The organism is Variovorax paradoxus NBRC 15149, from assembly GCF_001591365.1.
In the GTDB taxonomy this organism is placed as follows: Bacteria; Pseudomonadota; Gammaproteobacteria; order Burkholderiales; family Burkholderiaceae_C; genus Variovorax; species Variovorax paradoxus.
Genome location: NZ_BCUT01000002.1, coordinates 1 through 55,216, shown reverse-complemented (window position 1 = coordinate 55,216; position 55,216 = coordinate 1). Strand labels below are relative to the sequence as shown.

Here is a 55,216-nt window from a genome sequence, read left to right as displayed (position 1 = left end):
GAACTTGCCGCCGACGCTGCCCATGTTCACGATGGCGCCGCCCTGCGCGGCCAGCGCGTCGGCGCTCTTCTGCACCAGCATCGCGCCCGAGACCAGGTTGACGTTCAGCGCGCTCAGCCAGTCGGCGCGCGCGGCGCCGAGCCCCGCGTCGCCGTAGACCACTGCGTTGTTGACGAGGCAGTCGATGCGGCCTTCGGTGCGCAGCACGCCGGCCACCAGCGCATCGAGCGCATTGTCCGAGGCGATGTCGCAGGCGACGAAGCGGCAACCCTCGCCCAACCCGGCCGCCAGCGCCTCGCCGCGCACCGCGTCGATGTCGACCGCCACCACGCGCGCGCCGGCCTGCACGAAGGCCCGCGCGATGGCGCTGCCCAGCAGCGCGGCGGCGCCGGTCACGACGGCGACCTTGCCTTGCAGCGGGGTCATGGCCGGCCTCCCCTCTCCATCTGTGCCACGGCATCGTCCACGCGGACCACGTCCGCGAGCATCGACAGGGTTTCGAGGCTGGCGGCCTGCAGGTGCGCCTGCGCGGTGCTGCAGGCGTCGGCGACCACTGCCACGTCGTAGCCCAGGTCGCTTGCGTGGCGCGCGCCGTGCTCGACCACGTGGTTGGTGGCGATGCCGGCCAGGTACAGGCGGCTGGCACCGGTGGCGCGCACCGCCTCCTCGAGCCCGCTGGCCCAGAAGGGGTTGTTGCGCTTGTGGGTGACGACGGCTTCGCCCGGCAGCGGCGCGAGCTCGCCGTAGAACCCGGCACCCCAGCTGCCTTCCTGCACCGCGCCGCTCTCGGCCACGCGCCGGAACAGCGTGCAGTTGCGCAGGCAATCCGAGTAGTCGGGCGCGAAGGCGATGCGCACGAAGATCACCGGCACGCCGTTCGCGCGCGCAGCGGCGATCAGCCGTGCGGCCGAGGCGATGAGGCGCGGGCGTGCGGGGTCGTCGGCGGCCACGCCCACGCGCACCTTGCCGTCGACGTGCAGCACGTCGTTCTGGTAGTGCATGGCCAGCAGCGCGGCCTTCACATGAACACCTGCAAGGCTTCGTGCGGCGCGTCGCAGTTGACGAGGTCGATGCGCTTGGTCTGGATGCGCCAGCCGTCCTCGGCGCGGCGCAGGGTGTGCAACACGCTGCCGCCGAAGCTGCGCTGTTCGGTCTTGCGCCACTCCAGCAGCAGGAAGGTCGAGCGCACGGTGCAGCCCGCGTCGTCGCGCGATTCGAGCGCGATGTTGCCCAGCACGTGCACGGTGCGCGTGGGCGGCTGCTGCGAATAGGCGCGGGCCTGCTCGAGCCGCCGCGCGCGCATCGAGCGCAGCAAGGCATCCTCGCAGAACAGCGAGGCGTGGTTGAGATGGTCGGCCTGGCCGTGCACCAGCGGCACCCAGTACAGCCCGTCGGGCGTGAAGAGCTTCTGCCATTCGTCCCAGCGGTGCTCGTCGAGCAGGCGCGCCTCGTGATGCAGGAACTGCGTGAGGTCCTGCTGTTCGTTCCAGTCGCGGAAGTTCATTCGGCGCTCCCGGCGTGTTCGTTCGTCTTGACGCCCATGTAGCCAGCCCAGGCCGCGAACATGTTGCGCGATGGCATCTCGCTGTTGCCGTTGGAGGCGCGCCCGCCCGGCAGCGGCTGGTCGCGCCCCGCGGCGCGGTGCATGCTGACCCAGTCGCCGCCATTGGAGCCCAGGCCTTCTTGCACGCGGTTGTAGGCCTCCAGGTCGTCGGGCATCACGTTCGACGAAGGCGAGTTGACGATGTTGGTGTATTTGAGCGTGCGCTGGAAGGTGGCCTCCGGCGCACCCTTCAGCCGGAAGCTGAAGATCTCGACCAGCGTGCGGTCCACCGACAGCGGCCGGATCACGCGGATCTGCTGGAACGAGGTGTGCGGCGAACAGCTCGGGTACACGATGGTGTTGTGCCGGTTCACGCGCAGGATCTCGCCCGCGCGCTCGGCACCCTTCGCCGCCTCGAGCGACGCCACATAGGCCAGGCTCACCGGGTCGGTCGGCGGCACGAAGATGCCTTCCATGAAGCCGTGGCCGTGGTCGTAGCCTTTGAGCTCGAGCTTCTCCCAGAATTCCAGCGGTTCGCCGTTGCCGTCGACGATCACCACCTCGAAGGGCTTGGGCGTGCCCGCCGGCATGGCTTCGTGCTCTTCCTTGGCCGCGCGCCACGACGATTCGTGCGTAGCCACGGCGTGGATGGTGTCGTGCAGGTTCTCGAAGAAGATCTTCCAGTTGTTGCGCTGGATCACGCGCTGCACGCCGCCCGCCACCTCCACTTCGCCCTCGGGCGCGCGGTCGCAGAAGTTGTCGAGCGACGTGGCCACGCCGCCCAGGAATTCCTTCAGCTCCGGCCCGTCTGCCGACAGGCTGGCGAAAACGAAGCCGCGGTGCGTGGCCACGCGCGCCACCTTGCGCACGCCGTACTGCGGGTCTTTCAGGTCGAGCGCGGTGCATTCGTAGCCACTGCGCAGCGGCACCGACAGCAGGCTGCCGTCGCACTTGAAGGTCCAGCCGTGGTACAGGCAGCGCAAAAACTTGCCGGCACTGCCGCTGCCGTCGGGCACGATCTTGGCGCCCTTGTGCGGGCAGCGGTTGAACATCACGTGCACCTGGCCGTCGGTGTGCCGCACCATCACCACGGGCTCGCGGCCCAGGCGGGTCGTGAAGTAGTCGCCGGGCTTGGGCACCTGGCTTTCGTGGCCGATGTAGATCCAGGCCTGGCCGAACACGCGGTCCATCTCCAGCTCGAAGATGGCGGGGTCGGTGTAGACGCGCTTGTGCACGCGGTCGGGCTGCACGAGCCCTTGCAGGTCGATGGTCATGGGGTGGGTCTCCTGGTCAGATGTCGAGCACCAGGTGCGGCGTCTTCGCGCGCGACACGCAGGTGCACAGGGTCTTGCCGTCCGCCTTCTCGCGCGGACTGAGGTTGTGGTCGCGGTGGTCGGGCACGCCCTCGACCACGTCCACCACGCACACGCCGCAGTCGCCCTGGCGGCAGTCGTACAGCGGGTCCAGGCCCGCGGCGATGAGCACGTCGAGCAGGCTCTGGCCGGGCGGCACGCTCAGCGTCTTGCCCGAGCGCAGCGTGCGCACCTCGAAGGCCGCATCGCCCGCCTGCGCGATGGCACCGGCGAAGAGCTCGAAGTGCACGTGGTCGCCGGGCCAGCCCAGCGCGCGGGCGGTGTCGACCACGGCCTGCACCATGCCCCGCGGGCCGCACACATGCAGGTGGCGGCCGGGCGTGGGCGCGGCCAGCAGCGCGCGCAGGTCGAGGCCGCGCGCCGGGTCGCCGCCGTCGTGCACCACGTTGCCGCCCAGCGCGCGCACTTCGCCGAGGTAAGCCGTGGCTTCTGCGCTGCGCGTGGCATAGACGAATTCGAAGGGCTGTGCCTCGGCCGCCAGCGAGCGCGCCATGCACAGCAGCGGCGTGATGCCGATGCCGCCCGCAATCAGCAGCGGCGGCGCGCTGCCGGCGTGCAGCGCGAAGTCGTTGCGCGGCGCATGCGCGGCCAGCGATGCGCCGGGTTGCAGCGCATGCATCCAGGCCGAACCGCCCTCGCCTTGTGGCTCGCACAGCACCGCGATCTCGCAGCGGTCCGAGCCGTCGTGCGGCCGGGCGAGCGAGTAGGCGCGCTGCCCCGCGCGGCCGTTGGCCTGCACCACCTGCACACCCAGGTGCGCGCCCGGCGCGAACGGCGGCAAGGGCTCGCCGTTCGCCGAGCGCAGCACGAAGGCCTTGATGCCCGGCGTGAGCGGCCTGACCGATTCGACGACCAGCGCCAGCATGTCGGAGGCGCCGCTCATCCCAAGGGCAGCGCCGGATCGGTGATGGTGAGCGCGGCCGATTTTTCCCAGCGCGGCATCAGCGTGTTCGACGGCTGCGTTTCGTCGACCAGCTTGCGCGCCGTCCCGGCGCCGGCCACGGGCAGGCCCTTCGGATCGAGCAGGCCGATCTGCACCAGCACGCTGGCCTGGTCCCAGTAGATGTGCTCGTGGTAGAGCTTGTCGCCGCGGAACTTCACGATGGCCACGAGCGGAATCTCCACCGGCTTGCCGGTGGGCGCGATGCCCGGCAGCAGCCAGTCGATCTCGACCGTGTGGGTGAAGCTGAACAGCATCTCGTCCACGATCTGCGTCGCACCCACCGTGCGCGAGATGGGCGTGAGCCGCGTGTCGGGCGGCGTCGTCGGAATGAAGTGGTGCTTGTAGAAGCGCGACAGCTCCCTGGCGCCCACGCCGCCGGTCATGGTCGGGATGTGGTTCACATAGGGCTCGCCCACCATCGTGGCCATGGTGGCGACCACGTCGCGCGTGGCGAACTCGTACTCGCAGTGCTTGTCCCACAGCGCCGAGAGGTCGTACACCGGGCCGATCGCTTCCTTGAACAGCGCCATCGAGCGCTGGTGCGCCATGAGCGTGGAAGGCTTGTCGAAATGCTCGCCGCCGGTGCGCGCGAACGCATGGTCGACGCCCGGATAGACATACATGTGCGCATCGGGCTTGCCGGCGAAGGCCTCGAGCACCTGGGCACGGGCCTCGGGCGGGCAGAACTGGTCGAGCTCGGCGAAATGCAGGGCGATGGGGCATTTGATTTGCGGCACCAGGTCGAGCGCACCCTCGATGCCCACGCCGTAGTAGCCCACGGCCGCGTCCACGCCCGAGTGCGCGGCGGCCAGGTAGGCCAGCTTGCCGCCGAGGCAGAAGCCCAGCGCGCCGACCTTGCCGGTGCAGGCCGGGTGCGCACGCAGCGCCTTCACGCTGGCCGTGACGTCGGCCACGCCGGCTTCGATGTCGAACTTCTGGAAGAAGCCGAAGGCGCGCTGCCAGTCTTCGGGCGAGTAGCCCAGCTCGACGCCGGGCTCCATGCGCCAGAACAGGTCGGGCGCTAGCACCACGTAGCCTTCTTCGGCGTAGAGGTCGGCCACTTCGCGCACGTAGTCGTTGATGCCGAAGATCTCCTGGCACAGCACGATGCCGGGGCCGTGCCCCGAGGCCGGCAGGGCCAGGTAGCCGCGAAAGGTCTGGGTGCCGTCGCCGGCCGGGATGTCGATGGTGTCGCTCATCGGTTCGTCTCTCGAAGTGGTGGGGTCGGCGGCGATTCTGTGGAGCGTGCCGGGCCGTTGTCTGTCCATTTCGTGCAGCGGTTTGCGCCGCACGAAACGGATAGCGAGGCGGCGCCGCCGCACAGAGACTGCGGCCTGCATTTGCTGCCCCACCCACGTTCAACGAATCCACCCCGAGGAGACCTTTCATGCCGCAGGCCACGCCCCGATCCGTCTTGTGCGCGCTCACCGTCCTGGTGGGCGCGCTGGCACTGCCGTCACAGGCGCAGACCGTGAAGGTCGGCCTGGCGATGGACCTGTCCGGCCCGTTCGCCGTCGGCGGCGCCGAGGCGAAGGCCGGCTTCGCCGTCGCGATGAAGCAGCTGGGCGGCAAGCTCGGCGGCGTGCCGGTGGAATTTGTCGAGGCCGACACGGCAGGCAACCCCGAGATGGCGCGCCAGGTGGTCGAGCGCATGCTGCTGCGCGACAAGATCGACCTGTTCACCGGGCCCGTCGGCTCGTCGGTCGCGCTGGCCGTCGGCCCGCCGCTCTTTGCGGCCAAGGTGCCCTACCTGTCGAGCAACACCGGCCCGAGCGACTATTCGGGCGCGCGCTGCAACCCGTACTTCTTCGGTGCCTCGTACCCGAACGATGCGTACTACGAATCGGCCGGCAAGTTCGCCTCGGACAAGGGCTTCAAGAAGGTCGCGATGATCGCGCCCAGCTATCCCGGCGGCAAGGACGCCATCAACGGCTTCAAGCACACTTTCAAGGGCAGCGTGAGCGACGAGCTGTACACCAAGCTCGGGCAGCTCGACTACTCGGCGGAGCTGGCGCAGATCCGCGCGTCGAAGCCCGATGCGCTGTACTTCTTTTTGCCCGGCGCCATGGGCGTGAGCTTCATCAAGCAGTTCGTCGGCGCGGGGCTGTCGAAGGACGTGGCGCTGATCTCCACCGCGTTCTCGGCCGACGAGGACATGATCCCCGCCGTCGGCGAGCCGATGCTCGGCCTGTTCAACACCGCGCACTGGTCGTTCGACCTCGACAACGCGGCCAACCAGCGCTTCGTGGCGGCGTTCCGCCAGCAGAACAACGGGCGCAATCCGTCCTTCTATGCCGGCCAGGCCTACGACGTGCTGATGGCGATGGATGCGGCCGTGCGCGACGTCGGCGGCAAGGTGGCCGACAAGCCCGCGCTGCTCAAGGCGATCAAGGCGGCCAACTACAAGTCGGTGCGCGGCGATTTCCGCTACGGCCCGAACAACTTCCCGATCCAGAACTACTACCTGCGCGTGATCGCCAAGGATGCGAACGGGCGCATCGCCAACAAGGTGATCGGCACCGTGCTGGAGCGCTACCAGGACCGGACCGCCGCGCAGTGCGCGATGAAGTCCTGAGGATGCGCGCGCTTCAGTGCCGCGCGGCGGGCAGCGGTGCGGGATCGCGGGAGGTGTCGCGCGGCAGCTGGCCGAAGCGCTCGCGGTAGCAGGCGGCAAAGCGGCTCAGGTGCGAGAAGCCGCAGCTCAGCGCCACCTCGGTGACGCTGGCACCGTCGTGCCGCGCCAGCTGCGCGTGCGCGGCGTCCAGCCGCATGTTGCGCAGCACCTCGCCGGGCGAGAGGTCGCGATAGCGCTTGAAGAGCAAGGCGAGGCTGCGGCGCGTGACGCCCGCGGCCTGTGCCACGTCTTCGAGCGACAGCAGCGTGTCGAGCCGCTCGCGCATGAACTCCTCGGCCCGCCGCAGCTGCCGCAGGCCGGCTTCCTCGCAGCCGCGCCGCACGGCGGCATGCCGTTGCAGGGCTGAATTCGGCCGGTGGCACAGCAGGTAGAGCATCAGGTTGTCTTCGCAGTGCGCCATCCACCGCGGGTCGTAGGTTCCCAGGTCGCCCGAGGGCAGCAGCGAGGCCAGGCCGGCCACCATGCGGCACCACTGCGTGCCGGCGGCGTCGTCCAGGCAAAAGGGCATTGCGAAATCGATCTCGCCCACGTCGTCGGTGCCGCGCAAGGCGAAGGCATGGCGTGCCACCTCCTGCAGCCGGCTGAGCTCGATTTTCAATATCAGCTGTTCGCAGTCGGCATGCCAGTGCAGCCGCACCGGCTTGTGGGCGGAAATGACCGCGCCCTGCCCGGGATGGATCTGCAGGGTGTGCCCGCCGGTATGGACGTCGGCATGGCCGCGCAGCGGCATCTGCACCAGCACGAAGTTGCCGAGCGCGTCGGGTTCGATGTCGACATCGCAGCCGTAGCGCAGGATGCACAACGACAGTGCGCTCAGCTCCGCGCGGCAGAAGATGGCGTCGACGTCGCCGCGGCCCCACACGCTGCGGTGCGGCTTGAGCTCGCGGGAGACACGCGCATGCGTCTCCTCTGCATCATGCGAACGGAAGAGTTCTCTCTCGTACAAGGGGGAAAGCTGCTCGTTCGACCACGCGTCCATAGGCATTCCTCACTCAGGTTCAACGTTGAGACAGTTTTGCTCTGCGCCGCGTTGTACCGCAATTTGTGGGCCCGTTCCAGGATTACGATCGGACATCATCCGCAGGCCCTCCATGCTCCTCCACGTCGACGAAGAGATCACCTTCCGCAAGCTCGAGATCCTGCTGGCCTTCATGGAGACCGGCAATCTTGCGCGCGCGGCCGAAAAGCTCGAGATCAGCACCGTGAGCGTGCACCGTGCGCTGCATTCGCTGGAAACCGGCCTGCGCTGCGCGCTGTTCCGGCACGAGGGCCGCAACCTGCATCCGACCGATGCGGCACAGGCGCTGGCAGACGTGGCGCGCGATGTGCTGCGCACCATGTCCGAGGGCATCCGCGCGACACGGGAAGTGGCCGGCTACTCGTCCGACCGGATCCGCATCGGCTCGCTCTATTCGCTGACGAGCCGCACGGTGCCGCGGCTGATCATGGGGCTGAAGCTGCGCAAGCCCGAGCTGCACACCGAGCTCGTGCTCGGCTCCAACGCCGACCTCCTGCAGAAGCTGCGCGACGGCGCCATCGATGCTGCCCTCATGGCGGTGCCCGAGGGAACTGCGGACGTCGAGTCGGAGCCGCTGTTCGAGGACGACATCCGGTTCGCCGCCCCGGTGGGCTCCCCCTATTCGGGGCAGAAGGAGATCGACCTGGCCGCCTGCGCCGGCGAGCGCTTCGTGAGCCTGAGCGAAGGCTTCGTCACCTACAGCGGCTTCGTGGAGTCGTTTCGCGTGGCCGGCTTCACGCCCAACGTGGTGATGGAGACGGGCGACATCTTTTCGCTCATGAACCTGGTGAGCGGCGGCGTCGGCTACACGCTGCTGCCGGGCCGCGTGTGGGGCGTGATGCCGCAGAACGTGCAGCTGATCCCGCTGCAGCCCCGCTACCTGATGCGCCAGACCATCGCGCTCAACTTCCTGCGCACGCGCGAGCGCGATCCCAACCTGCTCGCGCTGCTGGCGCTGTGCCGCACCTCCAAGGCCGAACTGGCCTAGGGTTTACCCGCGATCGTTTCACGCGCCGTAAGCGTCGCCGTCCCCCGTTAATTGATCGCGCGCAGGGGCGCCGATACCGTACGTCTCCAGAACACCGCGCATCTCGCGCGGCACACAACGGAGACGCCCATGATCATTTTCGGAACCGCCCTGCTGGCCGTATGCCATCTGCTGGGCATCTTCCTGGGCGACCTGCTCGGGCAGGCGCTGGGCGTGAAGACCAACGTCGGGGGCGTCGGCATCGCGATGCTGCTGCTGATCTTCGCGCGGCTCTACATGCAGAAGCGCGACTTCCTGCCCAAGCTCACGGAGCTCGGCGTCGAGTACTGGGGCGCGATGTACATCCCCGTGGTCGTGGCCATGGCGGCGCAGCAGGACATGGTCGCGGCGCTGCGCGGCGGACCGGTGGCGCTGCTCTCGGCCATTGCCGCCGTGGCGGTCTGCGCCTGCGTGATCGCGGTGATCAATCGCGCGGAGCGGCCGCAGGTGGAAGCGCAGGGCGCGCCCCAGCTGCACGACAACCCCCTGCTGGCCGAAGCGGAGTGAGCGACATGATCGAAATCCTCGAAAAAGCCGCGCTCCAGAACGGCCTCGTGACCGCCTTCGCGGTGGTCGGCCTGGTGATCCTGCTGTCGGGCCAGATCTCGCGCCGGCTGACCTTCGGCCGCGTGCACGGCTCGGCCATCGCGATCGTGATCGGCCTGGCGCTCGCCTACTGGGGCGGCACACAGACCGGCGGCCACAAGGGCCTGGCCGACATGTCGCTGTTCGGCGGCATCGGGCTGATGGGCGGCGCGATGCTGCGCGACTTCGCGATCGTGGCCACCGCCTTCGAAGTGCAGGCCACCGAGGCGCGCAAGGCCGGGCTGATCGGCGTGGTGTCGCTGCTGCTGGGCACGGTGCTGCCCTTCATCGTGGGCGCATGCATTGCACGCGCCTTCGGCTACTCCGACGCAGTGAGCATGACCACCATCGGCGCCGGCGCGGTCACCTACATCGTCGGCCCGGTGACGGGCGCGGCCATCGGCGCGAGCCCGGACGTGATGGCGCTGAGCATTGCGACGGGGCTGGTCAAGGCCATCATCGTGATGGTGGGCACGCCCATCGCCGCGCGCTTTCTCGCACTGAAGACGCCGCGCTCGGCAATGGTGTTCGGCGGGCTCGCAGGCACCGTGAGCGGCGTCTCCGCCGGCCTTGCCGCGACCGACCGCAAGCTGGTGCCCTACGGCGCGCTCGTCGCGACCTTTCACACCGGCCTGGGCTGCCTGATGGGGCCGTCGGTGCTGTTTTTTGCCACCAAGGCATTGGTGGGTTGAGGGATCTCCATGGACCGCATGAACTGGAACACCAAGGCCGAGAATCGCGCGGCACGCCTTGCGCGGGCGGCCAACGCGCTCGGCGCCGAACTGGCGGGCAAGCGCGTCGCCACCGAGGCCATCGGCCAGCTGCTGGAGGCCGTGCTGGAGCCGGGCGACCGGGTCTGCCTCGAAGGCAACAACCAGAAGCAGGCCGACTTCCTCGCGCGCGCACTGGTCGGGGTCGATCCGGCAAAGGTGCACGGCCTGCACATGGTGCAGTCGGTGCTGGCGCTGCCCGAGCACCTGGACCTCTTCGAGAACGGCGTGGCCGCCCGGCTGGACTTCAGCTTCTCGGGTCCGCAAGGCGCGCGGCTGGCCAAGCTGGTGTCGGCCGGACGCATCGAGATCGGCGCCATCCACACCTACCTGGAGCTGTTCGCGCGCTACTTCGTCGATCTCACGCCGCAGGTGGCGCTGGTGACGGCGCACGCGGCCGATGCCCAGGGCAACCTCTACACCGGCCCCAACACCGAGGACACGCCCGTCATCGTGGAGGCCACCGCCTTCTCGGGCGGCGTCGTGATCGCCCAGGTCAACGAGCTGGTCGACGGCCACACGACGACGCTGCCGCGCATCGACATACCGGCCGACTGGGTGAACTTCGTCGTGAAGGCGCCGCGCCCCAATTTCATCGAGCCGCTGTTCACGCGCGACCCGGCGCAGATCAGCGAGGTGCAGGTGCTGATGGCGATGATGGCCATCAAGGGCATCTATGCCGAGTACGGCGTGCAGCGGCTGAACCACGGCATCGGCTTCGACACCGCGGCCATCGAGCTGCTGCTGCCGACCTATGCCGAGTCGCTCGGCCTCAAGGGCAAGATCGGCAAGCACTGGGCGCTGAACCCGCACCCGGCATTGATACCGGCCATCGAGGCGGGCTGGGTGGAGTCGGTGCATTCCTTCGGCTCCGAGCTGGGCATGGAGGACTACATCCGCGCGCGCTCCGACGTCTTCTTCACCGGCCCCGACGGCAGCCTGCGCAGCAACCGCGCGCTGTGCCAGGCGGCCGGCCACTACGCCTGCGACATGTTCATCGGCTCGACCCTGCAGATCGACCTGGACGGCAACAGCTCCACCGCGACGCTGGGCCGCATCGCCGGCTTCGGCGGCGCCCCCAACATGGGCGCCGATGCGCGCGGCCGCCGCCATGCGAGCCCGGCCTGGCTCAAGGCCGGGCGCGAAGCGCGCGACGGCCGCAGCGGCGCGGCCGGCACGCCGCGCGGCCAGAAGCTGGTGGTGCAGATGGTCGAGACCTTCCGCGAACACATGCAGCCGGCCTTCGTCGACCGGCTCGACGCCTGGACGCTGCAGGAGCAGGCCGGCATGGCGCTGCCGCCGATCATGATCTACGGCGACGACGTCTCGCACATCCTCACCGAAGAGGGCATTGCCAACCTGCTGATGTGCCGCAGCGACGCGGAGCGCGAGCAGGCCATCCGCGGCGTTGCGGGCTACACGGCAGTGGGCCTGGCGCGCGACCAGCGCGCGGTCGAGAACCTGCGCGACCGCGGCGTGATCCGCCGGCCGCAGGACCTGGGCATCGACCCCCGCCAGGCCACGCGCAACCTGCTGGCCGCACGCAGCATGCGCGACCTGGTGCGCGCCTCCGGCGGCTTGTACCAACCGCCCAGGCGCTTCAGAAACTGGTAGCAGGAGATCCGACGATGAGCGACGTTCCCGCAGGGCTCGAAACCCTGGACTTTTCCTTTTCCGGCGGCCGGCCGGCCGGTGCCTTTGCGCCGGTGCTGGTCGGCGTGGTCGGCTCGGGCAACCTCGAGGTCATGCTCGAGCCCGCCGGCGGCGATGGCTGCGCGGTGCGCGTCGAAACCTCGGCGCGCGGCTTCGGGCCGATCTGGCAGGCCGTGATGAACGACTTCCACGCGCGCCATCCGCTGGCCGGCGTGCGCATCTCGATCAACGACATGGGTGCCACGCCCGCCGTGGTGAGCCTGCGCCTGGATCAGGCGGTGGCCGAGATCGACGGAGGCCGGCCATGATCAGCTATGCCGAATGCTCGGCGCGCGAGCGGCTGGCGCTGCTGCTCGACGCCGGCAGTTTTCACGAATGGCTGCCGCCGAGCGAGCGGGTCATGAGCCCGCACCTCGCGCAGCTTGGCGTGCCCTCGGCCTTCGATGACGGCGTGGCGATCGGCCGCGCGATGCTGGGTGGCCGCGAGGTCTTCGCGGCTGCGCAGGAAGGCGCGTTCATGGGCGGCGGCGTGGGCGAGGTGCACGGCGCCAAGCTGGTCGGCCTGCTGCAGCGCGCGCTGCGCGACCGGCCGGCCGCGGTGCTGCTGCTGGCCGAATCGGGCGGCGTGCGGTTGCACGAGGCCAACGCCGGCCTCATCGCGGTGTCGGAAGTGATGCGCGCCGTGCTCGACGTGCGCGCCGCGGGCATACCGGTCATCGTGCTGATCGGCGGCGCCAACGGCTGCTTCGGCGGCATGGGCATCGTGGCGCGCTGCGCCGACCACATCGTGATGAGCGATGTCGGGCGGCTCGCGATGTCGGGCCCGGAAGTGATCGAAGCCTCCCACGGCGTGGATGAATTCGACTCGCGCGACCGGGCGCTGGTCTGGCGCACGACCGGCGGCAAGCACCGCTGGCTGACCGGCGATTGCGATGCGCTGGTCGAGGACGACGTCGCGGAATTCCGCGCAGCCGCCATCGCCGCGCTCGACCGGCAGCAGCCGCTGACCCAGGCGGCGCTGGAGCAGGAGCACAGCCTGCTCACGCAGCGCCTGCATGCGCTGCCGGACGGCGACGCCGGCGGCGACGAAGCGACGCTGCTCTGGCGCGCGCTCGGCATCGCCGGCGCGGAAAACGTCCCGGACCTTCCGGTGGAAGCCGTGCGCGCGCTGCGCACCCTGTGAGCAAGGAGCATCAGATGCAATGGAATTCCCTGGTCACCCAGCTCTTCGGCTCCTTCCACGGCCTGCGTGCGGATGGCGATTTTCTGCAGGGCGAAGTGATCTTCGAACGCGAGCCGCTCACGGTGATCGGCACCACGAACCACGCGCCGATCGGGGTGCGGCTCGCGCTGGCGCAGGCGCGCGCGGTGCTCGACACCGTCAGGCAGCATCCGGGCCGTCCGATCCTGCTGTTGATCGACACGCAGGGCCAGCAGCTGCGCCGGCGCGACGAACTGCTCGGCATCAATCGCGCGATGGCGCACCTGGGCGCGAGCATCGACCTGGCGCGGCGCCGCGGCCACCGCGTGATCGGCCTGGTGTACGACCAGGCGCTGTCGGGCGGCTTCATCACCTCGGGGCTGATCGCCGACGCCTGCTACGCGCTGCCGGAGGCCGAGATCCGTGTGATGCGCATTCCCGCGATGGCGCGCGTGACCAAGCTGCCGGAGGACCGGCTCACCGAGCTGTCGAAATCCAACCCGGTGTTCGCGCCCGGCGTGCAGAACTACGTGGCGATGGGCGGCGTGCGTGCGCTGTGGACCGGCGACCTGCAAACCCGCCTGCGCGATGCGCTGGCCCACACGCCGACCGAAGACAGGCGCGCCCGCGACGGCGCCGAACGCGGTGGACGCCGGCTCGCCGCCGCGGTGGTGCAGCGCGTGCTGGACGCCGCGTGAACGCGGGCTGAGTTCGGATGCCCGCCATGGTTTCGCTGCATCGCCACCAACTCGCCTGGCTCACCCGGAGCGGGTGGGCCGCCGTGCTGGGCCGGCCATGGGATGCGCAGGCGCGCGACTGCCTCGCGCATTGGGCCTTGCATCGATTGCCGCTGGTCGTGACGCGCCAGCCGGCCCATGCCGGCGCCGATGGATGGATCGCGCTGGGTTTGCCGGCGCCTGCGTGCTGGGGCCGGCGCCGGCTTTCGCTGCAGGTGCCGCACGCCGCGGTGGATGGCCTCGGCGAGTTTCCGCGGCTCGCCGACGTGCAGCACTTGCCGCCATCGGCGCGGGATGCCGTGCGCGAACTGCTCGGCAGGCTCAGCCAATGCCACGCGGCGGCACGCGTGTTCGGCAGCTACGGCTGGCAGGCGATCAGCGGTCTCGACCACGTGCGCGCGGGCTCCGATCTCGACCTGTCGATCGCGGTCGAAGGAGCGGTCCATGCGGATGCCGTGGCGCGCGCGCTCGGCTTGTTCGAGGCACCGCAGCTCCGGCTGGACGGCGAGCTCATGTTCGGCGACGGCGCAGCGGTGGCCTGGCGTGAATGGGCCGAATGGCGCGGCGGGCGTGCGCGGGCCGTGATGGTCAAGCGGCTCGACGGCGTGCACCTGCATCGCGATGCCGCATGGTGTGGCCACACGGAGCCGATGGAGATCGCCGCATGAGGAACTTCGCCCTTTCGCCGTCGCCCGATTCGCGGCCGACACCCGCTGCGATCGGACGCACGGCCACGCTTGCGCTCTACGACGAACTGTCGCTGTCGCCCAAGCCCGGCCTGGTCACCTTGATCGACTGCGGCAGCCACGACGACATGGACGCACACACCTTCATGCGCAGCCTGTTCTCGCTGCGCCGCTACTTCGTCCGGATCGCCGAGGCCGGCGCCGCAGGCGCGGATTTCGCGGTGCTCGAGCGCCACGGCATTGCGGCGGAGGCGCGCATGCTGGCCGCCACCGGCGGCGTCAACACGCACCGGGGCGCGATCTTCATGCTCGGCCTGCTGTGCGCCGCGGCCGGTGCCGCGCTGCGGGCGCATGGCGATGCATGGGATCCGGCGGCACTGCGCGATGCGCTGCGCCGGCACTGGGGCGACGCATTGGCGATACGCAGCCAGCGCGCGCCCGTGCTGCCCGGCGGCATCGCTGCACGGCGCCATGGCCTGCGCAGCGCATCCGAAGAAGCGGCGCTGGCGTTTCCGGTGCTGTTCGAGACGGCGCTTCCGGCACTGAGGAGGGCCTTGGCCGGGGGCCTCGCGCCCCGCGAGGCGCGGCTCGATACCTTGTTCCACCTCATTGCGGTGCTGGACGACAGCAATCTTGCGCACCGCGGCGGCCTGGCCGGCCTGCGCGGCGCCCAACGCGCGGCGCGGGGCTTTCTCGACCGAGGCGGCATCGCACGGCGCGAGGGGCTCCAGGAGGCGCAAGCCATCGCGGACGATTTCGTGCGGCGCCGCCTGTCGCCCGGCGGTGCGGCAGACACGCTGGCCGCCGCGTGCTGGCTCCAGCGCGTGTGCCCAGGCTCATGAGCTTCGCACTGCTTTTCTCCGGCCAGGGCAACCAGCATTCCGCGATGCTGCCATGGCTCGCGGACGACGCACTCGTGCATGGCATGTGCGCGCAACTCGGCGTCGACGACTGGCGCCATGCTCTCGCGGATCCGCACTGGGCCGAACGCAACGACAACGCGCAGACGCTGCTGACCGGCCTTGCCCTCGCGGCCTGGGCACAGCTTGCGCCCATGGTTTCGCCGCCCGCTGCGGTCGCCGGCTACAGCGTCGGCGAACTCGCTGCCTTCAGCGCGGCCGGCGTGATCGACGCGGGCGCGGCCGCAGCACTCGCGCCGCAGCGGGCCGCGGCGATGGACCGCTGCGCCGCACGCGCGCCCGGCGGCCTGCTGGCCGTGAGCGGCTTGCCCGAGCAGAAGTGGGAGCAGTTGCGCATCGATGCGGGGCTCGAACTCGCGATTCGCAACGGCAGCGCCAGCGTGGTCCTCGGCGGTCCGAGCGCGGCATTGGACGATGCCGAGCGCATGGCAATCGCAGCCGGTGCGCAGTGCACGCGCCTGCGGGTCAACGTCGCGTCCCACACGCCCTGGATGCGCGAAGCGGCGGAGAGCTTTTCACTGGCGCTGGCGCAGGTGCCGTTTCAGGCGCCCCGCGCCGTGCTGTTCAGCAATGCGGGGGACCGCATCCGCGATGCACGGTCTGCCCGCACGGCATTGGCTGCCCAGATCGCCCAGACGGTTCGCTGGGACGAATGCATGGAAAACATCATGGCGCGGCAGGTGCGCTGCGTGCTGGAGGTGGGGCCGGGCCAGGCGCTCGCGCGCATGTGGAACCAGCGCTACCCCGGCGTTCCCGCGCGCGCCTGCGACGACTTCCGCAGCGCCGCAGCGGTTGCCGCCTGGCTGAACAGCCATGCGGACCCGTGAAACAGCCACCAGACCCGCGACGCCCCGCATCGAACCATCAGGAGACCCATCGTGAGCAGCAACGAAGCAGCAAGCCCTCTCATCCCAGCCCCGGACATCAAGGACGCCCATGTGTACGGCATGGACGCCTATGAAAAACTGGTGGCCGAGGCAGAGGCCGACCACAGCGGCTACTGGTCGCGCCTCGCGCGCGAGTTCCTGGGCTGGAAGACGCCGTTCACCCGGGGGCTCGACGACAGCCAGGCGCCCTTCTTCAAGTGGTTCGAGGACGGCACGCTGAACGTGTCCTGGAACTGCCTCGATCGCCAGGTCGAGCGCGGCCTGGGCGACAAGACCGCGATCATCTTCGAGGCCGACGACGGACAGGTCACGCGGGCCAGCTACCGCGAGCTGCTCGCGCGCACCTGCCGCATGGCCAATGCGCTGAAGGCGCGCGGCGTGAAGAAGGGCGACCGCGTCGTCATCTACATGTCGATGAGCATCGAAGGCGTGGTCGCGATGCAGGCCTGCGCGCGCATCGGCGCCACGCATTCGGTGGTGTTCGGCGGCTTCTCGGCGCAGAGCCTGCGCGACCGCATCCAGGATGCCGGCGCCGTGATGGTCGTCACCGCCGACGAACAGGTGCGCGGCGGCAAGCCGCTGCCGCTCAAGGCCATCGTCGACGAAGCCATCGCGCTGGGCGGCTGCGAAACGGTGAAGAACGTCGTCGTCTACCGCCGCACCGGCGGGCCGATCGGCTGGGTGCCCTCGCGCGACCGCTGGCTGCATGAAGAGACGCAAGGCCAGCCCGAGACCTGCGAGCCCGAATGGGTGGGCGCCGAGCATCCGCTGTTCGTGCTCTACACCTCCGGCTCGACCGGCAAGCCCAAGGGCGTGCAGCATTCCAGCGGCGGCTACCTGCTGCATGCGGCGCTGACGACCCAGTGGACCTTCGACCTGAAGCCCGCCGACGTGTTCTGGTGCACCGCCGACATCGGCTGGGTCACGGGCCATACCTACATCGCCTACGGTCCGCTCGCGCTGGGCGCCACCGAAGTGGTGTTCGAGGGCGTCCCCACCTATCCCGACGCGGGCCGCTTCTGGAAGATGATCCAGGACCACAAGGTGAGCGTGTTCTACACCGCGCCCACGGCCATCCGCTCGCTGATCAAGGCGGCCGAAGGTAACCCAGAAGTGCATCCCAGGCGCTACGACCTGTCGAGCCTGCGCATCCTGGGCTCGGTCGGCGAGCCGATCAATCCGGCGGCCTGGGAGTGGTTCCACCAGCACGTCGGCGGCGGCCGCTGTCCGATCGTCGACACTTTCTGGCAGACGGAGACCGGCGGCCACATGATCACGCCGCTGCCTGGCGCCACGCCGCTGGTGCCGGGTTCCTGCACCCTGCCCTTCCCCGGCATCGCGGCGGCCATCGTCGACGAGACCGGCGCCGACGTGCCGAACGGCCAAGGCGGCATCCTCGTGGTGAAGAAGCCTTGGCCGAGCATGATCCGCACCATCTGGGGCGACCCGGAGCGCTTCAAGGCGAGCTACTACCCGCCGGAACTCAAGGGCTTCTACCTCGCAGGCGATGGCGCCATCCGCGATGCGAAGACCGGCTACTTCACGATCACCGGCCGCATCGACGACGTGCTCAATGTCTCGGGCCACCGCATGGGCACGATGGAGATCGAATCGGCGCTGGTGTCGTGCACCGCGCTCGTGGCCGAGGCCGCGGTGGTCGGCCGTCCCGACGACACCACGGGCGAGGCGATCTGCGCCTTCGTCGTGCTCAAGCGCGCGCGCCCCACGGGAGACGAAGCGAAGAAGATCGCGAACGAGCTGCGCAACTGGGTCGCAAAAGAGATCGGCCCGATCGCCAAGCCCAAGGACATCCGCTTTGGCGACAACCTGCCCAAGACGCGCAGCGGCAAGATCATGCGCCGCCTGCTGCGCTCCGTGGCCAAGGACGAACCGATCACGCAGGACACGTCGACGCTGGAGAACCCGGCCATCCTGGCGCAGCTGTCGGAGCGGAACTGAGGGGCTCGCGAGCGGCAGCTCACCGTGAGTCGATCTTCATCCGCGCAATCCCGCAGGCTTGAGCCGCACCGCCAGAAAATCCAGGAACGCGCGCTGCACCGCCGTGCTGTGCCGGCGCTGCAGATAGACGGCCGAGAGCCACATGTCGCTGCGGACGAACTCCGATAGCACGGGCACCAGCCGCCCGCTCTCGATGTAGGGCTCGAGCATCACCGACGGCAGGTAGACGACGCCTGCGCCCAGCAGTGCCGCCTGGATCAGCGGGCTGGCTTCGGTGGCGTCCAGCCGGCCGCGGACCGCCACCTCGATCGGTTGGCGGTCGGCTTCGAAGCGCCACTTCGGCAGCGGATTCAGCTGGGTGCTGACCAGCGCGGCGTGATGCGCAAGCTCGTCCGGGTGGGTGGGCACGCCGTGCTTGCGCCAGTACATGGGCGCGGCGCAGACGCTGAGCGCCATCGGCATCAGTTTTCGAACGATCAGGTTCTCGTTGGCCGAGGGGGCGAAGCGAAGCGCGATGTCGACGCCCTCTTCCGTGAGGTCGACCAGGCGGTTCGAGAGCACGAGGCTGATGCTGACCTCGGGGTAGTGGCCGAGGAAGTCGTTGATCAGCGCCGGCAGCTGCGTCAGGTCCATGCCGTGCGGCGCCGAGACGCGCAGGCGCCCGCTCGGGACCCGTGCGCGGTCCTGCAGCTCGGCGCGCGTCACATCGGCCAATTCCAGTATCGGCCTGCTCCTGTCGAGCAGCAGGAGGCCTGCGTCCGTGAGGCTGACGGCGCGATTGGTCCGGTTCAGCAGCCGCACGCCGAAGCGGTGCTCGAGGGCCGCGATGTATTTGCTGACGGTTCCCCGCGACAGCGCCAGGTGCTTGGCGGTGCGGGAGAAGCTTCCGGAAGAGGCCACCTCGCTGAAGGTGCGCAGGAGATCCAGGCTGTCCATGATGTTCTCCTTCGTTGCCGGACGGGGCGAGCGTTCAGGAGGAACCGAGCCCGAGCTTTTTCCTGAGGCTCGCGTCCACCGGTCCCGCGGGCATGAAGCGGCGCAGCTTCGTCAGCAAGGACGCCTCCCCCGGCGGCGTGCAGCGCATGCGCCAGGGGCCGAGCGCCGCCTCGACGATGGTGCCCGCCACGCCGTGCGGCTCGGGCGCACTGCCCACGCTGTCGGCCACGGAGAGCGCCACCAGGTCGCGTTCGCGGTCATAGCCTGCGATCCGCGCCTTGGTGCGCGGGGCGTTGGCATCGAGGTTGGTCCGGGTGAAGGCCGGCTGCACCAAGGTCGCGCGAATGCCGAACTGGCGCACCTCGTGGTCCAGCGACTCCGAGAGCCCTTCCACCGCATGCTTGGTGGCCGCATACAGGCCCATGTACGGGGCCGGGAGCACGCCGAGCACGGAGCTGACGTTGACGATCCGCCCGCGGCGCTGCTGGCGCATGTACGGGAGCACGGCGCGCGTCACGCGAAGCAGGCCGAAGACGTTGGTGTCGAACAGCTCCGCGGCCTCGGCCGTCGCGGTTTCCTCGACCGCGCCGATCATCATCATTCCCGCGTTGTTGACCAGCACGTCGATGCGCATGGCCTGCTCGATGATGGAGTCGATGCCCGCCTGGACCGAGCCTTCCTCGCGGACGTCCATCTCGACGAACTCGACGCCGGGCAGCGCGGGTGCCCTGCGCAGGTCGCGCGCAGTGCCGAACACCCGGCAGCCGCGCGCCACGAACATTTCTGCAGCGGCGCGTCCGATGCCCGAGGACGCGCCCGTCACGACAACGACTGATGAACTCGACATGGCAATTCCTTCGATCTCTTGGTGAATGGTGATGAGGCGCGTCAATGCGCGGGCTGGGCGGCGCTGCCGGGTTTGATCCTGAACCAGATCGAATACATCGCCGGCAGGAACACCAGCGTGAGGATCGTCCCCGCGAAGGTGCCGCCGATCAGCGTGTACGCCAGCGCGCCCCAGAACACCGAGTGCGTGAGCGGAATGAACGCGAGGATCGCCGCCAGCGCGGTCAGGATCACGGGCCGCGCACGCTGCACGGTCGCCTCGACCACCGCATGGAAGGGATCGAGCCCCTCCTCCTGGTTATGGTGGATCTGCCCGAGCAGGATCAGCGTGTTGCGCATCAGGATGCCCGACAGCGCGATGAGCCCCACGAGCGCATTGATGCCGAAGGGCTGCTGGAACAGCAGCAAGGTCGGCACGACGCCAATCAGCCCCAGCGGGCTCGTGAGGAACACCATGACCATCGCGGAGATCGAGCGCACCTGGAAGATGATGATGAGCAGCGTGGCCGCCAGCATGATGGGGAAGAGCGGCAGCATCGCCGCGGTCGCCTTCTCCGATTCCTCGATGGAGCCGGCCTCGGCGATGCGGTAGCCGGCCGGCAGCTTCTGCATCAGCGGCTGCAGCTTCGCGGTGATCGCGTTCGATACGTCCGGCGGCTGCAGCCCCTCGGCGATGTCGCCCTGCACCGTGATCGTGGGCATGCGGTCGCGCCGCCGCATCACGGGCTCTTCCATGCGCACCTCGACCTCGCCGACCTGCGACAGCGGAATGCGCTGGCCGCCGGCACCGGCGAGCGTGAAGTCCGCGAGCTTGGCGGGATCGAGCCGGGTGCTGCCGGCCGAACGGGCCACCACCTGCACGGTGCGGATGTCCTCGCGCACGGTGGTCACCGGCGCGCCGCTCAGGAGGAACTGCAGCTGCTGCGCCACCGCGCTGGAGCTCAGCCCGACGGCCTGCAGGCGGTCCTGCTTCAGGGTGAAGTGCAGCGTGGGCGTGCGGGTGCCCCAGTCGGTGCTGACCGTGCGCATCATCGGACTGGCATCCATCACCTGCCGCACCTCGGCCGCGATCCGGCGCAGCTCGTTCGCATCGGGCCCGCTGACGCGGTAGGCCACAGGGAACGGCGAGTACGGCCCGAACACCAGCTGCGTCACGCGCACCCGCGCCTCGGACGCGAGGCCATCGGCAATGGCCTGGCGCAGGCGGTGCTTCAGTGCCTCGCGCTCCTCCTGGCTGGCCGTGCGCACCACGATCTTGGCGAACGAGGGGTCGGGCAGTTCCGGCCCCATCGCGAAAAAGAAGCGGGGCGCGCCCTGCCCGATGTACGACGTGACGATCTGCGCCTCGGGCTGCGTGGACAGCCAGCGCTCGACCTTGGCCGTGGCATCGCTGGTCTGCGTGATCGAACTGCCGTAGGGCATCTGCACTTCGACCAGCACCTCGGGGCGGTCGGAGATCGGGAAGAACTGCTTCTTGACCACGCCCATGCCGAGGATGGCCACCACGAAGAGGCCGACGACCGCGCCCGCCACCAGCCACTTGCGCGCGATGACGCGCGCCAGCACGCCGCGCAGCCGGTTGTAGCGCGGCGTGCCGTAGATCGCGGCATGGCCGCCTTCGATCTTCTTGAAGTTCGGCAGCAGCTTGACGCCCAGGTAGGGCGTGAACACCACGGCGACCACCCAGGACGCGATCAGCGCAATGCCGACGATCCAGAACATGTTGCTCGTGTACTCGCCCGCGGTCGACGGCGCAAAGCCGTTGGGCATGAAGCCGACGGCAGTGACCAGCGTGCCCGAGAGCATCGGCGCCGCCGTGTGGCTCCAGGCATAGGCGGACGCGGCCACATGGCTGTAGCCCTCCTCGATCTTCACCACCATCATCTCGATGGCGATGATGGCGTCGTCCACCAGGAGGCCGAGCGCGAGGATCAGCGAGCCGAGCGTGATGCGGTCGAAGTTCTTGCCGGTCGCGGCCATCACCACGAAGACCACGGCCAGCGTCAGCGGCACCGCGGCGGCCACCACCAGGCCCGCACGCCAGCCCATGCTCAGGAAGCTCACGAGCATCACGACCAGCAGCGCCGCAAAGAACTTGACCATGAACTCGTCGACCGACGCGCTGATGTTCACCGACTGGTCCGTGACCTTGGTGAGGCGGAGGCCCAGCGGCAGCTCGGCGTTGATGGCTTGGGCTTCCACCTCCAGCGCCTTGCCCAGGTCGAGCCCGTTCCAGCCCTCGCGCATCACCACGCCGATCAGCAAGGCAGGCTCGCCGCCGTTGCGGATCATGAAGGTGGCCGGGTCTTCGTAGCCGCGCCTGACCGTGGCCACATCCGACAGCTTCAGGGTGCGGCCCTGCGCGACCAGGGGCGTGTCGCGGATCTTCTGCAGCGTGTCGAATGCGCCGTCCAGCCGGATGAACACCTGCGGGCCGCGGGTTTCCACAGAGCCGGCCGGGCTCAGCGCGTTCTGGCCGTTGAGCGCGGCGAACACGTCCTGCGGCCCGATGCCCAGGGTGGCCAGCCGGTCGTGCGCGAACTCGACGTAGATGCGCTCCGACTGCTCGCCCGCGATGTTGACCTTCTTCACGCCCGGCACATGCAAGAGGCGCTGGCGCAGCGCCTCGGCATCGCGCACCAGCACGCGCTGCGCTTCTCCCTTGGCCTTGAGCGCGAACAGCGCGAAGGTGACGTCCGCGTACTCGTCGTTGATCATCGGCCCGATCACGCCGGAGGGCAGGTTGCCCGCTTCGTCGCCGACCTTCTTGCGCGCCTGGTAGAACTCTTCCTGGACCTTGGAGGGCGGCGTGCTGTCCTGCAAGGTCAGCGTGGTGAACGCGAGGCCGGGCCGCGTGTAGGTTTCGGCGCGGTCGTAGTAGCGCAGCTCCTGGAGGCGCTTCTCGAGCTTCTCGGCCACCTGGTCCTGCATCTCCTGCGCGGTGGCGCCCGGCCAGGCCGTGATGATGGTCATCACCTTGATCGTGAAGGCCGGGTCTTCCGCGCGGCCGAGCTTGAAGAACGCGACCAGCCCCGCGAGCGAGATCAGGCCGATGAGAAACAGCGTGATGGATCGCTCGCGTACCGCCAGCGCCGACAGGTTGAAGCGGCCTTCGCTCATGGACGCGCTCCGCCCGCCGCGGCGGGCGCGGCCGCGGCTGCGACACGCACCTTCTCGCCTTCGCGCAGCAGGTGCGCGCCAAGCGCGACCACCTGGTCGCCCTGCTTGAGCTGCCCGGCCACCAGCGCGCGCTCGCCATCCAGGCGCTCGACGGCCACCGGCTGCCAGCGCACCGTCGACGGATCGCCGCCGATGACCCAGACGCCCGTCGCCTTGCCGGTATCGAACAAGGCGCTGATGGGCACCTGCACGCCTCCTGCCCGGGCCGGCTTGCCGTCCGAGATGTCGACGGTCACCGTGGCGCCCAGCGGTGCGTTGGCGAGCGCGCCTTCGAGCACGTAGCGCGCCTCGAAGGTGCGCGTGAGCCTGTCGGCCGCATCGGAGAGCTGCCTGAGCTTGACGGGCACGGCAACGTCTTCCTTGCCGAACAGCGCGGCCTGCCCGCCGGAGCCGACGGCCGGACGCAGCGTTTCGGGCAACTGCACCACGGCCTCCCTGCGCCCGGCCTGCGCCACGCGGACCACCGGCTGCCCGGCGCTGACGACCTGGCCAGGCTCGGCCAGCGTCTCGAGCACCGTGCCATCTGCGTCGGCAACGAGTTCCGAATAGCGATTCGAATTGCGCGCGACTTCCGATTGCGCCTCGGCCGCAGCGAGCTGGGCCTGCGCGGCATCCGCCGCCGCCTTGGCCTGGTCGTACGCGGAGGCGGAAATCGCGCCGGTGCCGCGCAGGTCGCGAAAGCGCGCTTCCTCGTCGCCGGCCTGCTTCGCGCGCGCCCGTGCGGCGCTCACGGCCTCCTGCTGCGCACGCGCGGCCAGCCTCAGGTCGACCGGGTCGATGCGCATGAGCAGTTGCCCGCGCTTGACCGCCTGACCCGCGTCGACCAGGCGCTCCAGCACTTTTCCGGAGACGCGAAAGCCCAGGTCGCTCTGAACCCGCGCGGCGACGGTGCCGGTGAACGAGCGCGATGCCGGCCCGGCGGCCTGGACCGTGGCGGCGCGCACCAGCGGCGTCTGGGTGCGTGGATCGGGCGGGGCCTTGTCGTCGCAGGCGGCCAGCGCGAACGGCAAGGCGCAGACCAAGGCGGATGTGAGGAAGCGGCGCGTGTGCATGAGGGGGCCCATTGACGAATCGATCAGGGCCCCGATTCTGATAACAGTGACCAATTTAGTCAATAGTCACTGAGAATTTATTCGGCTAAGGCGACAAGCTGCGCAGCACCAGGCCCGACAGCTGGGCCGGCGCCTGCTCCGTGTAACTGGAGCTGAGCTGCAGGATCACGGGGTTGACGTAGGGGTGCATGACCAGGTAGATGGCCGCCGCCGTCTCGTCGATCGGCGTCTTGCGCTCGAAGTCGCCGGACTCGCGCCCCTGCCTCAGCAATTCGAGCAGCATCTGCCGGATGCACTCTTCATGGGCGATGGCCGACGGCCAGCGCTCGCTGGCGGCCGAGATGGCGATCTCGTAGAGCTTGCGGTCCTGGAAGAACAGCCGAAGGCCCGAATCCACGATGGCCTTGAACATGCGGCGCAGCTTCTCGGGCGGGCTGCCGGCCCCGTCGACCGCGGCGCGGATCTCCAGCTGGATCTCGCGCAGGCAGTTCGCGCAGATCATTTCGCCGATCGCCTGCTTGGACTCGAAGAACTTGTAGATGTAGGCCTTGGAGAAGCCGATGGCCTTGGCCAGGTCGGAAACCGTGGTCTTCTCGTAGCCGTACTGGCTGAAGTGCTCGGTGGCCGCCACGACGATCTGCGCGCGCACGTCATGGTCGGCCGGCCCCCGCGCGGCCGGCGGGGAAGAGGTTGCGTTGTTCATGCCGGGAGCTTAGCGCCTGGACAAACAAACAACAACAAGTGACTAAATTGAATTATAGTCACTCACTTCTCTTGCTTTTTTCGTCCGTCGCCCGGAGCACTCCCATGTCCCCACGCACGCTTGCCCTGCCCCTGCTGTTCAGCCTCCTCGCAGGCTGCGCCGTGGGGCCCGACTATGTCCGGCCGGCCCCGGCCCTGCCCGACCGCTTCATGGGCGAGGCGGCGCTCGGCCAGCGATCGGCCACCGCCAACGCCGAGCTCGCGGCATGGTGGACCGGCTTCGGCGATGCGCAGCTGGCCGGCTATGTCGAACAGGCGCTGAAGCAGAACCTCGATCTTGCGCAGGCCGCCGCGCGCGTGGCGCAGGCCCGGGCCGGGCTCGGTGCAGCGAATGCGGCGCTGCTGCCTTCGGGCAACCTGGGCGCGCAAGCGGCCAGGGCCTACCAGTCGGTGGAGACGCCGCTGGGCCAGGTGCTGAACGCGCAGCCGGGTTTCGACCGCTACGGCAGCGCCTACGAAGCCAACCTCGGCGCCAGCTGGGAGCTGGACATCTTCGGCGGGCTGCGCCGGGGACGCGAGGCCGCGCTGGCCGACTACCAGGCCTCGGAGGCCGGCGCGGCCGCCACGCGCCTGGCCGTGGCCGCGCAGACCGCCGACATCTACATCACCTTGCGCGGCCTGCAAACCCGCCTGGACATTGCACGCCGGCAGGTCGCCACGCAGCAGGATCTGCTCGCGAAAATCGGCCTGCTTCAGGGCAAGGGGCTGGCCACCGAGCTCCAGCTGCACCAGGCCGAGGGCGCGCTGGCGCAGGTTCGGGCGTCGGTGCCGGCGCTCGAGGCCGGCGAGGCCGCGGCCATGAACGCGCTCGACGTGATGCTGGGCACGGCGCCGGGCGCGCACCGCGCGGAACTGGCGGCGTCAGCGGCCATTCCCGTTGCGCCCGGCATCGGCGCCGCCGGCTCGCCCGCGGAGCTGCTGCGGCGCCGGCCCGACCTGATCGCCGCCGAGCGGCGCCTGGCGGCATCGAACGCACGCATCGGCGTGGCCGTGGCCGAGTACTACCCGAAGCTGTCGCTCGCGGGAACGGTCGGCAGCGCCACGTCGGTGGCCAGCGGCAACCTGTTCACCGGCGGCGCGAGCCAGGCCGCGGCCCTGCTCGGGCTGCGCTGGCGGCTGTTCGACTTTGCGCGCATCGATGCGCAGATCGAGCTCGCCAAGGGGCAGGACGCGGAGCTGCTCGCGGCCTACCGGCTTGCCGCGCTGCGTGCCACCGAAGACGTGGAGAACGCCTTCTCGGCCCTGGTCAAGCGCGAAGAGCAAGCCGCGCTGCTCGCGCAGGGTGAGGCCTCATTGGGCCGTGCGCGGGGCGCGTCGTTTGCGGCCTACCAGCGCGGCGTGGTCAGCCTGATCGAAGTGCTGCAGGCCGACGAGAGCATGCTGCGCGTGGCCGATGCCAGGGCGCAGGCGCAGACGGAATCGGCGCGTGCGGCGGTCGGTGCATTCAAGGCGCTGGGCGGCGGCTGGCAGGCCGAGCCCGTCAGGGCGGCGGCGATCGAACCGCGTCGGGATTGACCACCGCGTTCATTCGGCCGCCGCCGACATGCTCGTCAAGCATTGGCCGACGAGCGCATGCAAGGCGCCGACCTGCCGGCTCCCGATCAACCGATGCACCTTGGCCTGCGCCAGGCTCCAGCGAGGCCGGCCCTCGGCACACTTGCCGCGGCCCGCAGCGGTGATGCACACACTGCGGGTGCGCCCGTCCAACCCGGGTCCAAGATCGACCCATCCCGCCGCGATCAGGGGCTTGAGATTGCGCGTCAGCGTCGACGGAGAGAGCGACATGCGCTCGGCCAGGTCGCAGGGGCGCACCGGCCCATGCGCGAGGATTTCCACCAGCAGCCGGTACTGCGTGGCCCTGAGACCGATGGCGCCCAGTTCCGCGTCGTAGTGCTGCCTGACGAGGCGGGCGAGCTGGTGCGCCGTGGTGTAGGTGCAGGCCGGCCGCTCAGGCCCGGCGGCATCGGCCGCCTGCGCCTGCGGTGCGGGGAGCGTTGGCATCAGCGCAGGTGCTGCAGTGGCGCGCCGGGGCAGCATCGGCTGCGGCCGTCAGGAGGCCTTGGATGGCTTCGCGGGCGCCGCGTCCAGCGCGTGCGTCTGGTCGATGAAGCGGCGGCTGGAGGCCAGGATTTCCTTGCGCGTGCGCTCGGATTCGACCGCGCGGGACAGCACCAGCGCGCCCACGCACTGGGCAATCAGCGCCCATGCGGCGTCGGGGTCGCCGATGCGCGAGCTCCAGCTTTTCTGCAGGCGCTTCAGGCCTTCTTCGACCGAGGCACGCACCTCGGGCCCGGCCCTGGCGATCTCGGGGCCCAGTGCCGGCAGCACGCAGCCGGTTTCCGGATGCAGCGCGTGGTACGAGCTCAGGTAGCTGCGCAGCCGCTTGGCGACGTGGTCGGGCGGCGAGTCTCGGTCCCCGGCCAGCATGTCGGTGCTGTTGGAGATTTCGTGTTCGAGCAGTTCGGCGAACAGCGCCTCCTTGGACGGGAAGTGGCCATAGAAGGCGCCGCCGGTCAGGCCGATGCTCGCCATCAATTCATCGACGCCGGTGGTGCCGAAGCCGCCTTTCTTGGCGATGGCGCGGGCATTCGCGAGCAGCTTCTTGCGGGTTTCCTCTTTGTGGGTGGACGGATAGCGCATGAGTGGGCCTCTGCAGATCGTGGAGGTGTTAATCATAGCATGCCACTCGTTTGATAAACGGTCGTGATTCCATTGCGCTCCCTGGACTCCGCATCAAGGGTTTCCCCCTGCTGCAAACCCGCTCCAGCGTGTTGACGCTGCCCTTGGCGCAAACCTATAGTCCACTATCGTTTAACAAACGATCGTTATTTAAAGGACTGCGGACGAGGCAATGGCGACGAGGACCTTCCGCCCGCCCTGCACCTGAACCGCGCAGCCGCGGCGAGCCGCTGCGCCAACAACTTGCCTAGCCAACCCCTGGAGTCTGACCATGAGAGAAGCCGTCATCGTTTCCACCGCACGCACGGGCATCGGCCGCGCGTTTCGCGGCGCATTGAACAACATCAAGTCGCCCACGCTGATGGGCCACGCGGTCCAGCACGCCGTGCAGCGGGCGGGCATCGATCCCGGCGAGGTGGAGGACGTGGTGATCGGCAGCGCCATGGCCGCCGGCACCGCGGGCATGAACATCGGGCGCCTCGCGGCGCTCGCAGCGGGCCTGCCGCAGTCGGTGCCGGGCCAGACGATGGACCGGCAGTGCGCCTCGGGCCTGATGGCCATCGCGACGGCAGCCAAGCAGATCATCGTCGACGGCATGGACGTGACCGTGGGCGGCGGGCAGGAGAACATCTCCGCCGTGCAGAACCCCTTCGTCAAGTGGGTGGGTGAAGAGGCCGACCCGCTGCTCATCGCGCGCGTGCAGCATGCCTACATCCCGATGCTCCACACGGCCGAGATCGTCGCGAAGAAGTACGGCATCTCGCGCGAGGCGCAGGACGCGTATTCGGCCGAAGCACAGCGCCGCACCGCGCTCGCGCAGGAGCGCCATCTGTTCGATGACGAGATCGTGCCGATCACGGCGCGCATGGCCGTGGCCGACAAGCAGACGGGCGCGGTCAGCTACCGCGAGGTCACGCTGGACCGCGACGAGGGCAACCGCCCCGACACCACGCTCGAAGGCCTTTCCCAGCTCAAGCCGGTCGTCGAAGGCGGCGTCATCACCGCGGGCAATTCGAGCCAGCTGTCCGATGGTGCGTCGGCCTGCGTGCTGGTGGAGCGCACGGTTGCCGAGCGCCGCGGGCTCAAGGCGCTGGGCACCTACCGCGGCATCGCGGTGGCCGGCCTCGCGCCCGAGGAGATGGGTATCGGCCCGGTGCTGGCCGTGCCCAAGCTGCTGAAGACCCATGGGCTCACGGTGAGCGACATCGGCCTGTGGGAACTGAACGAGGCCTTCGCCTGCCAGGTGCTGTATTCGCGCGACCGGCTGGGCATCGATCCGGAAAAGCTGAACGTCAACGGCGGCGGCATCACCATTGGGCATCCCTACGGCATGACCGGCTCGCGGCTGGTGGGACATGCGCTCATCGAGGGCAAGCGGCGCGGCGCGCGCTTCGTCGTCGTGACGATGTGCATCGGCGGCGGCATGGGTGCCGCGGGCCTGTTCGAAGTGGCCTGAGGCAAGGAGCAGCACCATGACCTACCAGATCCCGATGCGCGACATCCAGTTCGTCTTGCACGAACTGCTCCAGGTGCCGGCCATGCTGCAGGACTGCGGCCAGCCCGACCTCGACGCCGAAACCATCGACCAGGTGCTCGCCGCGGCCGGCCAGTTCGCCGCCGAGGTGATTGCGCCGCTCAACGCAGCGGGGGACGAACACGGCTGCAGCATGCCTTCGCCCGGTGTGGTGCAGACACCGCCGGGCTTCAAGAAGGCCTACGACGAATTCACGAAGAACGGTTGGCCCGGGCTCGCCTGCAGCCCCGAGTTCGGCGGCCAGGGCTTTCCTTCGGCCGTGGCCAACGCGGTCTACGAAGTGTTCGGCGGCGCGAACATGGCGTGGTCGTCCTATCCGGGCATGTCGCATGCCACCTACGTGAACGTGTCGGCCAACGGATCGGAGGCGCAGAAGGCGCTCTACCTGCCGAAGATCGCCTCGGGCGAGTGGGCCGGCACCATGTGCCTGACCGAGCCCAATGCGGGCACCGACCTGGGCCTGATGCGCACCCGCGCCGTGGCGCAGGCCGATGGCAGCTACCGCATCACCGGCAGCAAGATCTTCATCTCGGGCGGCGAGCAGGACCTGACCGAGAACATCATGCACCTGGTGCTCGCGCGCATGCCGGATGCGCCGCCGGGCGTGAAGGGCATTTCTCTTTTCATCGTGCCGAAATTCATCCCCGATGCAAACGGTGCGGCCGGTGCGCGCAACGCGGTGGTCTGCGGCTCCATCGAGCACAAGCTGGGCATCCACGGCAACTCGACCTGCACCATCAATTTCGACGGCGCGACCGGCTGGCTACTCGGTGCGCCCAACAAGGGGCTGGCGGGCATGTTCGTGCAGATGAACCACATGCGCGTGCTGGTCGGCATGATCGCCATCGGCCTCATGGAAGCGGCCTACCAGAAAGCGCTGGCCTATGCGAAGGAGCGCCTGCAGGGCCGCGCGATCGGTGCAAGACCCTCCGGCGATGCGGCCGATCCGATCATCGGGCACGCCGACGTGCGCCGCATGCTGCTCACGCAGAAGGCGAACATCGAGGGCGCGCGCGCCCTGGCGCTGTGGACCGCGCAGCTGAGCGATCTGCAGCGCCTTCATCCCGACCCCGCCAGGCGCAACGAGACGGCCGAACTGCTGGGCCTGCTGACCCCGCTCGTGAAGGCGCTGTCGAGCGACCTCGCGGTGGAATGCACGCTGCTCGCGATGCAGGTGTTCGGCGGGCACGGCTACATCCGCGAGAACGGCGTCGAGCAGCACCTGCGCGACGTGCGCATCGTGGGCCTTTATGAGGGCACGAACGGCGTGCAGGCCATGGACCTGCTCGGGCGCAAGGTGCTGGCCGACCAGGGCCGGCAGATGGGCGCGTTCCTCGACATGGCCGGCGCATTCGCCGAGACCTGCAGCCCGCGCGAGGAGATGCGCGAGTTCGCCGAGCCGCTCGCCGAACTGGCCGCCGAGATCCGGCAGCTCACGGGCGAGCTGGTGGCCGCGTCGGCACGAGACCCGCATGCGGCGGGCGCGGCCGCCGTGCCCTACCTGCGCCTGGTCGGGCACCTGGCGCTTGCCTGGACCTGGGCGCGCATGGCCGAGGTGGCGTTCAAGAACACTGGATCGAGCGATCCGATCTATGCATCGAAGATGGCCACGGCCCGCTTCTACTTCCAGCGGCTGCTGCCGCAGGCGGCGGGGCTCTGCCAGGAGATCCGGGCCGGGTCATCCGCATTGATGGAACCGGCCGTCGATCTCTTCTAGGGCAGCGCTACCGCAACGCTGCCACGGCGCCTGGCTAGGCCAGCGCAGGCTCCAGGAAACCGGCGAGCCGCTGAACGATCAGCTGCTCGGCCTCTTCCATGATGCGGTCGATCAGTTCCTGCACCGTCGGAATGTCGTTGATCAGGCCGACCACCATGCCGCAGCTCCAGGCGCCGGCATCCATCTCGCCTTCGAGCATCACGCGCGGGTAGACGCCGGCCACCTGGTCGATGATGTCCTCGAACTTGAGATCGGCGCCCTTTTCCTTCTCGATCTGGATCAGCTGCTCGACCGATGCATTGGTCAGCACGCGTTCCGTGTTGCGCAGCCCCCGCATCACCAGCCGCGTGTCCAGCTCGGTGGCCGCGACGATGGCGTCCTTCACGTTCTGGTGGATCGGCGCTTCCTGCGTGGCGACGAAGCGCGTGCCCATGTTCATGCCTTCCGCGCCCAGTGCCAGCGCCGCCACCAAGCTGCGCGCATCGGCCATCCCGCCGGAGGCGACGAACGGGATCTTCAGCTCCTCGGCCGCGCGCGGCAGCAAGATCATGTTGGGCAGGTCGTCCTCGCCGGGGTGGCCGCCGCACTCGAAACCATCCACGCTCACGGCGTCGCATCCGATCGCTTCGGCCTTCAGCGCGTGCCGCACCGAGGTGCACTTGTGGATCACCTTGATGCCCGCCTTCTTGAGCGCGGGCATGTAGGCCTCGGGACTGCGCCCTGCCGTCTCGACGATGCGAACGCCGCCTTCGGCAATGGCCGCGATGTACTCGGGATATGGCGGCGAGGACAGCGTCGGCAGGAACGTGAGGTTCACGCCGAAGGGCTGGTCCGTCATCTCGCGGCAGCGCGCGATCTCCTTGGCCAGCAGCTCGGGCGTGCGCTGCGTGAGGCCCGTGATGAGCCCGAGCCCGCCGGCGTTGGACACGGCCGCGGCCAGCTCGGCAAAGCCGACATAGTGCATGCCCCCCTGGATGATCGGGTGGCGGATGCCGAAGAGTTCAGTGATGCGTGTTTTCATGTGTCTTCTTTCACCAGGTTTCCATGTAGGGGCGCAGGTCCATCTCGAAGGTCCAGGCGTCCCGGGGCTGGGTGTGCAGGTACCAGTAGTTCTCCGCAATGTGCTCGGGGTTCAGGATGCCGCCCTGCTCCTTCAGCGCATAGCGTTCGGGGAAGTTGCTGCGGATGAACTCCGTGTCGATCGCGCCGTCGACCACGATGTGGGCCACGTGGATGCCGCGCGGGCCGAGCTCGCGCGCCATGCTCTGGGCCAGGGCGCGCAGCGCATGCTTGGCGCCGGCAAAGGCCGCGAACTTCGCCGAGCCGCGGATGCCGGCCGTCGCGCCGGTGAAAAGAATCGTGCCGCGCCCGCGCTCGACCATCCTTCGGGCGACCTCGCGCGCATTCAGGAAGGCGCTGAAGGCGGCCATCTCCCAGATCTTCATGTACTTGCGCCCGGTTTCCTCCAGGATGCTGCTGGGCACGTTGGCACCGATGTTGAACACCATCACCTCGATCGGGCCGCGCTCCTTCTCGATCTGGTCGACGAGGGCCACGACCTCCTCCTCCTTGCGCGCATCGCTGCCGTAGCCGAAGGCCTGGCCGCCGGCCGCGCGGATGCGCTCGACGGCCGGCTCCAGCTTGTCGGCCGATCGCCGCGTGAGGCACGCGACATAGCCCTCGCGGGCGAAGCGCGCGCCGATCGCGCTGCCTGTGGCGTCGCCCGCGCCGACGACGAGAGCCACGCCGCGGTGGTTGGCTGATGGGTCCATACGGTCTCCTTTAAAAAACGTTCGTTAGGTCATTGCACGTTAATCAATGAACGTTCGTTTGTCAATTGAGGGCAAGGCCCAAGGAAACCCCGTTGACGAAGGCCGCTCAATCACATAGCTTCCGTTTACCAAACGTCCGTTAACTTAAAGGAGCTTGAATGAGCAAGTCAGTCGATTTCTTCTTCGATGTCGGAAGCCCGTCGTCGTACCTGGCATGGACGCAGCTGCCTGCCCTGTGCGCAAGCCACGGCGCCGAGCTCGTCTACCGGCCGATGCTGCTGGGCGGCGTCTACCAAGCCACGGGCAACGCCTCGCCGGCCACCATTCCCGTCAAGGGCCGCTATACGCAGATGGACTACGAGCGCCATGCGCGCCGCTATGGCGTGCCGTTCCAGGGCAATCCGCACTTCCCCGTCATCACGCTGTTCCTCATGCGCGCGGTCACCGGCATTCAGTTGCGCCGCCCCGAGCAGCTGCAGCAGCTGCTGGGCTGCGTGTTCAAGGCGTTGTGGATCGATGCGCTCAACCTGAACGATGCACAGCTCACGGCCCGCACGCTGGCCGAAGGCGGATTCGATCCCGCCGAGATCGAGCGCCTGGCGCAGGACGCCGAGACCAAGGCCGCACTGAAGGCAACGACGCAGGAGGCGGTCGAGCGCGGCGTGTTCGGCGCACCCACGCTCTTCGTCGGCGACCAGATGTTCTTCGGCCAGGACCGAATGGACTTCGTTCGCGAAGCGCTGTCCTGACCAAAACCCCCGAAAAAAAAGGAGACAACGTGGATCAAAGAATCTGGCATGCGTCCTACCCGGCAGGACTGCCCCGCGAGCTCGTGTACGGCGAGCACGACACCCTCGCCACCCTGTTCGAGGGCGCCTTCGCTCGAAACGCCAGCCGGCCGGCCGTGACCTGCAACGGCGAATCGCTGAGCTTCGCCGAGCTCGAACAAGCATCGGCTCGCTTTGCGGCATTCCTGCAGTCGGCAGGGCTGCGGCCCGGCGACCGCGTGGCGCTGCTGCTGCCGAACCACCTTCTCTATCCGGTTGCCTTGGCTGCGATCGCACGCGCAGGCTTCGTGGGGGTGACGATGAACCCGCTCTACACGGTCCGCGAAGTGGCGTACCAGCTGGCGGATTCCGGCGCGGTGGCGCTGGTGGTTGCCGATCCGTTCGCGGGACTCGCGGCCGAGGCCATCGAGCGGACGGAAGTGCGGCACGTCGTCACCGTGCCGATGCAGGACCTGAGGCAATCGCTGCTCGCGCCCGCCGGCGATCGGCCGGTGCCGGCGCGCGGCTCCGACGTGCATCTTGTCCCGCTGCACACCGCCATCGCATCGGTGCAGGCTGCAGGCTTCAGCGCCCCGCAGGTGCGCCCCTCGGATCTCGCGTTCCTGCAATACACGGGCGGCACCACCGGCGTGTCGAAGGGCGCCTGCCTCACGCATCGCAACGTCCTGGTGAGTGTGCTGCAGATGCAGTGCTGGCTGCGGCTGAACCTCGAGATCCAGAACTTCGAGCTGGTCACGCCGCTGCCGCTGTACCACATCTTCCCGCTCGGCATGGCGCTGATGGCGCTGGCGAGCGGCGGGCACAACCGGCTCGTCATGAATCCGCGCGACATCCAGGCGCTGTGCGCTGAATTGCGGCGGGCGCCTTTCGACGTGCTGATCGGCGTCAACACCATGTTCAACGGCATGGTGAACCTGCCCGAACTGTCGTCGGTCGATTTCTCGCGCTGCGGCATGGTCATCGGCGCCGGCGCCTCGATCCAGGCGGCGGTCGCGCGCAGGTGGGAGGCGGCCGGCGGGCCGCCGATCACCGAAGCCTACGGGCTCACGGAAACGTCGCCCAGCGCCACCTTCAATGCGCCGGGCTGCAACGGCACCATCGGCGTTCCGGTGCCCTCCACCGACGTGATGATCGTCGACGACGCGGGCGAGCCGGTGGCGCAGGGCGCGCCCGGCGAGCTGCTCATCAAGGGGCCGCAGGTGTTTGCCGGCTACTGGAAGCGCGAGGGAGAAACGCGCATGGCATTCACCAGCGATGGCTGGTTCCGCACGGGCGATGTCGTCACCATGGATGCACAGGGGCTGATGACCATCGTCGACCGCAAGAAGGACATGATCCTGGTGTCCGGATTCAACGTGTATCCGAACGAGATCGAGGGCGTGGTCGCGCTGCATCCGGACGTGCTGGAGTGCGCCTGCGTCGGCGTGCCCGACGAGCGCTCCGGCGAAGTCCCCCACCTGTTCGTCGTGCGCCGCTCGCCGGGCCTGCAGGCGGACCAGGTCGAAGCGCACTGCCGCGAGCTCCTGGCGCCCTACAAGGTGCCTCGGCGCATCACCTTTCTCGAGGCGCTGCCCAAATCGACCGTGGGCAAGATCCTGCGCAAGGAGCTGCGGGCCCCGGCGGCGGCCTGAGGGCGCGGATGGGGCGTCAGCCCGCGGCGCTGCGCAGGCGCTCCATCCCCATGTCGCGTATGCCGAGCGCCTCGAGCTTTCGAAGCGTGGCGTCGAAATACTCGCGGCAGCTGCCGAGGCTGCCCGCTCCCGTGTTGATCATCCGGGCCATCTCATGCGGGGAGAGCGCCTTGGTGTAGCGGGGATGGGACCGGTCGACCGCAAAGGTGATCGCGCGCACCGGCCGGCCCTCCACATGGGCGGTCACCCACCGGGCCTGGTACACCTCGGTCAGCATCTCCCTTCGCCAGAGCACCCGCAACTCGTCACGCACCTTGCGCGGCTCGATCTGCAGCAGCACGCCCTGGCACGCGCCGCCCCGGTCGAGCGCGAGCATCAGCCCGGGGCGCTCCTGCGAGCCTCGCCCGACGATCGAGCGCAGGCAGAAGGAGCGGTGCCAACCGTGGACTTTTGCCGGATGCATGGCTGTGTGCTCCACCGCGGGGTTCCACATCAGCGATCCATATCCGAACACATGAACGGCCGCATGGCCGACGTGCCGCGACAGGATGCCTTCGATGGAGGCTTCCAGCTCCTCTGCGCTGCGCAGCCGCACGCCCGCCGGGAGCTGCGCGTAGACCTGGGCCATGAAGGCGTCGTCGAGCAGCCCTTCGCGGGTGACCCGCACGGGCTCGGCCGTCGCCTTCGAGCCAGCTCGGTCGTTCTCGCGCGGGCCGGGATAACGCATGGGCGGGCCTCTCGGGATCCTGTGGGAAAGACCCGATGATAGCATTGAGATCGTTTAGTGAACGATCGTGAATTCACTAGAGAGCTTCAGCCGGGTGCACCTTCCCCGTGAAGCCGCACGATCAAGGCGCGCAGCCACGCCACGGCGGGGTCCCGGTGATAGCGGCCGTGCCAGAACAGGCTGATCGCAATCTCGGGCAGCCGGGCAGGATGGCGCACATAGGACAGGTCGAACGGCTCGGCCAGGGCCTGCGCGAGCCGCTCGGGCACCGTCGCCACCAGGTCGGAGCCGTGCAGGATATGGCCGACCGCCACGTAGTGCGGCACGGTCAGCACGACCTTGCGCACGATCTTCTTGCGGCCGAGAAGCTCGTCCGCCTTGCCGTGGCCGGTTCCTTCCGACACCACGACCACGTGATCGGCCCTTGAGAACTCGGCCAGCGAGATCTGGCGCTTGTCGAGCGCATGCCCGCGGCGAAACATGCAGACATAGTGCTGCTTGAACAGCCGTCGCTGGAAGTAGCCGCTTTTCAGCTGCGGCAGCAGGCCGATGGCCAGCGTGACGTGGCCGGATTCCATCTCGTCCTGGAGATTGACCGCCGTGTTGCGGACGGTGCTGATCGACAGGCCCGGCGCCACGCGCGCCAGCTCCTGCATCAGCTTGGGCAGGAAATAGATCTCCCCGATGTCGGTCATGCCGATGGTGAAGGCGCGCGTCGAGGTGGCCGGATCGAACGAGCTGCGCTGGTTGATGGCGGCATGGATCGTCTGCAGCGCGCTCGCGGTCGGCGCGGCCAGCTGCTCGGCGAAGGGCGTCGGCTCCATGCCCTTGGGCGTTCTGAGAAACAGCGGGTCGTCGGTGAGCTTGCGCAGGCGCGCCAGCGCGTTGCTCACGCCCGGTTGCGAGAGGCCGAGATTCGCCGCCACCTTCGACACCCGCCGGTCGATCAGCAGCTGGTTGAACACCACCAGCAGGTTGAGGTCGATGTCCTTGAGCTCCACGGCATCCCCATTCGCGAAATCTATATGAACTATTCGGCACATTCTATTGAACGATAGCCCCGGACGGCCGATCATGGGGGACCACGAGACGAGCGGCCCGGGCGACGCGGCCGCAAGGAGACAAGACATGGACGACACATCCGCCGTCTTTCCGCAGCAGATCCGCTGGGAAGACAAGGGCACGAGCCGCATCCCCTTCATGGCCTACACCGACGCCGACCAGCACCGGCGCGAGCTCGAGCGCCTCTTCTACCGGGGCCACTGGTGCTACGTGGGCCTGGAGGCCGAGATTCCGGGGGTCGGCGATTTCAAGCGCACGGTGATCGGCGAGCGCTCGGTGATCATGGTCCGCGATGCCGAGGATTCCATCAGCGTGGTGGAGAACGTGTGCGCGCACCGGGGCATGCAGTTCTGCCGCGAGCGGCACGGCAACCGCAAGGCCGGCGGCTTCACCTGCCCGTACCACCAGTGGAACTATTCGCTCGGCGGCGACCTGCAGGGGGTGCCTTTCCGCCGAGGCGTCAAGCAGGACGGCAAGGTCAACGGCGGGATGCCGGCCGACTTCAAGCCGGCCGAGCATGGCCTCAACAAGCTCAAGGTTGCGACGCGCGGCGGCGTCGTGTTCGCGTCCTTCGATGCGGAGGTGGAGTCGCTCGAGGACTTCATGGGCCCGGAGATCCTGGGCTACTTCGACCGGCTCTTCAACGGCCGCAAGCTCACGATCCTCGGCTACAACCGCCAGCGCATTCCCGGCAACTGGAAGCTGATGCAGGAGAACATCAAGGACCCGTACCACCCGGGCCTGCTGCACACGTGGTTCGTCACCTTCGGCCTCTGGCGCGCGGACAACAAGTCGGAGCTGAAGATGGACCGCCATCACCGCCACGCCGCGATGATCTCGACCCGCGGCGCGAGCGGCAAGGCGGACCAGGTCACCCAGGTGTCGAGCTTCAAGGAAAGCATGAAGCTCAACGACGACCGCTTCCTGGACATCGTGCCCGAGCCGTGGTGGCGCGGCCCGACGGCGGTGATGATGACGCTGTTCCCGAGCGTGATCTTCCAGCAGCAGGTCAACAGCGTCTCGACCCGGCACATCCAGCCGAGCGGCCCCGGCGCCTTCGATTTCGTCTGGACGCACTTCGGCTTCGAGGACGACGACGATGCGATGACGCAGCGGCGATTGCGCCAGGCCAACCTCTTCGGGCCTGCGGGCTTCGTCTCCGCCGACGACGGGGAGGTGATCGAACTTTCGCAGAAAGGCTTCGAGCAGAAGCCCTTCCACCGCACGCTCGCCGAACTCGGAGGCCGCGAGGTCGGCGACACCGACCACATGGTCACCGAGACCCTGATCCGCGGCATGTACGAATACTGGCGCAAGGTCATGGAGGCTTGAGATGAACTTCCAGGACTACTTCGAGCTGACCCAGCTCTACGCCCGCTACGCCCAGGCCGTGAGCTCCGGCCAATGGGAACTCTGGCCGGAATTCTTCACGGAAGACTGCAGCTACCGCCTGCAGCCGCGCGAGAACCACGAACGCGGCTTTCCGCTGGCCACGCTGTCGTTCGAGAGCAAGGGCATGCTGAAGGACCGCGTCTACGGCATCCGCGAGACCCTGTTCCACGACCCCTACTACCAGCGCCACGTGGTCGGAACGCCGCTCGTGCTGAAGGCCGAGGCGGACCGCTTCGAGTGCGAGGCCAACTACGCGGTGTTCCGCACCAAGCTTTCGGAACTATCGAGCGTCTTCAACGTGGGGCGCTACATCGATGTGGTCGTGCGCACCCCGGAGGGGCTGAAGTTCGCCTCGCGCCAGGTCATCTACGACAGCGAAATGATCCCCAACTCCGTCATCTATCCCCTCTGAGGCCAGCCATGAGCGATTCCCAATGGACCGAGGCCGCAGCGGTCGACGAAGTGCCCGCCGCCGATGTCGTCGGCATGCAGGTCGGCGGGCGCGACATTGCGCTGTACAACGTCGACGGCCAGATCTACGCGACCGACAACGTGTGCACCCACGGCCATGCGCGCCTGTGCGAGGGCTTTCTCGAAGGGCACGAGATCGAGTGCCCGCTGCACCAGGGCAAGTTCGACGTGCGCAATGGCAAGCCGACCTGCGCGCCGGTGACCGAGGCGATCCGCTCCTACCCCGTGAGGATCGACGCGGGCCGCGTGTTCCTCTCGCTCGACTGAGGCCATGAGCACCGGGACCATCGCCATCGTGGGCGCCGGCCAGGCCGGCGGCTGGGCCGCGCAAACGCTGCGCAGCGAGGGTTTCGCGGGACGCGTGGTGCTGATCGGCGACGAGCCCCATCGTCCCTATGAACGCCCGCCGCTGTCCAAGGCGGTGCTCTCCGGGGATGCGCATGCGGACACCACGCATCTGCTGAAGCCGGAGGCCTTCGATGCGCTGGGTATCGACTGGCGGCCGAATGTTGGCGCGACCTTCATCGACCGGGCGGCGAAACAGCTCCACCTGACGCAGGGAGAACATGTTCCCTACGACAAGCTGATTCTCTGCAGCGGTGGCCGGGCGCGCCGCCTGAATATTCCGGGTGCGGATCTGCCCGGCGTCTTCAGCCTGCGCAGCATCGAGGATGCGGCGGCGCTTGGTGCCGCGCTGTCTGCCGGCAAGCGGCTGCTCGTCATCGGGGGCGGCTGGATCGGGCTCGAGGTGGCCGCAACGGCCCGGAAGAAGGGCATGGACGTGACCGTCGTCGAAGCGATGGGCCGGCTGTGCGAGCGCACCGTTCCACCGGAAATCTCCGGCTACCTGCTGCAGCTCCATACAACGCATGGCGTGGACATTCGGCTCGGCACCGGCATCGAGCACCTGGTGCAGAGCGCGCGAGGCGGCCTCACGGCGTCATTCACCGATGGGCACCAGCTCGAATGCGACGCGGTCCTCGTCGGTGTCGGCCTGGTCCCCAACGACGAGCTCGCGCGCGAGGCGGGCCTGGCATGCGAGGGCGGCGTGCGGGTCGATTCGCAGTGCCGCTCATCCGATCCCGACATCCTGGCCGCGGGCGACGTGGCCACATGGCACTGCGAATGGGCGGGGCGGCGGATGCGGCTCGAATCGTGGCAGAACGCCCAGGAGCAAGGCATTGCCGCGGCGCGCGCCGCACTCGGCATCGCGGTGAACCATCAGCCGCTGCCCTGGTTCTGGTCGGACCAGTACGAGGTCAACCTGCAGATCTTCGGCATGCCCACGCCGGCGCACGATGTGGTGGTGCGCGGCGACCGGAATTCCAGCAGCTTCGTGATGTTCTTCCTGGACGCCGGCAAGGTCGTTGCGGCGCTGGGCCCCAACGCCGCGCGCGACCTGCGCTTTGCGCGGCGGCTGATCGAGCGCCGCACCCGCGTCGATGCGGCGCAGCTCGCCGACTTGCAGGTGCCGCTCGCGAAGCTGTGAGGCCGTCACGCCCCCGTCGCCCGCCCTACTTCAAAGCGGCGCCGCCGCGTGCGAGGTACTGCGCCGACAGGCGCGCGAACTGGCCGCCATCGGTGCTGATCGAGGTCTGGACGCTGCCTCCGGCACTGAAGACGATCGCGAAGGCGGAGGTGTCGCCGTACTCCTGGGCGTTGCGCAGCATGTAGTCGACATGGTTGTCGCGGTAGTGCAGGTCGGTGCCGCCCGGCGTGGCGGAGGGCACGCCCATCGGCGTTTGCCACCACAGGATCGGCAGCCCGTTGCCCAGCGCCGTGCGGTAGTCCGAGATCTGGCGCTGCGACTCGTGGAAGTTGGGGCTGGCGACGTTGCTTTCGTCCCAGTAGAACGGGCCGCTTCGCCCTGTGCATTCCGCGGGCGGCGATGCAACTTCCCGGCAGCCCGCGTCGCGGTCGGTGGTCTGGGCGACGATGAAGTCCGCCTGGTGTGCCCCGACCGTGCGCATCTGCGCGCCGATCTCGGCAGCGGTGCCGCTCCAGAATGCGGGCGGGAACCCGAGCAGCGCCTTGGGCGCAATCTGCCTGCCCATCTGCACCAGGCATTGGCCCAGGCCCGCGGCGGTGTTCGGCAACACGCTGCATTCGGGCTGGCTGTTCACCAGGGCCGGCAGCCGCGTCGCATCGCGGCCCGGCGCTTGCGCCGCAACGAAGCCCCAGAAGTCCGGCTCCAGGTTGACCAGGACGGGCGTCCCCAGAGCTGCGATGCGCTGGTACATCAGCCGCACCTGCGACCAGTAGCCGTTCATGAAGGCCGTGTCGTTGATGATGCTCATGTTGCCTTCGCCGCTCGTTGCCATCTGGTAGAGCGTGAACATCGGGACGGCGCCGTAGGCCTGGGCGGCCTGCGCGGTGACGGTGATGTAGGCCCCGTCGGGGCTGTTCCAGGTGGGCCAGGCGCCTGCGCCCACGCCCACGAGGTAGGCGTCCATGATGTCCGGATGGATGTCCTGGCTCTTCATCTGCGCGAGGGTGTTGCCCGCGCCGAGTCCGAGCAGCACGCGCGCGGGCTTGCCGAGCTTGGCCACCAATGCGGCAGTCGCCGGGACGGTGGGCGAAGTGCCTCCGCCTGTGCCGCCGGCTCCGCCTGCATCGCCCGTGCCACCTGCAGCACCGGTGCCGCCGCCGCCTTGGCCGCCGGTAGGGCCCTGGCCGCCACTGCTGCCGGCCAGGCCCGCCAGGCCGGCGAAGCCGCCACCCTGGCTACCACCGCCTCCGCCACCACCGCCACAGCCGAACAGGAGCACCGAAAGCATCAGCGCGAAAACGCATCGTCGAGAAAACATGGGAAATGAAAGAGAAAGGTTGATCGAGGTTGAAAAGCGAATCGAATGCCGCGGCACAAGGTGCACGATCCGTACCCGCGCATGCAGGGAGGAAGGAACATGCAGATCGGACCGAAAGAGTGACACGAAGCGTCGCTTCCGGGGTCGACCTGCGACAGCCCTGGCCGGCGTTTGCGTTGCAGCCGACAAAAAGGGAATGTCGAAACTGCAGGCAGCTACAGCTTGAAGATCCGATCCATCTCCAACCACTTCTCCCCTTCGGGCGTCCAGGGCGTCGGCGCCTGGAACTTCCACATCAATTCTTCCCACGCGCGGATCTTCGGATCGCTGCGCGTTGCGGCCGCCATCGCCTCGGCGTCGTAGCGCGCGTCGTCGGTTTCCATCAGCATCACCATCCGCGTTCCGAGCCGGTAGATCTCCATGCCCGTCACGCCGTGCGCATGCAGATGTGCGCGCACCTCGGGCCAGATGTCGCGGTGATAGGCCTCGTACTCGGCGATCAGCGCGGAGTCGTCTTTCAGGTCGAGGGCAAGGCAGTGGCGCATGGTCGTCGGGTCTGGTGGCGGGTGAAGGGAAGCGCGAAGGATCAGGTCAGCGCCCGGTCCAGGTGCGTGTAGCCGCCGTCCACGAACACCCACTGCCCCGTCGTGTGCGAGGCCTGTTCGGAGAGCAGGAACACCACGGTGTTCGCAATCTCCTGCGGCGTGGTCATGCGGCGGCCGAGCGGGATCTTGTCGGTGATGGCGGCGAGCTTGCGGTCGGGCTCGTCGAAGGCCGAGATCCAGCGCTGGTAGAGCGGCGTCATCACCTCGGCCGGTATCACCGCGTTGACGCGCACGCCCTCCTCCAGCAAGGAGGCCGCCCACTCGCGCGTCAGCGACAGCTGCGCGCCCTTGGCCGCGGTGTAGCCGCTGGTGTTGCCCTGCCCCGTGAGGGCGGTCTTCGAGGAGATGTTGACGATCGCGCCGCGACTGGCCTTCAGGTGCGGCAGGCAGAAATGCGCCATCACATAGTAGTGGACGAGGTTCCGCTCCAGCGATGCGATGAATGCCTCGCGCCCCGCTTCGAGTCCCACGCTGTCGTTCACGCCCGCGTTGTTGACCAGCCCGTCGATGCGCCCGAACTCCGCGGCGGTGCTCTCGACGGCTTGGCCGCAGGCGGCCTCTTCCATCAGGTCGAACTGAAGGAACCGCGCCCGCGGCTGCAGCGCGTGCAGCTCCTGCTCGAACGCCGCGTCCAGCGGGTTCTTCCCGCAGATCACGGGCACCGCGCCTTCGCGCGCGAGCGTGAGCGAAATGGCCGCGCCAATGCCGCTGCCGCCGCCGGTGACCAGCACCACCTTGTCCTTCAGATTCAGGTCCATGAGCGCACGATGCCTTTGTGTTGATCCAACTATCCGCGGAAGCGGTAGCGCTCGAGCGAGTCGGTCTTCATCGTGATCGAGAAGCCCGCGGCCGTGGGCGGCATGTAGGCCGCGCCGCGGATCACGCAGGGCTCGGCGAAGTGTTCATGCAAGTGATCCACATATTCGATCACGCGCCCTTCGCGCGTTCCCGAGATGCACAGGTAATCGATCATCGACAGGTGCTGCACGTACTCGCACAGCCCCACGCCGCCGGCGTGCGGACACACGGGCAGCTGGTACTTCGCGGCCATCAGCATCACCGCGAGTATCTCGTTCACGCCGCCGAGGCGGCATGCATCGATCTGCACCACGTCGATCGCGCCGCGCATGATGAACTGCTTGAACATGATGCGGTTCTGGCACATCTCGCCCGTGGCCACCTTCACCGCCGGCGCAATGCCCTCGCGGATCTTGCGATGGCCCTCGACGTCGTCGGGGCTCGTCGGCTCCTCGATGAACCGGGGCTTGGCAAAGGCCAGCTGCCGCACCCATTCGATGGCCTGGCCGACCTCCCAGACCTGGTTGGCGTCGATCATCAGGTGGCGGTCGGGACCGAGCACCTCGCGCGCCACCGTCAGCCGGCGGATGTCGTCCGCAAGGTCGCGCCCCACCTTGAGCTTGAGGTGGTTGAAGCCCGCATCCACCGCCTCCTGCGCGAGCCGCCGCAGCTTCTCGTCGGAGTAGCCGAGCCAGCCGGCCGACGTGGTGTAGCAGGGGTAGCCCTCGGCCTTCAGCGTGGCGATGCGTTCGGCCTTGCCGGTGGCCGCATCGCGCAGCAACACAAGCGCTTCCTCGGGCGTGATGCAGTCGGTGATGTAGCGAAAGTCGATGCAGCGCACCAGCGCCTCGGGGCTCATGTCCGCCACCAGCTGCCACACCGGCTTGCCTTCGGACTTGGCCCACAGGTCCCACATCGCATTGACCACCGCGCCGGTCGCGAGGTGGATGGCACCCTTGTCGGGTCCGATCCAGCGCAGCTGGCTGTCGGAGGTGACGTGGCGCCAGAAGCGGCCCATGTCCTCGGCCACCCACTGCAGGTCGAGCCCGACCACCAGGTGGCGCATCGCCTCGATGGCCGCGCAGCAGATCTCGTTGCCGCGGCCGATGGTGAAGGTCAGGCCGTGGCCTTCGAGCCCCGGCTGGTCGGTCTCCAGCACGACGTAGGCCGCCGAATAGTCCGGGTCGGGGTTCATCGCGTCGGAGCCGTCGAGCTGCTGCGAAGTGGGAAAGCGCACGTCCAGCACGCGCATGGATCGGACGATGGTCATGAACGGGCCTTCTGCAAAAAATCAGTCGTACAGGACCGATGCGATCTTCGGGTCGGCGATGTTGGTCTTGTCGTACCAGAAGAAGCCCGAATCGACCACCTTGGGCAGCTTCTCGCCCTTGATCGCCTTCACCGCCATCTCCACCGTCTTGTAGCCCATGCCCACCGGGTTCTGCGTGATGGCGCCGGCCATGCTGCCGTCCATGATCGCGTTCTTCTGCTGCTTGCCGGAGTCGTAGCCGATGATCACGACCTTGCCGCTGCGCTTCATCTCCTTCACGCCGTTGACCACGCCGATGGCCGAGCCCTCGTTGGCGCCGAAGATGCCCTTCAGGTTGGGCGAGGCCTGCAGGATCGACTTGGTGATTTCGGTCGACTTCAGCTGGTCGCCGCCGCCGTACTGCACGCTCACGATCTTGATGTTCGGGTAGGCCGACTTGATGCGGTTGACGAAGCCGTCGCGCCGGTCCACGCCGGTGCGACTGGTCTGGTCGTGCACCACCAGCGCCACCTCGCCGGACTTGCCGATCATCTCGGCCATCTTGTCGGCCGCCAGCGCGGCGGCGGCCTTGTTGTCGGTGGTGGTGGTGGTCACGGGAATGTCGCTGTCCACGCCCGAGTCGAACGCCACCACCGGAATCTTGGCGGCCTGCGCCTTCTTCAGCAGCGGAATGGCGGCCTGGCTGTCGAGCGCCGCAAAGCCGATGGCCTGCGGCTTCTTGGCGAGCGCGGCGGCGAGCATGTCGATCTGCTTGTCCACCATCGCCTCGGTCTCGGGGCCTTCGAAGGTGACCTTCACCTTCAGGTCCTTGGCGGCCTGCTCGGCGCCGGACTTCACGGCCTGCCAGAACTGGTGCTGGAAGCCCTTGGACACGAGCGGAATGTAGATCTCCTGCTGCGCCTGGGCGAAGGCCGGCAGGCCGACGAGGGCCGCGGCCAGCGCGGCGGTGGCTCTTCTTCTCTGGATCATGCGAAGTCTCCTTGGGTTGTGGAAAAGGCTCAGTGCGCGCTGCTGCTGCGGCGGCGCAGGATGTCCGCGTACACGGCCAGGATGATGATCACGCCCGTGACCACCGTCTGCCATTCCTGCGCGACCGAGAGAATGCGCAGGCCGTTGGTCAGCACGCTCATGATGAAGGCGCCGATGATCGTGCCCACGATGGTGCCGGTGCCGCCGCTGAGCGAGGTGCCGCCGATGACCACCGCCGCGATCGCATCGAGTTCGTACCCCTGCCCCAGCGCCGGCTGCGCGGAGTTCAGGCGCGAGGCGATCAGGAGGCCCGCAATGCCGCAGATGCCGCCGCTCACCGTGTAGACCACGATCTTCCAGAAATCGGTGTTCACGCCCGACAGGCGCACGGCCTCCTCGTTGCTGCCGAGCGCGAAGGTGTAGCGCCCGAGGATGGTCTTGTTGAGCACGATGCTCGCGGCCACCGCCACCAGGAAGAGGATCAGCACCGCGTTGGGAATCGGCAGCGATGGAATGAAGTAGCCGATCAGCGAATCCTGCGAGATGGCCGGGAAGTCCGGCGTGTCGTTGAAGTAGATCGGCTTGGTGCCCGAGATCACGAGCGACAGGCCCTTGAGCAGCATCATCATGCCCAGCGTGGCGATGAAGGGCGGGATCTTGAGCTTGGCGATCAGCACGCCCGAGACAAACCCCGCCAGCGCACCGAAGAAGATCGCCGCCGTGATGCCCAGCGCGAGCGGCATGCCCATGTAGGTGAGCACCACGCCGGCCATGACCGCGCAGAAGGTCATCAGCGTGCCCACCGAAAGATCGATGCCCGCGGTGATGATGACGAAGGTGCAGGCAATGGCCAGCACGCCGTTCACCGCGGTCGACTGCAGGATGCTCACGAGGTTGTCGGTCTGCAGGAACTGCGGCGACGCAAAGCTGAAGAACACCAGCAGCGCGATCAGGCTGGCAAAGGCCAGGAGCTTTTGCCGCGTGGCGGGACGAAAGAGCCGCGCCTTCAGCGAGAAGCCCCGTGCGGCGGCGGCGGCGGTGGTGGCGGCGGTGGGGGTTGTCAAGGCGTTGTCTCCAGTCGTCAGGCGGTGGCCTCAGCAGCAGCGGCAGCGGTTTCACGCCGGGTGGCGAGCTGCATGATCTTTTCCTGCGAGGCCTCGCGCCCCGCGAGTTCGCCGGTGATGCGGCCTTCGCACATCACCAGCACTCGGTGGCTCACGCGCAGTATCTCGGGCAGCTCCGAGGAGATGATCACGATGGCCTTGCCCTCCGCCGCCAGCTGGTTGAGCAGGCGGTAGATCTCGGCCTTGGCGCCCACGTCGATGCCGCGCGTGGGCTCGTCGAAGAAGAGCACGCCGCAGTCGCGCAGCAGCCACTTGGCGATCACGATCTTCTGCTGGTTGCCGCCCGAGAGCAGCCGCACCTGCTGGCGCACCGAGGGCGTCTTGATGCTGAGCTGCTTCACGTAGCGCTCACCCGCGGCCTCGATGGCGGCCTGGTCGATGAAGACGCCCATCGACAGGAACTTCTTCATGCTCGGCAGCGCGATGTTGGTTTCCACGTCCATGCCGGTGGCCAGGCCGAAGTGCTTGCGGTCTTCGGAGAGATAGCCGATGCCGTGCCGCACGGCATCTTCGGGCGACTTGATCGACACCTTCCTGCCGTGCACCAAGACCTCGCCCGCATCGATGGGGTCGGCGCCGAACACCGCGCGCGCGAGCTCGGTGCGGCCCGCGCCCATGAGCCCCGCAAAGCCCAGGATCTCGCCCTTGCGCAGCACGAAGCTGGCGTTGCGCACCACCGCGCCGCGCGTGATGCCGCGCGCCTCGAGCACGACCTCGTTGCCCGAGGTGTCGGGGAAGTCGTTCTCCACCTCGGTGAGCTGGCGGCCCACCATCATCGCGATCAGCGAGTCCATCGGCGTGCCGGCCATCGGCACGGTGGCGATGTACTGGCCGTCGCGCATCACGGTCACGCGGTCGGCGATGCGCTTGAGTTCGTCCATCTTGTGCGAGATGTAGACAATGGCCACGCCCTGCGACCGGAGCTGGCCGATGATGCGGAACAGGTCGGCCACCTCCTCGTTGTTGAGCGCGGCGGTGGGCTCGTCCATGATGAGCACGCGCGAGTCGAACGAGAGCGCCTTGGCGATCTCCACCATCTGCTGCCTGGCGACCGTGAGTTCGCCGACCGGCGTGTGCGGGTCGAGCCGCAGGTTCATGCGCGCGAAGATGCGCTCGGCCTGGGTGCGCATCGCGTCTTCGTCGATGAAGAGGCCGAAGCGCCCGCGCGGCTCGCGGCCGATGAAGATGTTCTGCGCGGCGCTCAGGTGGTTCATCAGGTTGAGTTCCTGATGGATGATCCCGATGCCCAGTGCCTGCGCCGCGCGCGGGCTCGCGATGTCCACGGGCTGGCCGTCGATCAGCACTTCGCCGGAATCCTTGCTGTAGACGCCGGCCAGCACCTTCATGAGGGTGGACTTGCCCGCGCCGTTCTCGCCCATGAGCGCATGCACCTCGCCGGGCAGCAGGTCGAACTGCGCCTTGTCGAGCGCGCGCACGCCGGCAAAGGACTTGCAGAGGTCGCGGATGGTGACGATGGGTGCCATGCGTGTTCAGTCCGCCGAGAGGCCATAGAAGCGCTGCGCGGTGCCGCGCCAGATGTGCGACTGCTCGGCGTCCGAGAGGCGGCCGATGCAGGCTTCGCTGACGGCGATCCAGCCCGCGTAGTCGCCGGCCACGGTGAGCACCGGCCAGTCGCTGCCCCACATGAGGCGCGCGGGGCCGAAGCTCTCGAGCAGCGGCTCCCACACCGGGCGCACGGCGCGCACCGCCACATCGACATCGTGGTGCGCCGCCTGCGGCGCCTCGCCCCAGAGCCCGGAGAACTTGCAGCACACCTGCGGCAGCGCGGCGAGCGCGGCCATGTCCTTGCGCCAGGCCGCGAAGGCTTCGCTGCCGTGCGCGCCCACGGGCGGCTTGGCGGCGTGGTCGATCACCACGGGCAATTGCGGCCAGTCTTCCAGGAAGCGCCGCAGCGAAGGCAGGTGCCGCGGCTTCACCAGCGCATCGAAGCGCAGGCCCAGGCGGATGAGGGCCTCGATGGCATCGGCACGCGGCATGCGCGCGATCCAGTCGTCGTCGGGCAGGTCTTGCAGCATCGGCCGCACGCCCTTGAACTTGGGGTGCTGCGCCATGCGCTCGAGCGAGGCCACGGCATCGGGGCTGCCCAGGTCGACCCAGCCGACCACGCCGCCCACCACCTCGTGCGCACTGGCCAGTTCGAGCATGAAGCCGGTCTCGGCCTGCGAATCGGCTGCCTGCACCAGCACGGTCCGCTCGACGCCATGCGCCCGCAGCAGGGGCGCGAGATGCTCGGGAAGGAAGTCGCGCACCAGCGGCGCAAGGGCGGGCACATCGGCGCGCAGCCATGTGTAGTCGCCGCGCGCGGGCCGCCAGAAATGCTGATGCGAGTCGATGCGCTGTCTCATGCTCCGTCTCTTTTGGCCTTACCAATTTGGCGAGACCACTTTGCCATAGCGCCAAAAATGGCCCCACCGGAACAAACCCTTTGCGGGTTTTCCCGTGAAATACCGCTCATTAGTAGTAATCACTACATCGAGGGTGGCAAACTGGCATGACCAGATCGACGGCCTACCCTTCTCATGCTTCCCCCCGCCACCACCAAACCCGCCGACACCCGCCGGCTCTACCAGCAGGTTGCCGACCAGATCCGGGCTGTCATCCGCGACGGCAACCTGCCCGTCGGCGCGCGCCTGCCACCGGAGCGGGAGTTGGCCCTGCAGCTGGGTGTGTCGCGGCCTTCGCTGCGCGAAGCGCTGATTGCCCTGGAGATCGACGGCCGCATCGAGATACGGATGGGGTCGGGCGTGTATGTCTGCGCGTCGCCCGACACGCCGGAGCGCGCCACGCCGGCGGTGGGCGAGAGCCCGTCCGAAATGATCCAGGCGCGCGCGATGCTCGAAGGCTCGGTCGTCACGCTGGCCTCCGCCCGCGTGAACCCGCAGCACCTTGAGCGCGTGAAGGCCTCGCTGGAAAGCATGCGCGAGGACGGCCTGAACGGCCGCGCGCAGATCGAGAACGACCGGCGCTTCCACATCGCCATCGCCGAGATGACCGGCAACTCGGTGCTCGTGCGGCTGGTGGGGGAACTCTTCGATGGCCGGCACAGCCCGATCTCCTCGCGCATGAGCGAGCGCGCAGAGAATTCGCATGCGTGGAAGGCGGCCTTTGCCGAGCACGAGGCGATCTACCGCGCGCTCGAAGCGCGGGACCCGCAGGCCGCGGTGGCAGCCATGCTGCATCACCTGAGCGCCTCGCATGCGCGGTGGACGGAGGAATCGGCGCTGCCTGCGGCGGGCTGACAGACAGCTCTCCTCCGCTCAACCCAGCTTGGCCCCGTCCCGAAGCAGCCGCTCGCGCAGCGCCGGCATCGACACCGCGCGAACGCGCCCGGCCTGCTGCGGCTGCGCGGCCATTGCAGCCGCCACGCCGGCCGCCTGGCCGACGGCCATCGAGATGGTCATGACGCGGATCGCGGCATGCGCGCTGTGCGTCGCCGAGACGCCGCGACCGACCGCCAGCGCGTTGTCGAAACCGACCGGAATCAGGCTGCGGTAAGGAATCTGGTAGGCGTGGTCGCCATCGAGCCCTTCATAGCGCAGCTCTCCGCCGGCCGCCGGATGGATGTCGATCGGATATGCGCCGGCGGCAATCGCATCGGGGAACTGCTCCGGGCGCAGCAGTTCCTCGCTGGTCAGCACATGGTCGCCGAGGATGCGGCGCGTCTCGCGAACGCCGACTTGCGTGCCGAATGCGCGCAGCTGGCCTGCTTCGCAACCCGGCACGCATCGCCGCAGGTACTGGGCCGCCTTCCAGGCCTGGCGTCGGCCTTCGATCTCGGCGGCGCCCAGGGCCATGGCGTCCGTGGCGTCGATGCCGAGGCGGCCGATGTTGAACCAGGCGTCCGTGCTGAACGGATCGCGGCTCGCGTGCAATGCGGCGCGCGCCAGCTGCCCCTCGTCGTAGCCGCGCCGCGCCAGGGCTGCGATCTCGGTCTTCGAAAGGGCTTCGAAACGCGCGAAGTCGATCGGCCCGAAGCGGAACATCATCGTGGCCGGCTGCAACGCCTCGCCATCATCGAGTTCGAGGAAAGCAGCGCCCGCGCGCTTCAGCGCATCGATGTCCCCGGACGCGTCGATCAGCACCTGCGCGCGCAATTCGACCACGCCGCTCTTGGTCAGCACGTGCACGGCATCGATGTGCCGACCGGTCACCCGGACGTCGAGCACGCTGGCATGCAGCAGCGGGCGCACGCCGGCTTCCTGGACCATGTCGTCCAGCACCAGCTTGAGTACCTCGGGCGCGTATTCGACGCGGTCCATCCTGTGGCCCGTCGACATCACGAAGCTCGCGTGCCCGCCGGCGCCGCCGTACCTTTCGAGCCGCATGGCGACCTCGTCGGCCAGGCCCCCGATCACCCGGCGGCCGTTGGCCGTCTGCCAGCTGTTGAACTGCGCCACGGCACCGGCCGTGGCGTTGCCGCCGAGAAAGCCGTAGCGTTCGACCAGCACCACCGAAGCACCGGCGCGTGCGGCCGCAACCGCCGCCATCGCACCGGCCACGCCCCCGCCGCAGACAACCACATCCGCGTCGATCGCCGCTGCAATGCGATAGCCGTACCTCTTGTCTTCCATCACGAATCCGCCTTGATGCCGCGCGCCTTGATCACCTGTTTCCAGCGCGCGCCCTCGGCTTTGAGGTATTGCGCCGTGGCTTCTCGGCCGCTCGCGACGGGCTCGACGCTCAACGAAGCGAAGCGAGTCTTCACGGTATCGGTCGCCAGGGCCTGCGCCAGCAGCGTTTCCAGGCGGGCGAGGTCTTCCCTTGGAATCGTGCCCTTCGGCGCGACCAGCGCGGCCCAGCCCTGTACTTCGAGGCTGGGCTGCCCGAGCGACCGCAGCGTCGGCACGCCCGGCAGCGCGGCCACGGGCGCGGGCGAGGACACGGCCAGTGCACGCAGGCGGACCGAACGGATGTGCGCGATCACGCTGGGCAGGTTCAGGAACCCGAAGGACACCAGCCCGCCGATCAGGTCGGGCACCAGCGCGCTCTCGCCCTTGTAGGGAACGCTGGTGATCGTTGCTTGCGTCTGGATCGCGAACAGCTCGGCCGTCAGGTGCGCCAGCGTGCCGTTGCCGCTGTTGCCGGCGGTGAGCGTGCCGGGCCGTGCCTTGGCCTCGGCGACCAGATCGGCAAAGCTGGCGATCTTCGAGGACGCGGGCACGACCAGGACCAGCGGCTGCGCCGACACCATGCCGACTGCGTCGAAGTCGCGCGCCACGTCGTAGCCGACCGACGTATTCAGCACCGGATTGATCACCATGCTGTTGCTGCCCATGAGCAGCGTGTGGCCGTCCCTGCTCTGCGCGGCGGCCATCACGCCAATGGCGCTGCCGGCGCCCGGCCGGTTCTCCACGATGACGCTCTGGCCCAGTGGAGGCGCCAGCACTTCGGCCAGCACGCGCGCCGAGCTGTCGGCACCGCCGCCCGGTGCGAACGGCACGATGATGCGCACTGTCCTGCTCGGCCAGGCCTGGGCGGCCAGGCCGCGGCCCGCATGCGCGGCGGCAAGGGCAAGCGCGACGGTGGAAAGCACCGCGCGCCGGTTCATTGTCGGAAGGTGTTCGGTCATTCGCCTGTCTCTCGTCTTGGGGCTCTGCGATCGATCATAGGAAGCGGCGCCTTCGCCAGCCAATACCAAGATCTGGCGTTCCCATAACATCGTGTTATCCGGAGGCCAGATGAATCTGAGACAGATCGAGGTATTTCGCGCCGTGATGCTGGCTGGCTCGGTCACGGACGCCGCGCGCCTGCTCCACGTGTCGCAGCCGGGCATCAGCCGCATGCTGGCGCACATCGAATTGCAGCTGGGCCTGCGCCTGTTCGAGCGCAAGAAGGGCCGGCTGCTGCCAACCCCGGAAGCGCAGGCCCTCTACGAAGAAGTGTCCGAAGTGTATGGCGGCATCCGGCGGGTGACGGAACGCGCCGAGGAGCTCAAGTCGGGCGCGCGGCTGTCGTTGCGCGTGCTGGCCAGCCCGAGCACCGCACTGGTCGCCGTGCCGCGCGCCGTGGCGGCACTGGCCAGCGAGTATCCGGCGGCCAGGATCTACCTGGAGACACTGCCCACCCGCGAAATGCTCGGCCGCCTGATCCGCCGCGAAGCAGACCTCGCGATCTCGACCATCGCCACCGACAACGCACTGCTGGCGTCGAAGCCGATCGGACAGTGGCGCCTTGTCTGCGTGTTCCCCAGGGGCCATGCGCTGTCGTCGAAGCGCTTGCTGCGCCCCCGCGACGTGCTGAACGAGCGCCTGATCTCGTTCAGCCGGGACACGCCGCAGGGCCGCGTCATTGCCGACTGGTGCGCCAGCAGCCAGGTGGAGCCGGCGTCATCGGTCGAGGTGCGTTCCGGCCAGATGGCCTGCGCGCTCGCCGCCTGCGGCGCGGGCATTGCGATCGTGGACGACCTGACGGCGCGCGCCTGTCGCAGCGACGAGCTGGACTTCCGGCCGATCGTCGGCAGTCCGACGCTCGGCATCTTCGCGCTCGCGCACGAGGGCTTCGCGCCGTCGGTGCTCGGCAAGCGGATGATCGAACTGGCGGCGGCCTCGCTGAAGCAGGCGGGACGCGGCTGAACACCGCGTCAGAATGCAGCGCATGAACAGCCAGAGCGACATGCAGGACACCGCCGAATACGTTCCTTTCGAGGAATTCCGCCAAGGCCTGCCGCAAGGGCGTTTTCGCGTGATCGTCAATCCCGCGCTGGCAGCGGCGTTCGTGTCTCACAGGACCTACGCCATGCCGCTGGCGATTGCCCTCATCGGTCCGGGGATCGCCCTGGCGCTGGCCGGCCTTCCATGGGCAGGCGGGCCGCTGGTGGCGGCCGGCATTCTGCTCCGATGGTCTGTCAAGAGCCACGCGCCGCGCATCCTGCTGCACCTGGCCACGCGCGTGCCATCGGTCTACGAGCAGGCCACTGTGCATGGCGTGATGGAAGTGCGCCGCGCCGATCCGGCCGCAGCATTGCGCTGAGCCGGAACTGCGCGGGCTTGTCGGGGGCGGGCCGCTAAGGCCCATCCCTTCTTTTCAGAAGCATCCACCACCGTCCCTCTCGACGAAGGACGGTGGCCGGACCATCGATCAGCCCAGCACGCTGTCCAGGATGCCGGCCACCGGCGTTCCGCCGCCGCCAAGCCCTTGATCGACCTGGCTGGTGATCGGCGTGGTGGTCCCACCCAGGAGGTCACCGCCGAGCAGGTTGCCGACGAGGCCGTTTTCACCTAGCACACCGTCCAGCAGGTCGCCGCCGAGCAGATCACCGCCCGGGAGATCGCCGCCGAGCACATTGCCGACCAGGCCGTCTTCGCCCAGCACACCGTTGAGCAAGTCGCCGCCGAGCACGTCGCCACTCAGGAGGTCGCCACCGAGCACATTGCCGACCAGGCCGTCTTCGCCGAGGACGCCATCGAGCAGATCGCCGCCGAGCAGATCACCGCCCAGAAGGTCGCCGCCGAGCACGTTGCCGACCAAGCCGTCCTCGCCCAGCACGCCATCGAGCAGATCGCCGCCGAGCAGATCACCGCCCAGAAGGTCGCCACCGAGCACATTGCCGACCAGGCCGTCTTCACCCAGCACGCCGTCCAGCAAATCACCGCCGAGCAAGTCGCCACCCAAGAGATCGCCGCCAATCAGGTTGCCGACGAGGCCGTCTTCGCCCAGCACGCCACCCAGCAGATCACCGCCGAGAAGATCACCACCCAAGAGATCGCCGCCAAGCAGGTTGCCAACAAGGCCGTCCTCACCGAGCACGCCACCCAGCAGATCACCGCCGAGAAGATCGCCACCCAGAAGGTCGCCGCCAAGCAGGTTGCCGACCAGGCCGTCCTCACCAAGCACGCCACCCAGCAGGTCACCGCCGAGCAGGTCGCCACCCAGGAGATCGCCACCGAGCACGTTGCCCAGCACGCCGTCCCCGGACAGCAAGCCGCCGACCACGCCGTCTTCGCCCAGCAGGCCGCCCAGCAAGCCATCGTCGCCCAGCAAGCCGTCGGTCAGGCCGCCGAGCAGGCCGTCCTCGCCGGCCAGCAGGCCACCGAGCGGGCTGTCTCCGATCAGGCCGCCGGCGACGCCGTCCACGCCGAGCAGGTTGTCCACCACGCCGTCCTGGCCGAGCAGGCTGCCGGTCAGGCCTTCGCTGCCCAGCACGCCGGCCAGCGTACCGTCTCCGCCCAGCAGGCCACCGACCAGGCTGTCGCCGCCCAGCAGGCCGCCGAGTGCGCCGTCGCCGCCGAGCAGGCCGCCCAGCAGACCCTCTTGGCCCAGCGGTCCGCCGAGCAGGCCGCCCAGTACGCCGTCTTCACCCAGGAGGCCGCCGACGACGCCTTCGTCGCTCAGCACGTTGCCCAGCAGGCCGCCGACGGCGCTGTCTTCACCCAGCAGGTTGCCGACCAGGCCGTCTTCGGCGAGCAGGCCCCCTACCAGGCCTTCTTCCTGGACCAGGCCGCTCAGCAGGCTGTTCTCGCCCAGCACGCCTTCGACCACGTTCTCGACGACGCCGCCGTCCCCCACGAGGTCTTCCACGACACCATCGAGACCGAGGGCCGTGGTCGCGCCGCTCAGGATGCCGGTTTCGCCCACGAGGTTGTCCAGGCCGTTCTGAAGCGCATCGGTGACGTGGTCGACCTGGCCGACCAGCGCATCGGTGGCGCCTTCGCCCAGCAGGGGATCGATGATGGGCGCTGCCACGCCGTCCACGCTGTCGACCACGGTCTCGGTGAAATCGTCCACCGGATCGAACTGGTTCGGATCGTCCCGCGTGAACTCCTCGCCCAGGATCGGAGACACGATGTCATCGACCAGGTCGGTCGCGCCGTCGATGACGCCCGGCACCGGGGTGAGTGAACCACCCAGGCCCAGGTTGTCGTCGGTCGAGCCGATCAAGCCGCCGGTGAGGTCGTCGCCCGGATCGAGGAGGTGATCGCCGTCTGCGTCTGCGTCTGCGTCGGCGTCGGCATCGGCATCGGCATCGGCATCGGCATCGGCATCGGCATCGGCATCCGCATCGGCATCGGCATCCGCATCCGCATCGGCATCGGCATCGGCATCGGCATCGGCATCGGCATCGGCATCGGCGTCGGCGTCGGCATCGGCATCGGCATCGGCATCGGCGTCGGCGTCGGCATCGGCATCGGCATCGGCA

General features: G+C 68.6%; 53 protein-coding genes (1 of these 53 cut by a window edge). 24 read left to right on the top strand and 29 right to left on the bottom strand.

What is annotated here, in order from left to right; translation table 11 throughout:
* The 6 genes in view from VPA02S_RS15185 to VPA02S_RS15160 are tightly spaced (at most 16 nt apart) and all read right to left on the bottom strand, a layout consistent with a single transcriptional unit that may run on beyond the window.
* Window positions 1-426: the 5' portion of an SDR family oxidoreductase gene (locus VPA02S_RS15185; RefSeq protein WP_062364583.1), read on the bottom strand. Its footprint begins 363 nt before the window's first position; only the first 426 of its 789 coding nucleotides appear in the window; its start codon is at window positions 424-426; its stop codon lies beyond the left edge, outside the window.
* Window positions 423-1,022, bottom strand: a complete 600-nt coding sequence (locus VPA02S_RS15180) for a cysteine hydrolase family protein (RefSeq protein ID WP_062364581.1) — start codon at window positions 1,020-1,022, stop codon at window positions 423-425. The genes VPA02S_RS15185 and VPA02S_RS15180 overlap by 4 nt, the downstream gene beginning before the upstream one ends.
* Window positions 1,019-1,504 (bottom strand): aromatic-ring-hydroxylating dioxygenase subunit beta, encoded by a 486-nt coding sequence (locus VPA02S_RS15175; RefSeq protein ID WP_018904215.1) that lies wholly within the window; start codon window positions 1,502-1,504, stop codon window positions 1,019-1,021. Before VPA02S_RS15175 ends, VPA02S_RS15180 begins: the two co-directional genes overlap by 4 nt.
* Window positions 1,501-2,817: an aromatic ring-hydroxylating dioxygenase subunit alpha gene (locus tag VPA02S_RS15170; RefSeq protein ID WP_062364579.1), complete on the bottom strand. Its 1,317-nt coding sequence runs from the start codon at window positions 2,815-2,817 to the stop codon at window positions 1,501-1,503. The genes VPA02S_RS15175 and VPA02S_RS15170 overlap by 4 nt, the downstream gene beginning before the upstream one ends.
* Window positions 2,818-2,833: 16 nt before the next feature.
* Window positions 2,834-3,799, bottom strand: a complete 966-nt coding sequence (locus tag VPA02S_RS15165; RefSeq protein ID WP_062364578.1) for a PDR/VanB family oxidoreductase — start codon at window positions 3,797-3,799, stop codon at window positions 2,834-2,836.
* Window positions 3,796-5,058, bottom strand: a complete 1,263-nt coding sequence (locus VPA02S_RS15160) for a dienelactone hydrolase family protein (RefSeq protein WP_062364576.1) — start codon at window positions 5,056-5,058, stop codon at window positions 3,796-3,798. The genes VPA02S_RS15165 and VPA02S_RS15160 overlap by 4 nt, the downstream gene beginning before the upstream one ends.
* 188 nt (window positions 5,059-5,246) lie before the next feature.
* Between VPA02S_RS15160 and VPA02S_RS15155 the strand changes: the two genes are divergently transcribed.
* On the top strand, window positions 5,247-6,434 hold the full coding sequence (locus tag VPA02S_RS15155; protein WP_062364574.1) for an ABC transporter substrate-binding protein: 1,188 nt from the start codon (window positions 5,247-5,249) through the stop codon (window positions 6,432-6,434).
* 13 nt (window positions 6,435-6,447) lie between these two features.
* Here the strand turns inward: VPA02S_RS15155 and VPA02S_RS15150 are convergent, their stop codons facing one another.
* On the bottom strand, window positions 6,448-7,440 hold the full coding sequence (locus tag VPA02S_RS15150; protein WP_244883523.1) for an AraC family transcriptional regulator: 993 nt from the start codon (window positions 7,438-7,440) through the stop codon (window positions 6,448-6,450).
* A 145-nt stretch (window positions 7,441-7,585) separates the two neighbouring features.
* Here VPA02S_RS15150 and VPA02S_RS15145 point away from each other — a divergent pair, with 145 nt between their 5' ends.
* The 11 genes from VPA02S_RS15145 to acs all read left to right on the top strand — a co-directional run bounded on the left by VPA02S_RS15145 (window position 7,586) and on the right by acs (window position 17,937).
* Window positions 7,586-8,500: a LysR family transcriptional regulator gene (locus tag VPA02S_RS15145; protein WP_015865440.1), complete on the top strand. Its 915-nt coding sequence runs from the start codon at window positions 7,586-7,588 to the stop codon at window positions 8,498-8,500.
* Window positions 8,501-8,629: 129 nt separating this feature from the next.
* Window positions 8,630-9,046 (top strand): malonate transporter subunit MadL, encoded by a 417-nt coding sequence (gene madL / locus VPA02S_RS15140; protein ID WP_062364570.1) that lies wholly within the window; start codon window positions 8,630-8,632, stop codon window positions 9,044-9,046.
* A gap of 5 nt (window positions 9,047-9,051) precedes the next feature.
* Window positions 9,052-9,816, top strand: a complete 765-nt coding sequence (gene madM / locus VPA02S_RS15135) for a malonate transporter subunit MadM (RefSeq protein WP_015865438.1) — start codon at window positions 9,052-9,054, stop codon at window positions 9,814-9,816.
* Window positions 9,817-9,825: 9 nt separating this feature from the next.
* Window positions 9,826-11,508, top strand: coding sequence for a malonate decarboxylase subunit alpha (gene mdcA, locus VPA02S_RS15130; RefSeq protein ID WP_062364568.1), 1,683 nt, complete (start codon window positions 9,826-9,828; stop codon window positions 11,506-11,508).
* A gap of 14 nt (window positions 11,509-11,522) precedes the next feature.
* Window positions 11,523-11,855, top strand: a complete 333-nt coding sequence (gene mdcC / locus VPA02S_RS15125) for a malonate decarboxylase acyl carrier protein (RefSeq protein ID WP_018904208.1) — start codon at window positions 11,523-11,525, stop codon at window positions 11,853-11,855.
* Window positions 11,852-12,730: a biotin-independent malonate decarboxylase subunit beta gene (locus VPA02S_RS15120; RefSeq protein WP_062364566.1), complete on the top strand. Its 879-nt coding sequence runs from the start codon at window positions 11,852-11,854 to the stop codon at window positions 12,728-12,730. Before mdcC ends, VPA02S_RS15120 begins: the two co-directional genes overlap by 4 nt.
* A 14-nt stretch (window positions 12,731-12,744) precedes the next feature.
* The gene (mdcE, locus tag VPA02S_RS15115; RefSeq protein ID WP_015865434.1) at window positions 12,745-13,446 is read left to right on the top strand and encodes a biotin-independent malonate decarboxylase subunit gamma; all 702 of its coding nucleotides are present in this window, start codon (window positions 12,745-12,747) and stop codon (window positions 13,444-13,446) included.
* A gap of 26 nt (window positions 13,447-13,472) precedes the next feature.
* Window positions 13,473-14,153 (top strand): malonate decarboxylase holo-[acyl-carrier-protein] synthase, encoded by a 681-nt coding sequence (gene mdcG, locus VPA02S_RS15110; protein ID WP_244883519.1) that lies wholly within the window; start codon window positions 13,473-13,475, stop codon window positions 14,151-14,153.
* Window positions 14,150-15,013 carry a triphosphoribosyl-dephospho-CoA synthase MdcB gene (mdcB, locus tag VPA02S_RS15105; RefSeq protein WP_062364562.1) on the top strand — a complete coding sequence of 288 codons (864 nt, stop codon included), beginning with the start codon at window positions 14,150-14,152 and terminating at the stop codon, window positions 15,011-15,013. Before mdcG ends, mdcB begins: the two co-directional genes overlap by 4 nt.
* On the top strand, window positions 15,010-15,918 hold the full coding sequence (locus VPA02S_RS15100) for an acyltransferase domain-containing protein (RefSeq protein ID WP_062364560.1): 909 nt from the start codon (window positions 15,010-15,012) through the stop codon (window positions 15,916-15,918). The genes mdcB and VPA02S_RS15100 overlap by 4 nt, the downstream gene beginning before the upstream one ends.
* A 120-nt stretch (window positions 15,919-16,038) precedes the next feature.
* Window positions 16,039-17,937: an acetate--CoA ligase gene (gene acs, locus VPA02S_RS15095; RefSeq protein WP_244883664.1), complete on the top strand. Its 1,899-nt coding sequence runs from the start codon at window positions 16,039-16,041 to the stop codon at window positions 17,935-17,937.
* 36 nt (window positions 17,938-17,973) lie between these two features.
* Here acs and VPA02S_RS15090 read toward each other — a convergent pair whose 3' ends face one another.
* From VPA02S_RS15090 to VPA02S_RS15070, 5 genes are all read right to left on the bottom strand, one after another.
* Window positions 17,974-18,873, bottom strand: a complete 900-nt coding sequence (locus VPA02S_RS15090) for a LysR family transcriptional regulator (RefSeq protein ID WP_062364556.1) — start codon at window positions 18,871-18,873, stop codon at window positions 17,974-17,976.
* A 34-nt stretch (window positions 18,874-18,907) separates the two neighbouring features.
* The gene (locus tag VPA02S_RS15085; protein WP_062365362.1) at window positions 18,908-19,720 is read right to left on the bottom strand and encodes an oxidoreductase; all 813 of its coding nucleotides are present in this window, start codon (window positions 19,718-19,720) and stop codon (window positions 18,908-18,910) included.
* A 41-nt stretch (window positions 19,721-19,761) separates the two neighbouring features.
* Window positions 19,762-22,839: an efflux RND transporter permease subunit gene (locus tag VPA02S_RS15080; RefSeq protein ID WP_062364554.1), complete on the bottom strand. Its 3,078-nt coding sequence runs from the start codon at window positions 22,837-22,839 to the stop codon at window positions 19,762-19,764.
* Complete coding sequence (locus VPA02S_RS15075; protein WP_062364552.1) at window positions 22,836-23,951, bottom strand: efflux RND transporter periplasmic adaptor subunit; 1,116 nt, start codon at window positions 23,949-23,951, stop codon at window positions 22,836-22,838. The genes VPA02S_RS15080 and VPA02S_RS15075 overlap by 4 nt, the downstream gene beginning before the upstream one ends.
* 85 nt (window positions 23,952-24,036) lie before the next feature.
* Window positions 24,037-24,654, bottom strand: coding sequence for a TetR/AcrR family transcriptional regulator (locus tag VPA02S_RS15070; RefSeq protein WP_062364550.1), 618 nt, complete (start codon window positions 24,652-24,654; stop codon window positions 24,037-24,039).
* A gap of 104 nt (window positions 24,655-24,758) precedes the next feature.
* Between VPA02S_RS15070 and VPA02S_RS15065 the strand changes: the two genes are divergently transcribed.
* Window positions 24,759-26,228 (top strand): efflux transporter outer membrane subunit, encoded by a 1,470-nt coding sequence (locus VPA02S_RS15065; RefSeq protein ID WP_062364548.1) that lies wholly within the window; start codon window positions 24,759-24,761, stop codon window positions 26,226-26,228.
* A gap of 9 nt (window positions 26,229-26,237) precedes the next feature.
* On the opposite strand, the gene VPA02S_RS15060 is transcribed toward VPA02S_RS15065, so the two are convergent.
* Window positions 26,238-26,714 (bottom strand): MarR family winged helix-turn-helix transcriptional regulator, encoded by a 477-nt coding sequence (locus VPA02S_RS15060; protein WP_062364546.1) that lies wholly within the window; start codon window positions 26,712-26,714, stop codon window positions 26,238-26,240.
* 48 nt (window positions 26,715-26,762) lie between these two features.
* Window positions 26,763-27,353 (bottom strand): TetR/AcrR family transcriptional regulator, encoded by a 591-nt coding sequence (locus VPA02S_RS15055; protein ID WP_012748773.1) that lies wholly within the window; start codon window positions 27,351-27,353, stop codon window positions 26,763-26,765.
* A gap of 310 nt (window positions 27,354-27,663) precedes the next feature.
* On the opposite strand from VPA02S_RS15055, the gene VPA02S_RS15050 reads away from it, so the two are divergent.
* Entirely contained in the window at window positions 27,664-28,848 is a 1,185-nt protein-coding gene (locus VPA02S_RS15050) for an acetyl-CoA C-acyltransferase (RefSeq protein ID WP_062364544.1), read from the top strand.
* Between the two features lie 16 nt (window positions 28,849-28,864).
* A complete protein-coding gene (locus tag VPA02S_RS15045) occupies window positions 28,865-30,643 on the top strand; it encodes an acyl-CoA dehydrogenase C-terminal domain-containing protein (protein WP_062364542.1) in 1,779 nt (592 codons plus the stop codon).
* A 34-nt stretch (window positions 30,644-30,677) separates the two neighbouring features.
* Here VPA02S_RS15045 and VPA02S_RS15040 read toward each other — a convergent pair whose 3' ends face one another.
* Complete coding sequence (locus VPA02S_RS15040) at window positions 30,678-31,664, bottom strand: NAD(P)H-dependent flavin oxidoreductase (RefSeq protein ID WP_062364540.1); 987 nt, start codon at window positions 31,662-31,664, stop codon at window positions 30,678-30,680.
* A 10-nt stretch (window positions 31,665-31,674) separates the two neighbouring features.
* Window positions 31,675-32,415, bottom strand: coding sequence for an SDR family oxidoreductase (locus VPA02S_RS15035; protein ID WP_012748769.1), 741 nt, complete (start codon window positions 32,413-32,415; stop codon window positions 31,675-31,677).
* A gap of 158 nt (window positions 32,416-32,573) precedes the next feature.
* Between VPA02S_RS15035 and VPA02S_RS15030 the strand changes: the two genes are divergently transcribed.
* A complete protein-coding gene (locus tag VPA02S_RS15030) occupies window positions 32,574-33,164 on the top strand; it encodes a 2-hydroxychromene-2-carboxylate isomerase (RefSeq protein ID WP_018904190.1) in 591 nt (196 codons plus the stop codon).
* A 29-nt stretch (window positions 33,165-33,193) separates the two neighbouring features.
* Window positions 33,194-34,834 (top strand): AMP-binding protein, encoded by a 1,641-nt coding sequence (locus VPA02S_RS15025; protein WP_062364538.1) that lies wholly within the window; start codon window positions 33,194-33,196, stop codon window positions 34,832-34,834.
* 16 nt (window positions 34,835-34,850) lie between these two features.
* Here the strand turns inward: VPA02S_RS15025 and VPA02S_RS15020 are convergent, their stop codons facing one another.
* On the bottom strand, window positions 34,851-35,561 hold the full coding sequence (locus VPA02S_RS15020) for a gamma-glutamylcyclotransferase (RefSeq protein WP_062364536.1): 711 nt from the start codon (window positions 35,559-35,561) through the stop codon (window positions 34,851-34,853).
* Between the two features lie 86 nt (window positions 35,562-35,647).
* Complete coding sequence (locus VPA02S_RS15015; protein ID WP_062364534.1) at window positions 35,648-36,562, bottom strand: LysR family transcriptional regulator; 915 nt, start codon at window positions 36,560-36,562, stop codon at window positions 35,648-35,650.
* A 127-nt stretch (window positions 36,563-36,689) separates the two neighbouring features.
* Between VPA02S_RS15015 and VPA02S_RS15010 the strand changes: the two genes are divergently transcribed.
* The 4 genes from VPA02S_RS15010 to VPA02S_RS14995 are packed head-to-tail and all read left to right on the top strand — an operon-like array spanning window position 36,690 to window position 39,975.
* Window positions 36,690-37,955 (top strand): aromatic ring-hydroxylating dioxygenase subunit alpha, encoded by a 1,266-nt coding sequence (locus VPA02S_RS15010; RefSeq protein WP_062364531.1) that lies wholly within the window; start codon window positions 36,690-36,692, stop codon window positions 37,953-37,955.
* A 1-nt stretch (window position 37,956) separates the two neighbouring features.
* Complete coding sequence (locus tag VPA02S_RS15005; RefSeq protein ID WP_062364529.1) at window positions 37,957-38,427, top strand: aromatic-ring-hydroxylating dioxygenase subunit beta; 471 nt, start codon at window positions 37,957-37,959, stop codon at window positions 38,425-38,427.
* Between the two features lie 8 nt (window positions 38,428-38,435).
* Window positions 38,436-38,753 carry a non-heme iron oxygenase ferredoxin subunit gene (locus VPA02S_RS15000; RefSeq protein ID WP_062364527.1) on the top strand — a complete coding sequence of 106 codons (318 nt, stop codon included), beginning with the start codon at window positions 38,436-38,438 and terminating at the stop codon, window positions 38,751-38,753.
* A gap of 4 nt (window positions 38,754-38,757) precedes the next feature.
* A complete protein-coding gene (locus VPA02S_RS14995; protein WP_062364525.1) occupies window positions 38,758-39,975 on the top strand; it encodes an NAD(P)/FAD-dependent oxidoreductase in 1,218 nt (405 codons plus the stop codon).
* Between the two features lie 25 nt (window positions 39,976-40,000).
* Here VPA02S_RS14995 and VPA02S_RS14990 read toward each other — a convergent pair whose 3' ends face one another.
* The 8 genes from VPA02S_RS14990 to VPA02S_RS14955 form a co-directional block, all read right to left on the bottom strand.
* Entirely contained in the window at window positions 40,001-41,293 is a 1,293-nt protein-coding gene (locus tag VPA02S_RS14990; protein WP_244883518.1) for a hypothetical protein, read from the bottom strand.
* A gap of 215 nt (window positions 41,294-41,508) precedes the next feature.
* Window positions 41,509-41,838, bottom strand: a complete 330-nt coding sequence (locus VPA02S_RS14985) for an L-rhamnose mutarotase (RefSeq protein ID WP_062364521.1) — start codon at window positions 41,836-41,838, stop codon at window positions 41,509-41,511.
* 41 nt (window positions 41,839-41,879) lie between these two features.
* Window positions 41,880-42,656: an SDR family oxidoreductase gene (locus VPA02S_RS14980; protein ID WP_062364518.1), complete on the bottom strand. Its 777-nt coding sequence runs from the start codon at window positions 42,654-42,656 to the stop codon at window positions 41,880-41,882.
* 29 nt (window positions 42,657-42,685) lie between these two features.
* The gene (locus VPA02S_RS14975; RefSeq protein WP_062364516.1) at window positions 42,686-43,966 is read right to left on the bottom strand and encodes an L-fuconate dehydratase; all 1,281 of its coding nucleotides are present in this window, start codon (window positions 43,964-43,966) and stop codon (window positions 42,686-42,688) included.
* Window positions 43,967-43,987: 21 nt separating this feature from the next.
* Complete coding sequence (locus VPA02S_RS14970; RefSeq protein ID WP_062364515.1) at window positions 43,988-44,935, bottom strand: ABC transporter substrate-binding protein; 948 nt, start codon at window positions 44,933-44,935, stop codon at window positions 43,988-43,990.
* A 29-nt stretch (window positions 44,936-44,964) separates the two neighbouring features.
* Window positions 44,965-45,999: an ABC transporter permease gene (locus tag VPA02S_RS14965; protein ID WP_062364513.1), complete on the bottom strand. Its 1,035-nt coding sequence runs from the start codon at window positions 45,997-45,999 to the stop codon at window positions 44,965-44,967.
* Window positions 46,000-46,016: 17 nt separating this feature from the next.
* Complete coding sequence (locus VPA02S_RS14960) at window positions 46,017-47,543, bottom strand: sugar ABC transporter ATP-binding protein (RefSeq protein WP_062364511.1); 1,527 nt, start codon at window positions 47,541-47,543, stop codon at window positions 46,017-46,019.
* 6 nt (window positions 47,544-47,549) lie between these two features.
* Complete coding sequence (locus VPA02S_RS14955; protein WP_062364509.1) at window positions 47,550-48,425, bottom strand: amidohydrolase family protein; 876 nt, start codon at window positions 48,423-48,425, stop codon at window positions 47,550-47,552.
* Between the two features lie 174 nt (window positions 48,426-48,599).
* On the opposite strand from VPA02S_RS14955, the gene VPA02S_RS14950 reads away from it, so the two are divergent.
* The gene (locus VPA02S_RS14950) at window positions 48,600-49,319 is read left to right on the top strand and encodes a FadR/GntR family transcriptional regulator (protein WP_018904163.1); all 720 of its coding nucleotides are present in this window, start codon (window positions 48,600-48,602) and stop codon (window positions 49,317-49,319) included.
* Window positions 49,320-49,337: 18 nt separating this feature from the next.
* Here VPA02S_RS14950 and VPA02S_RS14945 read toward each other — a convergent pair whose 3' ends face one another.
* A complete protein-coding gene (locus VPA02S_RS14945; protein WP_062364507.1) occupies window positions 49,338-50,651 on the bottom strand; it encodes an FAD-dependent oxidoreductase in 1,314 nt (437 codons plus the stop codon).
* Complete coding sequence (locus VPA02S_RS14940; RefSeq protein WP_062364505.1) at window positions 50,651-51,649, bottom strand: Bug family tripartite tricarboxylate transporter substrate binding protein; 999 nt, start codon at window positions 51,647-51,649, stop codon at window positions 50,651-50,653. Before VPA02S_RS14940 ends, VPA02S_RS14945 begins: the two co-directional genes overlap by 1 nt.
* Before the next feature lie 109 nt (window positions 51,650-51,758).
* Between VPA02S_RS14940 and VPA02S_RS14935 the strand changes: the two genes are divergently transcribed.
* Together VPA02S_RS14935 and VPA02S_RS14930 are read left to right on the top strand one after the other, a co-directional pair.
* Window positions 51,759-52,652: a LysR family transcriptional regulator gene (locus VPA02S_RS14935; protein ID WP_062364503.1), complete on the top strand. Its 894-nt coding sequence runs from the start codon at window positions 51,759-51,761 to the stop codon at window positions 52,650-52,652.
* A gap of 22 nt (window positions 52,653-52,674) precedes the next feature.
* Window positions 52,675-53,049: a hypothetical protein gene (locus tag VPA02S_RS14930; RefSeq protein ID WP_244883517.1), complete on the top strand. Its 375-nt coding sequence runs from the start codon at window positions 52,675-52,677 to the stop codon at window positions 53,047-53,049.
* Between the two features lie 108 nt (window positions 53,050-53,157).
* Here VPA02S_RS14930 and VPA02S_RS31925 read toward each other — a convergent pair.
* The coding region (locus tag VPA02S_RS31925) for a hypothetical protein (RefSeq protein ID WP_062364500.1) at window positions 53,158-55,216 on the bottom strand (2,059 nt) is incomplete at its 5' end.

What these genes read in the sequence shown, in the direction of transcription:
- mdcG (WP_244883519.1), top strand. Translation starts at nt 13,473, where the DNA reads ATGGTTTCGCTGCATCGCCACCAACTCGCCTGGCTCACCCGGAGCGGG.
- VPA02S_RS15080 (WP_062364554.1), bottom strand. Translation starts at nt 22,839, where the DNA reads ATGAGCGAAGGCCGCTTCAACCTGTCGGCGCTGGCGGTACGCGAGCGA.
- VPA02S_RS15045 (WP_062364542.1), top strand. Translation starts at nt 28,865, where the DNA reads ATGACCTACCAGATCCCGATGCGCGACATCCAGTTCGTCTTGCACGAA.
- VPA02S_RS15010 (WP_062364531.1), top strand. Translation starts at nt 36,690, where the DNA reads ATGGACGACACATCCGCCGTCTTTCCGCAGCAGATCCGCTGGGAAGAC.
- VPA02S_RS15120 (WP_062364566.1), top strand. Translation starts at nt 11,852, where the DNA reads ATGATCAGCTATGCCGAATGCTCGGCGCGCGAGCGGCTGGCGCTGCTG.
- VPA02S_RS15100 (WP_062364560.1), top strand. Translation starts at nt 15,010, where the DNA reads ATGAGCTTCGCACTGCTTTTCTCCGGCCAGGGCAACCAGCATTCCGCG.
- VPA02S_RS15005 (WP_062364529.1), top strand. Translation starts at nt 37,957, where the DNA reads ATGAACTTCCAGGACTACTTCGAGCTGACCCAGCTCTACGCCCGCTAC.
- mdcB (WP_062364562.1), top strand. Translation starts at nt 14,150, where the DNA reads ATGAGGAACTTCGCCCTTTCGCCGTCGCCCGATTCGCGGCCGACACCC.
- VPA02S_RS15030 (WP_018904190.1), top strand. Translation starts at nt 32,574, where the DNA reads ATGAGCAAGTCAGTCGATTTCTTCTTCGATGTCGGAAGCCCGTCGTCG.
- VPA02S_RS15170 (WP_062364579.1), bottom strand. Translation starts at nt 2,817, where the DNA reads ATGACCATCGACCTGCAAGGGCTCGTGCAGCCCGACCGCGTGCACAAG.
- VPA02S_RS14930 (WP_244883517.1), top strand. Translation starts at nt 52,675, where the DNA reads ATGAACAGCCAGAGCGACATGCAGGACACCGCCGAATACGTTCCTTTC.
- VPA02S_RS14990 (WP_244883518.1), bottom strand. Translation starts at nt 41,293, where the DNA reads ATGTTTTCTCGACGATGCGTTTTCGCGCTGATGCTTTCGGTGCTCCTG.
- mdcE (WP_015865434.1), top strand. Translation starts at nt 12,745, where the DNA reads ATGCAATGGAATTCCCTGGTCACCCAGCTCTTCGGCTCCTTCCACGGC.
- VPA02S_RS14940 (WP_062364505.1), bottom strand. Translation starts at nt 51,649, where the DNA reads ATGACCGAACACCTTCCGACAATGAACCGGCGCGCGGTGCTTTCCACC.
- madM (WP_015865438.1), top strand. Translation starts at nt 9,052, where the DNA reads ATGATCGAAATCCTCGAAAAAGCCGCGCTCCAGAACGGCCTCGTGACC.
- VPA02S_RS15060 (WP_062364546.1), bottom strand. Translation starts at nt 26,714, where the DNA reads ATGCCAACGCTCCCCGCACCGCAGGCGCAGGCGGCCGATGCCGCCGGG.
- VPA02S_RS15035 (WP_012748769.1), bottom strand. Translation starts at nt 32,415, where the DNA reads ATGGACCCATCAGCCAACCACCGCGGCGTGGCTCTCGTCGTCGGCGCG.
- VPA02S_RS14980 (WP_062364518.1), bottom strand. Translation starts at nt 42,656, where the DNA reads ATGGACCTGAATCTGAAGGACAAGGTGGTGCTGGTCACCGGCGGCGGC.
- VPA02S_RS15000 (WP_062364527.1), top strand. Translation starts at nt 38,436, where the DNA reads ATGAGCGATTCCCAATGGACCGAGGCCGCAGCGGTCGACGAAGTGCCC.
- VPA02S_RS14955 (WP_062364509.1), bottom strand. Translation starts at nt 48,425, where the DNA reads ATGAGACAGCGCATCGACTCGCATCAGCATTTCTGGCGGCCCGCGCGC.
- VPA02S_RS14935 (WP_062364503.1), top strand. Translation starts at nt 51,759, where the DNA reads ATGAATCTGAGACAGATCGAGGTATTTCGCGCCGTGATGCTGGCTGGC.
- VPA02S_RS14975 (WP_062364516.1), bottom strand. Translation starts at nt 43,966, where the DNA reads ATGACCATCGTCCGATCCATGCGCGTGCTGGACGTGCGCTTTCCCACT.
- VPA02S_RS14960 (WP_062364511.1), bottom strand. Translation starts at nt 47,543, where the DNA reads ATGGCACCCATCGTCACCATCCGCGACCTCTGCAAGTCCTTTGCCGGC.
- VPA02S_RS15075 (WP_062364552.1), bottom strand. Translation starts at nt 23,951, where the DNA reads ATGCACACGCGCCGCTTCCTCACATCCGCCTTGGTCTGCGCCTTGCCG.
- VPA02S_RS15155 (WP_062364574.1), top strand. Translation starts at nt 5,247, where the DNA reads ATGCCGCAGGCCACGCCCCGATCCGTCTTGTGCGCGCTCACCGTCCTG.
- VPA02S_RS15070 (WP_062364550.1), bottom strand. Translation starts at nt 24,654, where the DNA reads ATGAACAACGCAACCTCTTCCCCGCCGGCCGCGCGGGGGCCGGCCGAC.
- VPA02S_RS14995 (WP_062364525.1), top strand. Translation starts at nt 38,758, where the DNA reads ATGAGCACCGGGACCATCGCCATCGTGGGCGCCGGCCAGGCCGGCGGC.
- VPA02S_RS14970 (WP_062364515.1), bottom strand. Translation starts at nt 44,935, where the DNA reads ATGATCCAGAGAAGAAGAGCCACCGCCGCGCTGGCCGCGGCCCTCGTC.
- VPA02S_RS15050 (WP_062364544.1), top strand. Translation starts at nt 27,664, where the DNA reads ATGAGAGAAGCCGTCATCGTTTCCACCGCACGCACGGGCATCGGCCGC.
- VPA02S_RS15055 (WP_012748773.1), bottom strand. Translation starts at nt 27,353, where the DNA reads ATGCGCTATCCGTCCACCCACAAAGAGGAAACCCGCAAGAAGCTGCTC.
- VPA02S_RS15065 (WP_062364548.1), top strand. Translation starts at nt 24,759, where the DNA reads ATGTCCCCACGCACGCTTGCCCTGCCCCTGCTGTTCAGCCTCCTCGCA.
- madL (WP_062364570.1), top strand. Translation starts at nt 8,630, where the DNA reads ATGATCATTTTCGGAACCGCCCTGCTGGCCGTATGCCATCTGCTGGGC.
- VPA02S_RS15085 (WP_062365362.1), bottom strand. Translation starts at nt 19,720, where the DNA reads ATGTCGAGTTCATCAGTCGTTGTCGTGACGGGCGCGTCCTCGGGCATC.
- VPA02S_RS15090 (WP_062364556.1), bottom strand. Translation starts at nt 18,873, where the DNA reads ATGGACAGCCTGGATCTCCTGCGCACCTTCAGCGAGGTGGCCTCTTCC.
- acs (WP_244883664.1), top strand. Translation starts at nt 16,039, where the DNA reads ATGGACGCCTATGAAAAACTGGTGGCCGAGGCAGAGGCCGACCACAGC.
- VPA02S_RS15145 (WP_015865440.1), top strand. Translation starts at nt 7,586, where the DNA reads ATGCTCCTCCACGTCGACGAAGAGATCACCTTCCGCAAGCTCGAGATC.
- VPA02S_RS14950 (WP_018904163.1), top strand. Translation starts at nt 48,600, where the DNA reads ATGCTTCCCCCCGCCACCACCAAACCCGCCGACACCCGCCGGCTCTAC.
- VPA02S_RS15020 (WP_062364536.1), bottom strand. Translation starts at nt 35,561, where the DNA reads ATGCGTTATCCCGGCCCGCGCGAGAACGACCGAGCTGGCTCGAAGGCG.
- VPA02S_RS15160 (WP_062364576.1), bottom strand. Translation starts at nt 5,058, where the DNA reads ATGAGCGACACCATCGACATCCCGGCCGGCGACGGCACCCAGACCTTT.
- mdcA (WP_062364568.1), top strand. Translation starts at nt 9,826, where the DNA reads ATGGACCGCATGAACTGGAACACCAAGGCCGAGAATCGCGCGGCACGC.
- VPA02S_RS15040 (WP_062364540.1), bottom strand. Translation starts at nt 31,664, where the DNA reads ATGAAAACACGCATCACTGAACTCTTCGGCATCCGCCACCCGATCATC.
- VPA02S_RS15175 (WP_018904215.1), bottom strand. Translation starts at nt 1,504, where the DNA reads ATGAACTTCCGCGACTGGAACGAACAGCAGGACCTCACGCAGTTCCTG.
- mdcC (WP_018904208.1), top strand. Translation starts at nt 11,523, where the DNA reads ATGAGCGACGTTCCCGCAGGGCTCGAAACCCTGGACTTTTCCTTTTCC.
- VPA02S_RS14945 (WP_062364507.1), bottom strand. Translation starts at nt 50,651, where the DNA reads ATGGAAGACAAGAGGTACGGCTATCGCATTGCAGCGGCGATCGACGCG.
- VPA02S_RS15165 (WP_062364578.1), bottom strand. Translation starts at nt 3,799, where the DNA reads ATGAGCGGCGCCTCCGACATGCTGGCGCTGGTCGTCGAATCGGTCAGG.
- VPA02S_RS14985 (WP_062364521.1), bottom strand. Translation starts at nt 41,838, where the DNA reads ATGCGCCACTGCCTTGCCCTCGACCTGAAAGACGACTCCGCGCTGATC.